52 protein-coding genes, 1 pseudogene and 1 riboswitch (2 of these 54 cut by a window edge) are annotated in these 56,841 nt (G+C 73.1%); of the genes and pseudogenes, 18 read left to right on the top strand and 35 right to left on the bottom strand.

Translation table 11 applies throughout. From position 1 onward, the window contains the following. A protein-coding gene (locus tag TU30_RS14780) for an exonuclease SbcCD subunit D (RefSeq protein WP_042169692.1) crosses the window boundary here: on the top strand, positions 1-564 show its 3' end. Its footprint begins 600 nt before the window's first position; the window shows 564 of its 1,164 coding nt (coding positions 601-1,164); the start codon falls outside the window, past its left edge; the stop codon is at positions 562-564. Then, complete coding sequence (locus TU30_RS14775; RefSeq protein ID WP_042169691.1) at positions 561-3,560, top strand: AAA family ATPase; 3,000 nt, start codon at positions 561-563, stop codon at positions 3,558-3,560. The genes TU30_RS14780 and TU30_RS14775 overlap by 4 nt, the downstream gene beginning before the upstream one ends. Positions 3,561-3,904: 344 nt before the next feature. On the opposite strand, the gene TU30_RS14770 is transcribed toward TU30_RS14775, so the two are convergent. Next, entirely contained in the window at positions 3,905-5,593 is a 1,689-nt protein-coding gene (locus TU30_RS14770; protein ID WP_042169689.1) for a DUF885 domain-containing protein, read from the bottom strand. Between the two features lie 32 nt (positions 5,594-5,625). Continuing rightward, on the bottom strand, positions 5,626-6,117 hold the full coding sequence (locus TU30_RS14765; protein ID WP_042169688.1) for an Lrp/AsnC family transcriptional regulator: 492 nt from the start codon (positions 6,115-6,117) through the stop codon (positions 5,626-5,628). 60 nt (positions 6,118-6,177) lie between these two features. On the opposite strand from TU30_RS14765, the gene TU30_RS14760 reads away from it, so the two are divergent. Next, on the top strand, positions 6,178-7,341 hold the full coding sequence (locus tag TU30_RS14760; protein WP_042169857.1) for a PLP-dependent aspartate aminotransferase family protein: 1,164 nt from the start codon (positions 6,178-6,180) through the stop codon (positions 7,339-7,341). Between the two features lie 87 nt (positions 7,342-7,428). Here the strand turns inward: TU30_RS14760 and TU30_RS14755 are convergent, their stop codons facing one another. From TU30_RS14755 to TU30_RS14745, 3 genes are all read right to left on the bottom strand, one after another. Beyond that, on the bottom strand, positions 7,429-8,775 hold the full coding sequence (locus TU30_RS14755) for a GNAT family N-acetyltransferase (RefSeq protein WP_078878288.1): 1,347 nt from the start codon (positions 8,773-8,775) through the stop codon (positions 7,429-7,431). A 124-nt stretch (positions 8,776-8,899) separates the two neighbouring features. Next, the gene (locus tag TU30_RS14750) at positions 8,900-10,486 is read right to left on the bottom strand and encodes an alkaline phosphatase (protein ID WP_042169686.1); all 1,587 of its coding nucleotides are present in this window, start codon (positions 10,484-10,486) and stop codon (positions 8,900-8,902) included. Between the two features lie 145 nt (positions 10,487-10,631). Next, positions 10,632-11,462 carry an alpha/beta fold hydrolase gene (locus TU30_RS14745; protein ID WP_042169684.1) on the bottom strand — a complete coding sequence of 277 codons (831 nt, stop codon included), beginning with the start codon at positions 11,460-11,462 and terminating at the stop codon, positions 10,632-10,634. A gap of 171 nt (positions 11,463-11,633) precedes the next feature. Here TU30_RS14745 and TU30_RS14740 point away from each other — a divergent pair, with 171 nt between their 5' ends. Then, positions 11,634-12,530: an RNA polymerase sigma-70 factor gene (locus tag TU30_RS14740; protein ID WP_042169682.1), complete on the top strand. Its 897-nt coding sequence runs from the start codon at positions 11,634-11,636 to the stop codon at positions 12,528-12,530. A 171-nt stretch (positions 12,531-12,701) separates the two neighbouring features. Beyond that, the gene (locus TU30_RS14735; protein ID WP_042169680.1) at positions 12,702-13,463 is read left to right on the top strand and encodes a GntR family transcriptional regulator; all 762 of its coding nucleotides are present in this window, start codon (positions 12,702-12,704) and stop codon (positions 13,461-13,463) included. Positions 13,464-13,597: 134 nt separating this feature from the next. Here TU30_RS14735 and TU30_RS14730 read toward each other — a convergent pair whose 3' ends face one another. From TU30_RS14730 to TU30_RS14720, 3 genes and pseudogenes are all read right to left on the bottom strand, one after another. Then, complete coding sequence (locus TU30_RS14730) at positions 13,598-14,755, bottom strand: ROK family transcriptional regulator (RefSeq protein ID WP_042169678.1); 1,158 nt, start codon at positions 14,753-14,755, stop codon at positions 13,598-13,600. Between the two features lie 164 nt (positions 14,756-14,919). Further along, entirely contained in the window at positions 14,920-15,582 is a 663-nt protein-coding gene (locus TU30_RS14725) for a response regulator transcription factor (protein WP_042169676.1), read from the bottom strand. A 36-nt stretch (positions 15,583-15,618) separates the two neighbouring features. After that, positions 15,619-16,826 (bottom strand): annotated as a pseudogene (locus TU30_RS14720) (sensor histidine kinase). A 108-nt stretch (positions 16,827-16,934) separates the two neighbouring features. Between TU30_RS14720 and TU30_RS14715 the strand changes: the two are divergent. Together TU30_RS14715 and TU30_RS14710 are read left to right on the top strand one after the other, a co-directional pair. Then, a complete protein-coding gene (locus TU30_RS14715) occupies positions 16,935-17,855 on the top strand; it encodes an ABC transporter ATP-binding protein (protein WP_042169674.1) in 921 nt (306 codons plus the stop codon). A gap of 2 nt (positions 17,856-17,857) precedes the next feature. Beyond that, positions 17,858-18,583 (top strand): ABC transporter permease subunit, encoded by a 726-nt coding sequence (locus TU30_RS14710; protein WP_042169673.1) that lies wholly within the window; start codon positions 17,858-17,860, stop codon positions 18,581-18,583. A 36-nt stretch (positions 18,584-18,619) separates the two neighbouring features. Here TU30_RS14710 and mug read toward each other — a convergent pair whose 3' ends face one another. The 7 genes from mug to TU30_RS14675 all read right to left on the bottom strand — a co-directional run bounded on the left by mug (position 18,620) and on the right by TU30_RS14675 (position 27,821). Then, positions 18,620-19,117, bottom strand: a complete 498-nt coding sequence (gene mug / locus TU30_RS14705) for a G/U mismatch-specific DNA glycosylase (RefSeq protein WP_042169851.1) — start codon at positions 19,115-19,117, stop codon at positions 18,620-18,622. Between the two features lie 44 nt (positions 19,118-19,161). Next, complete coding sequence (gene purB / locus TU30_RS14700; RefSeq protein WP_042169671.1) at positions 19,162-20,604, bottom strand: adenylosuccinate lyase; 1,443 nt, start codon at positions 20,602-20,604, stop codon at positions 19,162-19,164. A gap of 85 nt (positions 20,605-20,689) precedes the next feature. After that, positions 20,690-21,466, bottom strand: a complete 777-nt coding sequence (locus TU30_RS14695; protein WP_042169670.1) for an SGNH/GDSL hydrolase family protein — start codon at positions 21,464-21,466, stop codon at positions 20,690-20,692. 68 nt (positions 21,467-21,534) lie between these two features. After that, a complete protein-coding gene (locus TU30_RS14690; protein ID WP_042169668.1) occupies positions 21,535-22,548 on the bottom strand; it encodes a hemolysin family protein in 1,014 nt (337 codons plus the stop codon). Then, a complete protein-coding gene (locus TU30_RS14685) occupies positions 22,545-23,969 on the bottom strand; it encodes a hemolysin family protein (RefSeq protein WP_042169665.1) in 1,425 nt (474 codons plus the stop codon). The genes TU30_RS14690 and TU30_RS14685 overlap by 4 nt, the downstream gene beginning before the upstream one ends. 374 nt (positions 23,970-24,343) lie before the next feature. Further along, the gene (locus TU30_RS14680) at positions 24,344-26,911 is read right to left on the bottom strand and encodes an ABC transporter permease (RefSeq protein WP_042169663.1); all 2,568 of its coding nucleotides are present in this window, start codon (positions 26,909-26,911) and stop codon (positions 24,344-24,346) included. 4 nt (positions 26,912-26,915) lie between these two features. Further along, the gene (locus TU30_RS14675) at positions 26,916-27,821 is read right to left on the bottom strand and encodes an ABC transporter ATP-binding protein (RefSeq protein ID WP_042169661.1); all 906 of its coding nucleotides are present in this window, start codon (positions 27,819-27,821) and stop codon (positions 26,916-26,918) included. A 185-nt stretch (positions 27,822-28,006) separates the two neighbouring features. Here TU30_RS14675 and TU30_RS14670 point away from each other — a divergent pair, with 185 nt between their 5' ends. Continuing rightward, complete coding sequence (locus TU30_RS14670; protein WP_042169659.1) at positions 28,007-28,282, top strand: hypothetical protein; 276 nt, start codon at positions 28,007-28,009, stop codon at positions 28,280-28,282. A gap of 4 nt (positions 28,283-28,286) precedes the next feature. Continuing rightward, a complete protein-coding gene (locus TU30_RS14665) occupies positions 28,287-28,661 on the top strand; it encodes a hypothetical protein (RefSeq protein WP_042169655.1) in 375 nt (124 codons plus the stop codon). Positions 28,662-28,703: 42 nt separating this feature from the next. Here the strand turns inward: TU30_RS14665 and TU30_RS14660 are convergent, their stop codons facing one another. The 4 genes from TU30_RS14660 to bioB all read right to left on the bottom strand — a co-directional run bounded on the left by TU30_RS14660 (position 28,704) and on the right by bioB (position 32,791). Further along, on the bottom strand, positions 28,704-29,396 hold the full coding sequence (locus TU30_RS14660; protein WP_042169652.1) for a class I SAM-dependent methyltransferase: 693 nt from the start codon (positions 29,394-29,396) through the stop codon (positions 28,704-28,706). Positions 29,397-29,561: 165 nt separating this feature from the next. Then, positions 29,562-30,278 (bottom strand): dethiobiotin synthase, encoded by a 717-nt coding sequence (gene bioD / locus TU30_RS14655; RefSeq protein WP_042169649.1) that lies wholly within the window; start codon positions 30,276-30,278, stop codon positions 29,562-29,564. Between the two features lies 1 nt (position 30,279). Beyond that, on the bottom strand, positions 30,280-31,560 hold the full coding sequence (locus TU30_RS14650) for an adenosylmethionine--8-amino-7-oxononanoate transaminase (RefSeq protein ID WP_042169647.1): 1,281 nt from the start codon (positions 31,558-31,560) through the stop codon (positions 30,280-30,282). After that, positions 31,553-32,791, bottom strand: coding sequence for a biotin synthase BioB (gene bioB, locus TU30_RS14645; RefSeq protein WP_042169643.1), 1,239 nt, complete (start codon positions 32,789-32,791; stop codon positions 31,553-31,555). Before bioB ends, TU30_RS14650 begins: the two co-directional genes overlap by 8 nt. Before the next feature lie 146 nt (positions 32,792-32,937). Between bioB and TU30_RS14640 the strand changes: the two genes are divergently transcribed. Next, entirely contained in the window at positions 32,938-34,065 is a 1,128-nt protein-coding gene (locus tag TU30_RS14640) for an 8-amino-7-oxononanoate synthase (RefSeq protein ID WP_042169642.1), read from the top strand. A 72-nt stretch (positions 34,066-34,137) separates the two neighbouring features. Here TU30_RS14640 and TU30_RS14635 read toward each other — a convergent pair whose 3' ends face one another. Both TU30_RS14635 and TU30_RS14630 read right to left on the bottom strand, forming a co-directional pair. Continuing rightward, positions 34,138-34,362, bottom strand: coding sequence for a DUF397 domain-containing protein (locus tag TU30_RS14635; protein WP_042169641.1), 225 nt, complete (start codon positions 34,360-34,362; stop codon positions 34,138-34,140). 9 nt (positions 34,363-34,371) lie between these two features. Then, entirely contained in the window at positions 34,372-35,232 is an 861-nt protein-coding gene (locus tag TU30_RS14630; RefSeq protein ID WP_042169848.1) for a helix-turn-helix transcriptional regulator, read from the bottom strand. Between the two features lie 212 nt (positions 35,233-35,444). On the opposite strand from TU30_RS14630, the gene TU30_RS14625 reads away from it, so the two are divergent. Continuing rightward, complete coding sequence (locus TU30_RS14625) at positions 35,445-35,912, top strand: ATP-binding protein (protein ID WP_042169845.1); 468 nt, start codon at positions 35,445-35,447, stop codon at positions 35,910-35,912. A 201-nt stretch (positions 35,913-36,113) separates the two neighbouring features. Here TU30_RS14625 and TU30_RS14620 read toward each other — a convergent pair whose 3' ends face one another. Then, positions 36,114-36,587 (bottom strand): C40 family peptidase, encoded by a 474-nt coding sequence (locus tag TU30_RS14620; RefSeq protein ID WP_042169639.1) that lies wholly within the window; start codon positions 36,585-36,587, stop codon positions 36,114-36,116. Positions 36,588-36,590: 3 nt separating this feature from the next. Then, positions 36,591-36,804: riboswitch (cyclic di-AMP (ydaO/yuaA leader) on the bottom strand. A gap of 419 nt (positions 36,805-37,223) precedes the next feature. Between TU30_RS14620 and TU30_RS14615 the strand changes: the two genes are divergently transcribed. Then, entirely contained in the window at positions 37,224-37,484 is a 261-nt protein-coding gene (locus tag TU30_RS14615; protein ID WP_042169636.1) for a type II toxin-antitoxin system prevent-host-death family antitoxin, read from the top strand. An 89-nt stretch (positions 37,485-37,573) separates the two neighbouring features. On the opposite strand, the gene TU30_RS14610 is transcribed toward TU30_RS14615, so the two are convergent. Continuing rightward, positions 37,574-38,299 (bottom strand): 1-acyl-sn-glycerol-3-phosphate acyltransferase, encoded by a 726-nt coding sequence (locus TU30_RS14610; protein WP_042169634.1) that lies wholly within the window; start codon positions 38,297-38,299, stop codon positions 37,574-37,576. A gap of 301 nt (positions 38,300-38,600) precedes the next feature. Between TU30_RS14610 and TU30_RS14605 the strand changes: the two genes are divergently transcribed. Further along, on the top strand, positions 38,601-39,059 hold the full coding sequence (locus TU30_RS14605; RefSeq protein ID WP_042169629.1) for an RpiB/LacA/LacB family sugar-phosphate isomerase: 459 nt from the start codon (positions 38,601-38,603) through the stop codon (positions 39,057-39,059). Between the two features lie 4 nt (positions 39,060-39,063). Here the strand turns inward: TU30_RS14605 and TU30_RS38295 are convergent, their stop codons facing one another. The 5 genes from TU30_RS38295 to TU30_RS14580 all read right to left on the bottom strand — a co-directional run bounded on the left by TU30_RS38295 (position 39,064) and on the right by TU30_RS14580 (position 44,951). After that, on the bottom strand, positions 39,064-39,231 hold the full coding sequence (locus TU30_RS38295; RefSeq protein ID WP_158719316.1) for a hypothetical protein: 168 nt from the start codon (positions 39,229-39,231) through the stop codon (positions 39,064-39,066). A 391-nt stretch (positions 39,232-39,622) separates the two neighbouring features. Next, on the bottom strand, positions 39,623-42,109 hold the full coding sequence (locus TU30_RS14595) for a SpoIIE family protein phosphatase (protein WP_042169843.1): 2,487 nt from the start codon (positions 42,107-42,109) through the stop codon (positions 39,623-39,625). Positions 42,110-42,267: 158 nt separating this feature from the next. Then, complete coding sequence (gene rocD / locus TU30_RS14590; RefSeq protein WP_042169628.1) at positions 42,268-43,494, bottom strand: ornithine--oxo-acid transaminase; 1,227 nt, start codon at positions 43,492-43,494, stop codon at positions 42,268-42,270. Continuing rightward, on the bottom strand, positions 43,491-44,303 hold the full coding sequence (gene ddaH, locus TU30_RS14585; RefSeq protein ID WP_042169626.1) for a dimethylargininase: 813 nt from the start codon (positions 44,301-44,303) through the stop codon (positions 43,491-43,493). Before ddaH ends, rocD begins: the two co-directional genes overlap by 4 nt. A 165-nt stretch (positions 44,304-44,468) precedes the next feature. Then, positions 44,469-44,951, bottom strand: a complete 483-nt coding sequence (locus TU30_RS14580; RefSeq protein WP_042169625.1) for an Lrp/AsnC family transcriptional regulator — start codon at positions 44,949-44,951, stop codon at positions 44,469-44,471. A 101-nt stretch (positions 44,952-45,052) separates the two neighbouring features. On the opposite strand from TU30_RS14580, the gene TU30_RS14575 reads away from it, so the two are divergent. Genes TU30_RS14575 through TU30_RS14560 form a run of 4 tightly spaced genes read left to right on the top strand, consistent with a single transcriptional unit; the run spans position 45,053 to position 49,127 of the window. Beyond that, positions 45,053-45,823, top strand: coding sequence for a LytTR family DNA-binding domain-containing protein (locus TU30_RS14575; protein WP_042169624.1), 771 nt, complete (start codon positions 45,053-45,055; stop codon positions 45,821-45,823). Between the two features lie 11 nt (positions 45,824-45,834). Next, on the top strand, positions 45,835-46,194 hold the full coding sequence (locus TU30_RS14570; protein WP_042169623.1) for a hypothetical protein: 360 nt from the start codon (positions 45,835-45,837) through the stop codon (positions 46,192-46,194). 15 nt (positions 46,195-46,209) lie between these two features. Continuing rightward, complete coding sequence (locus TU30_RS14565; RefSeq protein ID WP_042169622.1) at positions 46,210-47,925, top strand: cation acetate symporter; 1,716 nt, start codon at positions 46,210-46,212, stop codon at positions 47,923-47,925. Continuing rightward, a complete protein-coding gene (locus tag TU30_RS14560; RefSeq protein ID WP_042169620.1) occupies positions 47,922-49,127 on the top strand; it encodes a sensor histidine kinase in 1,206 nt (401 codons plus the stop codon). Before TU30_RS14565 ends, TU30_RS14560 begins: the two co-directional genes overlap by 4 nt. 53 nt (positions 49,128-49,180) lie before the next feature. On the opposite strand, the gene TU30_RS35370 is transcribed toward TU30_RS14560, so the two are convergent. From TU30_RS35370 to TU30_RS14530, 6 genes are all read right to left on the bottom strand, one after another. Further along, positions 49,181-49,357, bottom strand: coding sequence for a hypothetical protein (locus tag TU30_RS35370; RefSeq protein ID WP_042169618.1), 177 nt, complete (start codon positions 49,355-49,357; stop codon positions 49,181-49,183). Positions 49,358-49,370: 13 nt separating this feature from the next. After that, on the bottom strand, positions 49,371-51,224 hold the full coding sequence (locus tag TU30_RS14550; RefSeq protein WP_042169616.1) for a serine/threonine-protein kinase: 1,854 nt from the start codon (positions 51,222-51,224) through the stop codon (positions 49,371-49,373). 144 nt (positions 51,225-51,368) lie between these two features. Then, positions 51,369-52,319 carry a cytochrome c oxidase assembly protein gene (locus TU30_RS14545; protein ID WP_042169614.1) on the bottom strand — a complete coding sequence of 317 codons (951 nt, stop codon included), beginning with the start codon at positions 52,317-52,319 and terminating at the stop codon, positions 51,369-51,371. Positions 52,320-52,446: 127 nt separating this feature from the next. Continuing rightward, positions 52,447-53,472, bottom strand: a complete 1,026-nt coding sequence (locus TU30_RS14540) for a 6-phosphofructokinase (protein WP_042169611.1) — start codon at positions 53,470-53,472, stop codon at positions 52,447-52,449. 197 nt (positions 53,473-53,669) lie between these two features. Further along, positions 53,670-54,398 carry a type 1 glutamine amidotransferase gene (locus tag TU30_RS14535; RefSeq protein ID WP_042169609.1) on the bottom strand — a complete coding sequence of 243 codons (729 nt, stop codon included), beginning with the start codon at positions 54,396-54,398 and terminating at the stop codon, positions 53,670-53,672. Between the two features lie 43 nt (positions 54,399-54,441). Then, the gene (locus tag TU30_RS14530; RefSeq protein ID WP_042169607.1) at positions 54,442-55,680 is read right to left on the bottom strand and encodes a MurT ligase domain-containing protein; all 1,239 of its coding nucleotides are present in this window, start codon (positions 55,678-55,680) and stop codon (positions 54,442-54,444) included. A 148-nt stretch (positions 55,681-55,828) separates the two neighbouring features. On the opposite strand from TU30_RS14530, the gene def reads away from it, so the two are divergent. Beyond that, positions 55,829-56,419 (top strand): peptide deformylase, encoded by a 591-nt coding sequence (gene def, locus TU30_RS14525; protein ID WP_042169605.1) that lies wholly within the window; start codon positions 55,829-55,831, stop codon positions 56,417-56,419. A 40-nt stretch (positions 56,420-56,459) separates the two neighbouring features. Here the strand turns inward: def and TU30_RS14520 are convergent, their stop codons facing one another. Beyond that, positions 56,460-56,841: the 3' portion of a TetR family transcriptional regulator gene (locus TU30_RS14520; RefSeq protein ID WP_042169602.1), read on the bottom strand. Its footprint extends 260 nt past the window's final position; only the last 382 of its 642 coding nucleotides appear in the window; its start codon lies beyond the right edge, outside the window — the gene reads right to left on this strand; its stop codon occupies positions 56,460-56,462.

Raw genomic sequence — 56,841 nt, 5'->3', positions numbered from 1 at the left:
CCCGCCGGAGTCTTCGACGGCGTCGACTACGTGGCGCTCGGGCACCTGCACGGCTGCCAGACCCTCACCGAGCGCGTGCGCTACTCAGGCTCCCCGCTCCCGTACTCCTTCTCCGAGGCGGACCACCGCAAGAGCATGTGGCTCGTCGACCTGGCCGCCGACGGCGGCGTCACCGCCGAGCGGGTCGACTGCCCGGTGCCGCGCGCCCTCGCCCGAATCCGCGGCACCCTGGAGGAACTGCTCGCCGACCCCGGGCTCGAACCGCACCGCGAGGCGTGGGTGGAGGCCACCCTCACCGACCCGGTCCGTCCGGCCGACCCGATGGTCCGGCTCGGCGAACGCTTCCCGCACATCCTCAGCCTCGTCTTCGACCCCGACCGCGCGCCCGACGACCCGGCGGTGTCCTACGCCCGCCGCCTCACAGGCCGTGACGACCAGCAGATCGCGGAGGACTTCGTCGCCCATGTGCGCGGCACCGGCCCCGACGAGCGGGAGCGGGCCGTCCTGCGGGACGCCGTCGACGCCGTCCGCGCCGACCAGGCCGTACGGGAGGTGGCGCGGTGAGGCTGCACCGGCTCGACATCACCGCCTTCGGGCCCTTCGGCGGCTCGCTCACCGTCGATTTCGACGAGCTGTCCGCCGCGGGCCTCTTCCTGCTGCACGGCCCCACCGGCGCCGGCAAGACCTCGATACTCGACGCCGTCTGCTACGCGCTGTACGGCTCCGTCCCCGGTCCCCGGCAGAGCGGACAGGGCATGACCCTGCGCAGCGACCACGCCGCCCCCGCCACCCGCACCGAGGTCACGCTCGACCTCACCGTCGTCGGACGCCGGCTCGAAGTCACCCGGCAACCGCCCTGGCAGCGCCCGAAGAAGCGCGGCACCGGTACCACCCTCGACAAGGCACAGACCTGGCTGCGCGAGTACGACCCGGCGGCCCGGTCCTGGAAGGACCTCAGCCGCTCCCACCAGGAGATCGGGGAGGAGGTCGCCCAGCTCCTCGGCATGAGCCGGGAGCAGTTCTGCCAGGTCGTCCTCCTGCCGCAGGGCGACTTCGCGCGGTTCCTGCGCGCCGACGCCGAGGCCCGCGGCAAGCTCCTCGGCCGGCTCTTCGACACCCGCCGCTTCGCCGATGTGGAAAAGCACCTCGCCGAGCGCCGCCGCGCCACCGAGTCCCAGGTACGGGCCGGCGACGCGGACCTGCTCGCCGAAGCGCACCGGATGCAGCAGGCAGCGGGCGAGGCCATGCCCCTCGACGACCTCGCGCCGGGCGAACCGGGACTGGCCGAGAGCGTGCTGACCGCGGCTGCCGCCGCCCGCAGCACCGCCCGCGAACAGCTCGCCGTCGCCCGCTGCCGGCTCACCGCGGCCGAATCCGCCCAGGCCGCCGCCGACCGGTCACTGGACGACGTACGCGAACGGGACCGGCTGCAGCGGCGGTTCGCCGAGGCACGGGAGAGCGCGGCGCGGCTGGCGGAGGGGGACGGCGCCCGGCAGGAGGCGCAGAACCGCCTGGACCGCTCCCGCAAGGCCGAGGCGGTCGCCCCCGCCCTGGAACTGCGGGAGTCCGCCGAGGCCGAACACCGGGACGCGGTCGCCGTCGAGGCACGCATGCGTGCCCTGCTCCCCGCGGCCCATCGGGAGGCGGGCGCGGCCGGGCTCGCCGCCGCCGCCCGCCGGTCCGCCGAGGAACTGGGCGGCCTCGAGTCGGCCCGCCGGGCCGAGCGACGGCTCGCCGAGCTCCTCGACGAGCGGGCCGGCCTGGACCGCCGGCAGCGTGCCGACGACGACGTGCTGGAGGAGTCGGACGCCTGGCTCACCGGATGGGACGAGACACGCACCGCGCTCCAGGCCCGCATCGAGTCCGCGCAGGAGGCCGCGACGAGGGCCGGTGAACTCGCGGTGCAGCGCGACCCCGCGCACAAGCGGCTGAACGCCGCACGGCTGCGGGACCAGCTGGCCGGGGACACCGACCGCGCCGCCGAGCAGGCCCGGAAGGCCCGGGAACAGGCACTCGCGGCCAAGCAGCACTGGCTCGGCCTCAAGGAACAGCGGCTGGCCGGCATCGCCGCCGAACTCGCCGCGGGCCTTACCGACGGCGCGCCCTGCGCGGTCTGCGGGGGCACCGAGCACCCCGCCCCCGCCCGCAAGGACGCCGGTCATGTCGACCGCGAGGCGGAGGAGCGAGCCCTCGCCGCCCACCAGAGCGCGGAGGAACGCCGAGCCGACGACGAACGGCGCCTCGGCGTCGTCCGCGAGGCGCTGGCCGCTGCCGGAGCGGAGGCGGGGGACACACCGACCGGCCGGCTCGTCCACGAGGTGGAGGAGTTGGAGGCGCGGTACGCGCGGGCGCGGGACGCGGCCTCGGTACTGCACTCCGCGCAGGAACAGCTGCGGCAGGCGGAGCACGAGCACGAGCACGAGCGGCGGGTCACCGCACAGCGCGAGGCGGCGGTCCGGACGGCCGCGCGGGCGGGCGTCCGTGAGCGCCTGGACCGGGAACAGGCCGCGCTGGAGGAGGAGTTGACCACGGCGCGGGGGTCCGCGGACAGCGTGGCCGCGCGCGCCGCCCAACTGGAGTGCACCGCGGCGCGGTTCTCCGACGCCGCCGAGGCCGCCCGGCTCGCCGACGGCGCCGCGCAGCGGCTCAAGCACGCCGATGCCAGGCTCGCGGACGCCGCCTTCCGGGCCGGGTTCGACACCCCGCGGGCGGCGGCCGCGGCCCTCCTCGACCCCGCCGACCACCGCGCGCTGCAGCACCGCCTGGAGGCCCGGCAGCAGCAGGAGGCCGCCGTCCGCGCGGTGCTCGCCGAGCCCGAAACCGAGGCCGCCGCCCAGCAGCCCCCCGCAGACCTCGCCGCCGCACAGCGCACCGCCGAGGACGCGGACCGCAGGGTGCGCGAGGCGTCCTCGGCCCGCGACGCCGCCGCCCGTCGCTGCGCCGAACTGGACCGGCTCTCCGCGCGGGCCACCGCCTCGGCGCGGCGGCTGGCACCGCTGCGCGAGGAGTACGACCGGGTGGCCCGCATGGCGGGCCTCACCGCGGGCACCTCCGCCGACAACGAACGCAGGATGCGCCTGGAGTCCTACGTCCTGGCCGCCCGACTGGAACAGGTCGCCGCCGCGGCGACCGCCCGGCTGCAGCGCATGTCGTCCGGCCGTTACACCCTGGTGCACTCCGACGACCGCAGCGGCCGTGGCCGCAGCGGCCTCGGCCTGCACGTCGTGGACGCGTGGACCGGCCGGGAGCGGGACACCGCGACTCTCTCGGGCGGCGAGACCTTCTTCGCCTCGCTCGCCCTCGCGCTCGGTCTCGCCGACGTCGTCACCGACGAGGCCGGCGGGGTCCGGCTGGACACCCTCTTCATCGACGAGGGCTTCGGCAGCCTCGACGACCAGACCCTCGACGAGGTGCTGGACGTCCTGGACTCCCTGCGGGAACGCGACCGCAGCGTGGGCATCGTCAGCCACGTCGCCGACCTGCGCCGGCGCATCCACGCCCAACTCGCGGTGGTGAAGGGCCGATCGGGTTCGACGGTACGCATGCACGGCGTGGGCTGAGACAGGCGCGGCCGGCCGAGTGGGGGAAGTCGGGGCGGCAGTGGAAACGTGAGCGACGGCCGGGCGCGGGCGGCCGGGCCGGTGGACACCGGCCACCTCACCGGGGAGGCCTGCGACGCCGTCGCCGCACGCCTCCCCGGCGGGCGGTGGGGGGATGGCCCGACGACCCGGCCCGCCTCATCGCGTGGCCGGCCACGGACGAGGCGATGGGGGTCTCCCCTGCTCGAACGGAGTCGAGAGCTCGGGGCAGGGGCACCGGTCAGGTCATCGACTCCGAGGGCGGCTTCCGGCGCTGACGCCGGGGGAGCCGTCCCGGCGCCCGGCGCCTGCCCCGGCGGCCCGGCTCACAGGGCCGACAGTTCGTCCACCAGGTCGTCCAGGCCCAGCGAACCCTGGGACAGTGCCGCCATGTGCCACGCCTTGGGGTCGAAGGCATCGCCGTGCCGCTTACGGGCGTTCTCCCTGCCCAGCAGCCAGGCCCGCTCGCCGAGCTTGTAGCCGATGGCCTGGCCGGGGATCGTCAGATAGCGGGTCAGCTCGCTCTCCACGAAGTCCGCGGGACGGCTGCTGTGCGCCCCGAAGAACTCCTCGGCCAGTTCCGGAGTCCAGCGCTCGCCCGGGTGGAACGGCGAGTCCGCCGGAATCTCCAGCTCCAGGTGCATGCCGATGTCGACGACGACCCGGGCGGCCCGCATCATCTGCGCGTCCAGGTAACCGAGCCGCTCCTCCGCGTCCGCGAGGAACCCGAGCTCGTCCATCAGCCGCTCCGCGTACAGCGCCCAGCCCTCCGCGTTGGCGCTGACCATGCCGACGGAGGCCTGGTAGCGGGACAGGTCCTCGGCGACGTGCGCCCACTGCGCCAGTTGGAGGTGATGGCCGGGCACGCCCTCGTGGTACCAGGTCGACACCAGGTCGTAGACGGGGAAGCGGGTCAGCCCCATGGTCCGCAGCCAGGTACGGCCCGGCCGGGAGAAGTCCTCCGACGGGGGTGTGTAGTACGGTGCCGCCGCGCTGCCCGGCGGGGCGATCCGCGACTCCACCTTCCGTACCCGCTCGGCGAGTTCGAAGTGGGTGCCGTCGAGCGAGTCGACCGCCTTGTCCATCAGGTCCTGCAGCCACTCACGGACCTCGTCGACACCCTCGATGTGCCGGCCGTGCTCGTCGAGGTGCGCCAGCGCCACCCACGGCGTCCCGGCACCCGGCAGGATCTTCTCGGCCTCCTTCTTCATCTCACCGAGCAGCCGGTGGTACTCGGCCCAGCCGTAGGCGTACGCCTCGTCCAGATCGAGGTCGGTGCCGTTGTAGTAGCGGGACCAGCGGGCGTAGCGCTCCCGGCCGACGGTGTCCGGTGCGCCCTCGATCGCCGGCGCGTACACGTCGCGCATCCAGTCCCGCAGCTCCACCACGGCCGCGGTGGCCGCCCAGGCCGCCCCGTCCAGCTCCGCGCGCAGGGCGTCCGGACCGTCCGCGGCGAAGTCCTCGAACCAGCCGCGGCCCTCGCCGGTGTCCGCCCACTCGGCGAGCTGCCCGACGAACGTGGCGGTCGGCCGCGGAGCCGCGTACAGCTTGCGCTCCAGTCCGAGCGCGAGGGACTCCCGGTAGCCCGCCAGCGCGGCCGGCACGGCGCGCAGCCGCTCGGCGACCGCGGCCCAGTCCTCCTCGGTCTGCGTCGGCGTCACGGTGAACACCTCACGCACCGAGTGGGCGACCGTGCCCAGGTTGCCGACCGAACGCAGGCCCTCGTCGGCCTCGTGCACGGCGATCTCCGCGGTGAGCCGCTCCCGCAGCAGCCGGGCGCAGCGGCGCTCGATGTCGCTGTCCGCGCCGGGCCTTGTCTCGGCCTCGGAGAGCCGGACGAGCGTGGCCCGCCGGAGCTCCGCGAGCGCCGCCTGGCCCGCGGGGGAGAGATCGGGCAGGCGGCTGGAACTCTCCTGCACGCCGAGGTACGTACCGGTGACCGGGTCGAGGGCGATGAGGTCGTCGACGTAGGCGTCGGCGACCTCGCGGGGCAGCGGGTTGTTGGTCTCAGACATGACGACCATCCTGGTACGCGGCCTGCCGGACGTCACCCGGATTGAGCCGAGGGCGAAGACGGCAGCAGGGGACCACAGTCCCACTGCTGGAAGATCAGCCGCGTCTCCACGCGAGCCACCTCCCGCCGCGACGTGAACTCGTCCAGCACCAGCCGCTGCAGATCCGTCATGTCCGCGACCGCGACATGGATCAGATAGTCGTCCGGCCCGGTCAGGTGGAAGACGGTCAGTGACTCCGGCAGCGCCCGGATCCGCTCCACGAACGGCCCCACCAGCTCCCGCCGGTGCGGCCTGACCTGCACCGACAGCAGCGCCTGGAGCCCTCGCCCCAGCTTGGCCGGGTCCAGCTTCAGCCGATGCCCGAGGATCACGCCCGAGCGCCGCAGCCGGGTCACCCGGTCCAGACAGGTCGACGGCGCGACCCCCACCTGCGCGGCGAGGTCCCGGTACGTCGTCCGGGCGTCGTTCTGCAACAGCCGCAGCAGACGAAGATCCACCGGATCAAGTACGACAGAATCGGTCATCGGCCGAACGTAACACGGAGATCGGCTCCCACGACCCGTCCGGTGTTCACCCTTCGGGGCATGGACGTACGCATGGGCACGCGCAGCACCACGAGAGCACTCGCCACCGAGGCCGTGCACGCCGGCCGGGACGACCTCGCCCGGCAGGGGCTGCACGCCCCGCCGATCGACCTGTCCACCACCTACCCCGCCCACGACAGCCGTGGTGAGGCCGCCCGGATCGACGCCTTCGCCGCCACCGGCGCGGAACCGGACGGCCCGCCCGTCTACGGGCGGCTCGGCAACCCGACCGTCGCCCGCTTCGAGACAGCCCTCGCCCGCCTGGAGGGCACCGAGGCCGCCGTCGCGTTCGCCAGCGGCATGGCCGCGCTCAGCGCCGTCCTGCTGGTGCGCGGCTCCATGGGCCTGCGCCACGTCGTCGCCGTGCGCCCCCTGTACGGATGCAGTGACCACCTGCTGACCGCCGGGCTGCTCGGCTCCGAGGTGACCTGGACCGACCCGGCCGGGGTCGCCGACGCGCTGCGACCCGACACCGGTCTGGTGCTGGTGGAGTCACCGGCCAACCCGACTCTGACCGAGGTCGATCTGCGGGCACTCGCCCGGGACTGCGGCTCCGTGCCGCTGCTCGTCGACAACACCTTCGCCACTCCCGTCCTCCAGCGTCCGGCCGAGGACGGGGCGCGGCTGGTGCTGCACAGCGCCACCAAGTACCTCGGCGGGCACGGAGACGTCCTGGCCGGGGTGGTGGCCTGCGACGAGGAGTTCGCGGGGCGGCTGCGCCAGATACGGTTCGCCACCGGTGGGGTGCTGCATCCACTGGCCGGCTACCTGCTGCTGCGGGGCCTGTCGACGCTGCCGGTACGGGTCCGGGCCGCCTCCGCCAACGCCGCCGAACTCGCCCGCCGGCTCACCGCCGACCCGCGCGTGGCCCGTGTGCACTACCCGCGCATCGGCGGTGCGATGGTCTCCTTCGAGGTGCGCGGGGACCCGCACGCGGTGATCGGCGGCGTACGGCTGATCACCCCGGCGGTGAGCCTCGGCAGCGTGGACTCCCTCATCCAGCACCCGGCGTCCATCAGCCACCGCATCGTCGACGCCGACGACCGCAGGGCCGCGGGAGTCGGCGACCGGCTGCTGCGGCTCTCCGTCGGCCTGGAGGACGTCGACGACCTGTGGGCCGACCTGGACGAGGCGCTGGGCGGCCCGGACGGGACGCTCGGCTGAGGCGCCGCGCACGCACGCGGTAGGCGACGGAGCGGCCCGGCGGAATCCGCCGGGCCGCTCCGGTCCGCGTGTTCCGTGGTGCGGTGGCTATGACCGGCGGCCGATCCGGGAGCCGCCGTGCTCCTGCTCGCCGTGCTCCTCCCGCTCGACGCGCTCCTCCTGTGCGCGGCGGGCCGGCCGCTGGTCCAGGCGGGCGGTGATGACCAGGGTACCTTCCTCGATCTGATAGTCGAGGGGGAGCTCCAGGCCGCGCATCGCGGCGACCATGCCGGTGTTGGACGCCTGCGTCACCGCGTAGACATGGGCGCAGCCCGCCTCGCCGGCCATCGCCACCAGCCGGGCGAGCAGCTTGCCGCCGATGCCCCGGCGCTGCCAGGCGTCCTCGACGAGCAGGGCCACCTCGGTCTCGTCGCCGTCCCACAGCAGATGGCCGAGGCCCACGATCTGCCCCGAGGCGGTCCGTACTGCGAGCGTGCGGCCGAAGCGCGGGCTCAGCAGGTGGTTCAGGTAGCGGTCCACGTCGCCGACCGGCCCGTGGTAGCGCAGGCGCAGCGTCTCGGGCGAGCACCGCTCGTGCATCGCCCGGGCCGCCTCCAGGTCGCCGGTGTCCGCCCGGCGCACGGTGATGTCGCTGCCCTCGGGCAGCGTGAGGACGTCCTGGCCGCGCGGGACCCGGGGGCCGAGCCGGGCGTCCAGCTCCACCAGGGCCCTGGCCCGCGCGAACTCGGTGGGGGTGAACGGCAGGTACGGCCGCTCCACGGTGATCACGCCGCCCTCGGGGGCGCGCAGCCTCATCACGGTGTCCTCCAGGGTCCCCTCGACCGGCACGCCCTCCGGCACCCGTCGGCCGGCACCCGGCACGGCGGGCAGCGAACGGATCGTGCACCGCCCCAGCAACTGCCGCAGTGCCAGCGGGAGCTCCGAGGCGTCCAGTGCCGTACGCGCGGCGAGGCCCAGCATCCGGGTCGGGGCGTCCACCAGGTCGTGGGCGTCGGCCCGCTCGATCCAGGTGTCGGTGCCCCCGGCGCCCGCCACCGCCGCCGTGAGGCCGGTGCCGGACAGGTCGGCGGGGGCCCGTAGCAGGAACTCGTCGACCGTGGCCCGGCCCAGCGGGTGCGTCTGCAGACTCAGGATGTCGACACTCTCCCCGGCCAGCGCCGTGCACAGCGAGGCCAGCGCGCCCGGTTCGTCCCGCACCGTCGTCCGCATCCGCCACAGCGTGCTCCGGGCCGGGGTGCTGCCCCCGGCCCCGGCTCCGGCGGCGGCCGGGGGCGGGCCGCCGCCGGTATCGGACGCGGGGGGCGCGTGACCGTGGCGGCGTGCCCACCAACTGTGGAAGGCCGCCGTGAACCGTGAGGTCGGTCCGCCTCTCGTCCGCCCCCGCGGGGGACGGCCGTGCCGGTCTCGCGCCACGTCTGACATGTCTCGACTCATGCGACCACTGTGAAGGAAGTGTGTTTCGTGATCACTAACGCGTCGTGGCTGGCGAGTAAAGAGTTCTTATGGTATCTATGATCCCTTTGTCGGTTTGCCGGCCGACTGGTTGCCCGTCGTCCGGCTACTGGCCGACCAGGCCCGGCCGCAGCCGCTTCGTGTACAGCACGGTCCCGTCCTGCTCCCGCATCCGTACGGTCAGCTCTCCGCTGCTGCCGTCGATGTCGACCTCGCCGAAGAACTGGTAACCGCCGGCGGGCGAGACGTTCGCCGCGGCCGGCGCCTTCACGAACACCCGCTCCGGACCGAAGGTGCCGTCGAGCGCGCTCGCCGGGAAGGCGCCCGCGTTCAACGGCCCGGAGACGAACTCCCAGAACGGCTCGAAGTCCCCGAACGCGGCCCGTGCGGGCTGGTAGTGCTGGGCGGAGGTGTGGTGCACGTCGGCCGTCAGCCACACCGTGCCGGTGATCCGCCGGTGCTTGATGAACCGCAGCAGCTCGGCGATCTGCAGCTCGCGCCCCAGCGGCGCCCCCGGGTCGCCCTGGGCCACCGCCTCGACGTGCCGGCCGCCCTCGCTCGTGTCGGACACGATCAGGCCGATCGGCATGTCCGCGGCGATCACCTTCCATACCGCCCGCGACCGCGCCAGCTCCCTCTTGAGCCACTCCAACTGCTCCCGTCCGAGGATCCCCTGCGGGTCCACGGTCTGGTCACCGGGGGAGTTGGCGTTGCGGTACGTGCGCATGTCCAGCACGAACACGTCCAGCAGCGGCCCCTGCCGCAGCACCCGGTGGACCCGGCCCTCGCGCGGGCCCGGCCGCAGCGTGGACATCGGGAAGTACTCACTGAAGGCACGCCGTGCCCGCGCCGCCAGCACGTCGACGCTCTTCTCCGTGTACCTGCTGTCCGTGTCGGCGATCCGCTGGCCCGGATACCAGTTGTTGCGCACCTCGTGGTCGTCCCACTGCACGATGGACGGCACCTGGGCGTTGAACCGGCGGAAGTGCTCGTCCAGCAGGTTGTAACGGAAGGTGCCGCGGAACTCGGCCAGGGTCTCGGCGACCTTGGACTTCTCCTTCGTGGTGATGTTCCGCCAGACACCGCCGTCCGGCAGAGCGACGGTCGCCGGGATCGGCCCGTCGGCGTAGACGGTGTCGCCGCTGAACAGGAAGAAGTCGGGGTCGGTCCGGGCCATCGCCTCGAAGATCCGGTAGCCGCCGAACTCGGGGTTGATGCCCCAGCCCTGCCCCGCCAGGTCGCCCGACCACACGAACCGCACGCCCTCGCGCCGCCGCGCGGACACCGTCCGGAACGTACCGGTGACCGGCTCGCCACAGCGGCGCGGGTCGTCCGGGTCGGCGAGCCGCACCCGGTAGTGGATCTGCTCACCGGCCGGCAGCCCGTGCAGCCGGGTGGTCCCGGTGAAGTCCGTGCCGGGGCCGAGCAACGGGCCGTGCCGGCGGTGCGGGCGGCGGAACGACTCGGTCGCCGACGTCTCGACGATCATCCGGGCCGGACGGTCGGAGCGCACCCACACCAACCCGGAGTCGCGCGTCACGTCGCCCGTCTGCACACCCCACTTCGCCTCGGGGCGCCCTGACCGGGCGAAGGCGGGCGCCGACCCGACGGCGGCGGGCAGGGTCAGGGCCGCCGAGGCCGCGAGCGAGCCGCGCAGGACGGAGCGACGGCCGGTGAGCGGACGGGGTGACATGGATGCGCCTCCAGGGGCGGGGGATCCGGCCGGTGTGCACTGCCACATGTACTCGGGCGGTGCGGCCCGCCCGCAAACCCCGAGTGAACAACTCGCCGCCGAGCCGCGGGGAGCGACGCGCAGCCGGCGCCGCGTACCGCCCCGTTCAGCGGCTGCCGTCGAGCAGGACGCGGGCGACCAGGGCCGGGTCGTCGTTCATCGGGACATGACCGCAGCCGGGCAGCCGGATCAGCCGCGCCCCGGGGATCGTCCGTTGGGCGCGGACCCCCTGGCGCGGGATGAGCAGCCGGTCGCGGGCGCCCCAGGCGATGGTGACCGGGATGCCGGGCACGTCGTCGGAGAACCGTACGGCGGTGCCCGCCCGGAGCGTCTCGGTGAAGCCGGTGGCCCCGGCGAGCGCGCGGGTCTCGGCGACCACCGCCTCGGGGGAGCGGCGGCCCGGACGGGCGTAGATGGTGCTGGTCAGCGCCGCGCGCCCGGCCGCAGAGCGGGCGAGACGCTCGACCAGGGGCAGTGGCATGCGCTCCGCGATCCGCCGCATCCCGATCAGCACGCCGAAGGCGTACCGCCGCTCCGCACGGGTCCAGAACCCGGCCGGGGACAGTGCGGTGACGGACCGTACCCGCTTCTGACGGCCGAGTTCCAGGGCCAGCAGACCGCCGAGCGAGTTGCCCGCGACATGGGGCCGGTCGAGTCCCAGCTTCTCGCACAGGGCGGCGAGGGCGGCGTTCATGGTGGGCAGGCCGTGGGTGAGGCCGCCCGGCAGCGCCGGGGAGGCGCCGAAACCGGGCAGGTCCACGGCGATCACCTCGCGCTCGGCTGCGAGGATGTCCACGACCGGGTCCCAGGCCTGGCGGTGATGACCGATGCCGTGCAGCAGGAGCAGCGGTTCGCCGCGGCCCACGCGCGCGTAGGACAGGGTCACGGTCTGCGGACCGTGCGCGGAGGTGACCTCGAAGGAGACGGTCGCGGACATGAGGGTGCTCCTCGTCTGGGACTCGGGGTGGGACGCCGCCTGACGCCGTAGACAGCTTGTCAGCAATTACTACCGACGGGTAGCCCCCCGGGTGCCCGCTTCCGGGCTCCGGCTCCGGGAGGTGCCCGGATCCGCCTGGACACCGCCGTGCGGGTCGGCTGGGATGCAGGGGTGAGCACCGACAGCACCGACACCGTGACCAACGCCTTCGAAGAACACCGCCCCGTCCTCCTGGGGGTCGCCTACCGCATGCTCGGCCGGGTGGCCGACGCCGAGGACGTCGTCCAGGAGACCTGGCTGCGCTGGGCGGGCGGCGACCGGTCCGAAGTGCGCGAGCCGCGCGCCTACCTGGTGCGCGTCGCCACCCGCCTCGCCCTTGACCGGCTGCGTCAGATCAAGGCGCGGGGCGAGACGTACGTCGGCCCGTGGCTGCCCGAGCCGTACGTCACCGACTTCGGCGACACCGCTCCCGACACCGCCGAGCAGGCGGTGCTCGCCGATTCGGTCTCCCTCGCCGTCCTCGTCGTCCTGGAGTCGCTGTCCCCTCTGGAGCGCGCGGTGTTCGTCCTGCGGGAGGCGTTCGGCCACCCCTACTCCGACATCGCCGCCCTGCTCGACCGCGGCGAACCGGCGGTGCGCCAACTCGCCGCGCGGGCCCGCAGGCACGTCGAGGAGCGCCGCCCGCGCCACGACGTCGACCCCGTCCGGCGCCGCGATCTGACCGAACGTTTCCTGGCGGCGGCGGCCGGCGGCGATCTGGAAGGGCTCATGAAGCTGCTCGCCCCCGACGTACGACTGGTCGGCGACAGCGGAGGCAAGTCGCGCGCCCCGCTGCGCGTGCTGGAGAGCGCCGACAAGGTGGGCCGCTTCCTCGTCGGTGTCACCCGCAAGGGCTTCTTCGACCCCTCGGTCCGTCTCCTGGAAATCAACGGCGGCCCCGCGGCACTGGTCCTCACCGGGGACAGGCCCGGCCCCGTCTTCCAGCTGGACATCGCCGAGGGCCGGGTCCGGACGGTCTACATCATCCGCAACCCCGACAAGCTGCGCTCGCTGGCGGCCGCCGAGTAGGGGCCGGCCGACCGCCCACGGGGCCCGCGCCGCCCGGCGCGGGCCCCGTCGCCCTGTCCGATTGGTATTGACCAAGGGTAAGGGTCACCATATGGTCGCAGAGAAGTGAAACAACCTTTAATAAACAAGGGCGCTAAAACGCCACCGGACCCGGCGATCGCGGAGGACAGGGTGGGGACCACGCAGTTGGAAACGGTGCCGGAACCGAAGTACTGGCATCTCAGGACCGTGCTCAGCGAGGCCCTCGACTCGGAGTTCGCGGTGGGTGAGATCCTGCCCAACGAGCGCGATCTGGCCGCCCGCTTCGGCGTGGCCCGTGCCACGCTCCGTCAGGCACTGGAGCAGCTGGAGCTGGAAGGCAGGCTGCAGCGCCGCCGGGGCGTGGGCACCACCGTCGCCCCGCCGCGTATGGGTGTCTCCCTCGGCACGGCGCAGCACGCCTGGCCGGGCGGGTCCGACGACGCCTGGCAGGCCACGGACTGCACGCTCGAAGCACCGCCCGCGGCCGTCGCCGACACCCTGGCGACCGCCCGGGACGAGCCCGTGCACACCGTACGGCGGTCCCGGGTCTCGCAGGGGCAGCCCGTCGCCGCCGAGCTCCTGTACATCCCCGCTTCCTCGGTGCCCGGCCTCACCGCCATAGACGCCCCGTCGGGAGCGGCCCGCGCGCGTGCGGTGCTGCGCGAACTGCAGCACCTGGAGCTGGAGCGGCACGAGAACGCGGTGGAGCTCGGCTCCGCCCGCGCGGACGACGCCAAGGAACTGGACCGCCTGCCGGGCGCGCCCGTCCTCGTCGTCACCACCCGCTTCGTCGCACGGGGCCGCGTCGCCGCGCTCTCCGTGGCCACCTACCGGGCGGACACCTGCCGGCTGACCTTCGGCGACTTCGGAGGCGTGGAGATCCACCACGGCCCCGAGCGCCGCGCCTCCTGAGCCTTCGCGTCTTCGGGCGCAGGCCGCGGCCGAGCGGGACTGGGGTGCCGGCGAGGTGGGCGCCGAGGGCCGGGGGAACAGGCCGGCGGCGGGGCATGCCCGGGACGCGTGGTGCCACGCGGGCGGGGCGCCGCCTACCGGCGGGCCGTCACCGTGCCCTCCACCGCGAAGAGTTGCTGCTCCACATGGTCCAGGGCGAGCCGTACGGCACCCGTCGCCACCGCCGCCTCCCCGAGGCGGGACAGGGCGACCTGCGGCGGACGCAGGCAGTAGCGGGCCAGCTCGCGCCGCAACGGCTCCAGTACGCCGTCCAGCCCGGCCGCCCAGCCGCCGATCACGACGAGTTCCGGGTCCAGGGCCAGCACCAGCGCCGCCACGTCGTGGACCAGCCGCCGAATGAAACGGTCCACGGCCGCGAGAGCCCGTCTGTCGCCCTCGCGGGCCTGGGCGAAGACCTCGGCCACCGCCTGCTCGTCGAGCGGATGCAGCGGCTCGTCCGTGGTCGAGAGCAGCTTCTCGGGGGTCGCCTCGCGGCCCAGCAGATGCAGCGCGCCGATCTCACCGGCCGCCCCGCCGTACCCCCGGTGCAGCCGCCCCCCGATCAGTGAGCCGGCGCCCGGACTCAGTCCGGCCAGCACGAACACCACGTCGTCGGTCCCGGTCGCGACGCCCTTCCAGTGCTCGGCCACGACCGCCGCGTTGGCGTCGTTCTCGACCAGCACCGGACACTCGAAGGACCGGCTCAGCCGCTCGCCCAGATCCAGCCCCGTCCACCCGGGCAGTGCCGTGCCCAGCCGTACGGTGCCGTCCGCCTCGACGATCCCGGGCGTCCCCACGCCCACGGCCCGCAGCGAGTCGCGGGGCACGCCGGCCCGGCGCAGCAGCTCTGCGACGGCGGCGCGCAGCCGTTCCAGCCGCTCGTCGGCACCGGCGGTCTCCCCGACGTCCTTGGCCTGGGCTCCGATCACCCGGCCGTCCAGGTCGGCCAGCAGCACCGCCACCCGGTGCGGCCCGATCTCCAGGCCCAGCAGATGCCCGGCCTCCGCCCGGAACCGGAACCTCCTGGCCGGCCGCCCCTGGCGCCGCGCCGCACCCTCCTCAGCCGCCTTCTCCACGACGAGGCCCGCCTCGATCAGCCCCTCGACCACGCCCTCGACGGTGGGCCGCGACAGCCCCGTCACCCTGGTGACCTCGGTCAGCGTCGCGCAGTCCGTGGCCCGCAGCGCGTGCAGGACCACCGCGGAGTTGATCCTCCGCAACAGCGAGGGATCCCCGCCGGTCAGCCGACTCACCGTCCGTCCTCCCCGCTCGTGCGCGTGTGGGGCGGATCGTACTCGGCACGGCGGGCCCCGGCGACCACCGGGCACGACCACCTCCGGCCCACGACCGGACCGCCGCAGCACGCCCGGCCGTTCACCCGACCCGACCCACCCCACCCGGCTCCGGCGCACCCGCCTCACCCGGGCGCCACGAACCCCGACTCGTACGCCGTGATCACCGCCTGCGTGCGGTCACGCGCCCCGAGCTTCGCCAGCACGGCGCTCACATGCGACTTCACCGTCTCCACCCCCACCACCAGCCGGCCGGCGATCTCCGCGTTCGACAGGCCCCGCGCCATCAGCCGCAACACCTCCGCCTCCCGCTCGGTCAGCCGCGCCCGCTCCAGCACGGCCCGCACCGCGTGGTTGCCGCCGCTCTCACCGTACTGGGCGGCCAACTGCCGGACCGACGCCGGAAACAGCAGCGACTCGCCCTCGGCGACCAGCCGCACCGCGTGCACGATCTCGGCGGGCCGCGCCCGCTTCAGCAGGAACCCGTCGGCGCCCGCGCGCAGTGCCTCGTACACGTACTGGTCCTGCTCGAACGTCGTCACCACAATGATCTTCGGCGGGTCCGCGACCGTCCGCAGCACGGCACGCGTGGCCTCGATGCCGTCCATCAGCGGCATGCGGACGTCCATGGCGACCACGTCCGGCCGCAACTGCCGCACCAGCGGAATCACCGCCGCTCCGTCGGCCGCCTCCCCGACGACCTCGATGTCGGGCTGCGCCTCCAGCACGGCCCGCAGGCCCGCGCGCACGAGGGGTTCGTCGTCGACGAGGAGAACGGTGACCGGCATCCGGCCGGCCTACGGCCCGGTGCGGCACACCCCGCCTCAGCCCAGCGGCAGTTCGACCCGGACCCGCCAGTCACCCTCGTGCGGACCGGTCCGCGCCCGGCCGCCCAGCAGCGCGGCGCGCTCGCGGACGCCGCGCAGGCCGCTGCCGCGTCCGGGGCCCGGTACCTTTCCGGCGAGTGGATTGCGGATCTCCAGCAGCAGGGCGCCGTCGGCGACCCGCACCCCCACCCGCACCGGAACCGGCCCCGCGTGCCGCAGCACGTTGGTCAGCGACTCCTGGAGGATGCGGTACCCCTCGCGCGCGACCGGGCCCGGCACGGTGTCCAGGGGGCCGGTCACCTCGGCGTCCACCGTCACGCCGGAGGAACGGGCGGACTCCAGCAGCCGGTCGGCGTCCACCAGCGTCGGCCGGCTGCTCACGGGCCTCTCCGGCTCGCGCAGGATGCCGAGGACCCGGTCCAGGTCCTCCAGGGCGGTCCGGCCGGTCTCCTCGATGGCCTCCAGGGCCCGGTCGGTGAAGGCGGGGTCGCCCGTCGCCCGCGCGGCACCGGCCTGCACCACGGCGACGGTCAGGGCATGGCCGATGGTGTCGTGCAGTTCGCGCGCGATACGGGTGCGTTCGAGGAGCTGCTCGGTACGGGTCTCCAGCGCGGCCAGGCGCTCGGCGGGGGAGGGGCCGAGGAGCCTCGGGGCGAGCACGGTGATGAGCCTGCCCGCCCCGACCACCAGCCCGGCGAGCAGGAGCACCGGCAGGGGGACCAGCAGCGCGTGCCACCAGCGCTGTCCGGGAACCTGGACGAACGTCGAGGGGTCCGGTGCGCCGCCACGGGCCGTTGCCACCAGATCCGTGGCGAGCATGGGGAGGTGAATGGTGAGGAAGGAGACCACGCAGCCGATGGCCAGGCGGCACTGGAGCCATACGACGGTTCGCCCGCGGTCCGCCCAACGGTGGCCGGAGTCGTGACGATCTTCCTGCGGCCCGCCCCCTCCGCCTTCCCCGGATCTCCCGCGTGCCGGGGGTCGTCCGCGCCGTGACGGCGGCCGAGGAGCAGCACGGAGGCCTGGAGCCCCTCCGCCGTCCGCATCGCGGGGACCAGTCCGGCGAGTGCGAGGAGCACCACGGCGACGTACATGCGGGAGCTGTCGATGAGGGACCACATGGTGGGCCACACGACGGCGATGAACAGATGCAGCCATCGCGTGTACGTCACCGCCCGGGTGAAGGGGCGCAGCATGCGGACCATGGGGACATCGTGGCACCGCCACCGGCGACGGGCCTCCCCCGCAAGGGGGAGACGATCTCCCCGCCCGGGGGAGGCGCCGGACCCCGGGCCGCGGCCACGCTGGTGCACATGACCAGCATCGACGTCCACGACCTGACCAAGGAGTACGGCACCCGGCGAGCCGTCGACCATCTCACCTTCCGGGTCCTGCCCGGCCGCGTCACCGGCTTCCTCGGCCCCAACGGCGCCGGAAAGTCCACCACCATGCGGCTGGTGCTCGGCCTCGACCGCCCGACGACCGGCACCGCCACCCTCGGCGGCCGTGCCTATGCCACGCTGCGCGAACCGCTGCGCCGCGTCGGCGCCCTGCTGGACGCGCAGGCCGCGCACGACGCCCGCACCGGCCGTGACCACCTGCGGGTCCTGGCTGCGAGCAACCGCATCCCGGACCGCCGGGTCGACGAGGTGCTGGCGGAGACCGGTCTGACCCCGGCGGCCACGCGCAGGACACGGACGTACTCCCTGGGCATGCGCCAGCGGCTGGGCATCGCCGCCGCCCTGCTCGGCGACCCGGAGGTGGTGATGCTCGACGAGCCCTCCAACGGCCTCGACCCGGAAGGGATCGTGTGGGTACGGCAGTTGCTGCGCCGGCTCGCCGACGAGGGGCGCACCGTGCTGGTCTCCAGCCATCTGATGAACGAGACCGCGTCCTTCGCCGACCACCTCGTCGTCCTCGGCCGGGGCCGGCTGCTGGCGGACACCCCGATGCGCGCGTTCATCGAGGCCCGCGTGCGACCGGCCGTCCGTATCCGCACCTCGGACCCCGTCGCGCTGAAGAGCGCGCTCGCCCCGCACGGTCACGAGGTGGTCGGGCAGCAGGACGGGCACTGGACCGTGCCGCACGCGCGCGTGGACGACATCGGGCGCCTCGCCTCCGCCGCGGGCGTACCGATCCTCGAACTCACCGCGGACGAGGGCACGCTGGAACAGGCCTACCTGGACCTCACAGCAGCCGGGACCGAGTTCGCCGCACCGCCCCAGGAGGCCTGACCATGCAGTTCGCACCCGTACTCCACGCCGAGTGGCTGAAGATCCGCACGCTCCGCCCGCTGTTGGGCGCGCTGGCGGTGCTGTTCGTGACGGGCACCGCGTTCTCCGCGCTCGGCGGTGCGTCGAGCACGTCGGAACCGGAGTTCGACCCGCTGTTCACGACCCAGTTCGGGGTCCACCTGGGGCAGATCGCCGCGATCTCCTTCGGCGCCATGGCGGTGTCGGCGGAGTTCCGCGGCGGCGCGCTGCGGCTGTCGCTGTCGGCGGTCCCGCAGCGCGGACACTGGTTCGCGGCCAAGGCGACCGCCATCGCCCTGCCGGCGCTCGCCGTCGGTCTGCTGACGGCCCTGGTCTCCCTCTTCGCCGCGAGGGCGACGATGGGTTCCGCGGCGGACGGGCTCACCGCGGGCGAGCAGGCGCGTGCGGTCGTGGGCTGCGGCGTCTACCTCACACTGATGGCCCTGTTCGCGGCCGGACTGGCCACCCTGCTGCGCAGCGGCGTGGCGACGCTGTCCGTGCTGATCCCGTTCATCCTGATCGTGTCGTTCGTGATCGGGGACGCGGCCGGCACCGCCGTCGACTTCCTGCCCGACCGGGCCGGACAGGTGATCCTCCAGCAGACGCACGAGGGAACGCCGGGCCCCTGGTCGGGTCTTGCGGTGACCGCCCTGTGGACGGCCGCCGCACTGCTGGCGGGAGCGTGGAGCCTGCGCCGCAGGGACGCCTGACCCGGCCGACGCCCCGCGGGGCGGGCGGTCCGGTGTCTACCCCCGCGCGGCCTCCCGCAGCCGCGCGAACTCCTCGGCCAGGGCCGCCGGCGTCCAGTGCGCGTTCAGCCCGCTCGGGTTGGGCAGGACCCACACACGCGTGCCGCCGATCGTCCGGGCCTGCGGCCCCACCTTCGCCCCGCGGTCGTCGAACGCGACCCGGTACGCGGTGACCCCCAGAACGGCCAGCCACCGCGGACGGAGCCGGTCCACCTTCAGGCCGAGCAGCCGCCCGCCCTGAAGGTACTCCTCGGCGCTCAGCTCGTCGGCCCGCGCACTCGCCCGGGCCACGACATTGGTGACGCCGAGCCCGTACGACAGCAGCTCCTCCTGCTCGGACGGCACCAGCAGCCTCGGTGTGAAGCCGGAGCGGTGCAGCGCCGGCCAGAAGCGGTTGCCGGGGCGGGCGAAGTGGCGGCCCGTCGCGGCCGACATCAGGCCCGGGTTGATGCCGCAGAACAGCACGTGCAGGCCGTCCGCGGCCACGTCCGGCACCAGCCGGTCGCGGGCGGCCCGCAACTCCTGCGGGGTGAAGCGCGTCAGAGGATCGCCCCAGGGGCGTACCCGGCGGCCTCCGGGTGCTGCTTGACGATCTCGTCGATACGGCCCACGACCGCGGTGACCTGGGCGCTTGCGGCACCCGTGAAGGACAGCCTGTCCGCCATCAGCGCGTCCAGGGCGGGCCGGTCGAGCGGGATCCGCTCGTCGGCCGCGAGCTTGTCGAGCAGGTCGTTGCGCTCGGCGCCCTGCTCCCGCATCGCGAGGGCCGTGGCAACGGCGTTCTCCTTGATCGCCTCGTGCGCGACCTCACGGCCGACACCCGCGCGCACCGCGCCCATCAGCACCTTGGTGGTGGCCAGGAACGGCAGGTAGCGGTCCAGTTCCCGGGCGACGACCGCCGGGAACGCACCGAACTCGTCGAGCACCGTCAGGAACGTCTCCAGCAGCCCGTCGAGCGCGAAGAACGCGTCGGGAAGCGCCACCCGGCGCACCACCGAGCAGGACACGTCGCCCTCGTTCCACTGGTCGCCCGCCAGCTCCCCGGTCATCGAGGCGTAACCGCGCAGGATCACCATCAGGCCGTTGACGCGTTCGCAGGAACGGGTGTTCATCTTGTGCGGCATCGCCGACGAGCCGACCTGGCCCGGCTTGAAGCCCTCGGTGACCAGCTCGTGCCCGGCCATCAGCCGGACCGTCTTCGCCAGCGACGAGGGTGCCGCCGCCAGCTGCACCAGCGCGGTCACCACCTCGTAGTCCAGCGACCGCGGGTAGACCTGGCCGACCGAGGTGAACGCCTCGGCGAAGCCCAGGTGCCCGGCGACCCGCCGCTCCAGCTCCGCGAGCCGGTCCGCGTCGCCGCCCAGCAGGTCCAGCATGTCCTGCGCCGTCCCGACCGGGCCCTTGATGCCCCGCAGCGGATAGCGGCCCAGCAGCTCCTCCAGCCGGCCGTACGCGACGAGCAGTTCGTCGGCGGCGGTGGCGAAGCGCTTGCCGAGCGTGGTGGCCTGGGCCGCCACGTTGTGCGAGCGGCCGGCCATGACCAGCTCGCCGTACTCACCGGCCAGCCTGCCGAGCCGGGCGAGCACCGCCACCGTACGGTCGCGCATCAGCTCCAGCGACAGCCGGACCTGCAACTGCTCCACGTTCTCGGTGAGGTCGCGGGAGGTCATCCCCTTGTGCACGTGCTCATGCCCGGCGAGGTCGTTGAACTCCTCGATCCGCGCCTTCACATCGTGCCGGGTGACCTTCTCGCGCTCCGCGACGGAGGCCAGGTCGACCTGGTCGAGGACCCGCTCGTAGTCGGCGATCGCCGACTCCGGCACCTCGACGCCGAGGTCCTTCTGCGCCCGCAGCACGGCGAGCCAGAGCTGCCGCTCGAGCCTCACCTTCTGCTCGGGGGACCAGAGCGTGGCGAGCTCGGCGGAGGCGTAACGTCCGGCGAGGACGTTCGGGATACGGGGCTTGGCGGGCTCAGCAGTCACGTGCACGGAGTTTACTGGTGATTCGTGCAGGTCGGTGCCGCGGGGTGATCTGGAGGAAGCTACGAGGCGAGGCGGCGGCCCGCCGTCACCGCAGGTCGTACGGCAGCAGCTCGGGGCGCTTCGGCGGGAGGCCGTCGCCCGAGGAACGGCCGGTGAGACGGCGGCCGATCCACGGCAGCAGGTACTGCCGCGCGAACCGGGCGTCCGCGACCCGCCGCTCCGTCCAGCCGGGCGGCAGCGAGGCCGGCGGGGGCAACTGCCACTCGGGATCCTCGGGTGGGTGGCCCAGGGTCTGCCACACGGCTTCCGCGACCCTGCGGTGCCCGTCTCCGGTCAGATGCAACCGGTCCACGTCCCACAGCCGCTGATCGCCGAGCGAGGGCGCCCCGTACAGGTCGACGACCAGCGCGCCGTGCCGCTCGGCCAGCTCGTCGACACAGGTGAACAGCGCCTCCATGCGCGGCCGGAACCGCTCCTGCACGGGGCCCTGGCGGGCCGGGCTGCGCATCAGCACCAGCTGCTTGCAGTGCGGGGCCAGCCGCTCCACCGCCTCGGTCAGCAGATCCCGCACCGCGACCATGTCGCACTTGGGCCGCAGCGTGTCGTTCAGCCCGCCGACCAGGGTGACCACGTCGGCCCGCATGGCCGCGGCGGCGTCCACCTGCTCGTCGACGATCTGCCGGATCAGCTTGCCGCGCACCGCGAGATTGGCGTACCGGAAGCCGGGCGCGACGGCCGCCATCCGCGCCGCGAGGACGTCGGCCCACCCCCGGTACGTGCCGTCGGGCAGCAGGTCCGACATGCCCTCGGTGAAGGAGTCGCCGACCGCGACCAGGCTGGTGTGAGTGGGGTTCGTCCGCATGGCGACAGAGATGATAGCCCGTGCACATACCCGTCGGTCGGTCGGCTCCCTCCCCGCCCGGTCCCCGCTCAGGCCCGCTGGCCGAACAGTTTCTGCAGGACGTCCTCCATCGTCACCAGGCCCGCCAGCCGTCCGTCCGACCCGAGCACGGCCGCCAGATGCGTACGGCTGCCGCGCATCGCGGTGAGAACGTCGTCCATCGGCGTGCTCTCCCGCACCCGCGCGATGGAGCGCATGTCCCGCAGCAGGAACGGCATGTCACGCGGCGAGGCGTCGAGAGCGTCCTTCACGTGCAGGTAACCGACGATCCGCCGGCCCTCGTCCACCACCGGGAAGCGGGAGTACCCGGACTCGGCCGAGAGCGCCTCCAGTCCTTCGGGGGTGACACCCACGCGCGCGTAGACCACGCTCTCCAACGGCAGCACCACATCCCGCACCGGCCGGCGGCCGAGCTCCAGCACGTCGTTCAGACGCTCCTGCGCACGGTCGTCGATCAGACCCGCCTCGCCGGAGTCCTTCACCATCTGCGCCAGCTCCGCGTCGGAGAAGGTCGCCACGACCTCGTCGCGCACCTCGACCCGCAGCAGCCGCAGCAGCGCGTTGGCGAAGGCGTTGATCGTGAAGATCACCGGGCGCAGCGCCCGGGACAGTGCCACCAGCGGCGGTCCGAGCAGCAGCGCACTGCGCACGGGCTCCGCGAGCGCGATGTTCTTCGGCACCATCTCGCCCAGCAGCATGTGCAGATACGTCGCGAGCGACAGGGCGACCACGAAGGACACCGCGTGCCCCGCGCCGTCCGGCACGCCCATCGCGTGGAACGCCGGCTCCAGCAGATGCGCGATGGCCGGCTCCGCGACCACACCGAGGACCAGGGTGCACAGCGTGATGCCGAGCTGCGCGGCCGCCATCAGGGCGGAGACGTGCTCGAGGCCCCACAGCACGTTCTTGGCGCGCCGGTCGCCCTGGTCGGCGTACGGCTCGATCTGGCTGCGGCGCACCGAGATCAGCGCGAACTCGGCACCCACGAAGAAGGCGTTGACGACCAGCGTCGCCAGGCCGATCAGCAGCTGTACGGCGATCATCGCCGGACCTCCTTCTCACGCGTCGTGCCGTGTCCCCTGCCGGCCGTCCGACCGTCCGGCTCGGCGGCCGACCCGGCACCGGACCGCTCGTCCCCCGCGTCCTGGGGGTGCGGGTCGGGGAGCGGCGCGTGCAGCAGTACGCGTGCCGCGCGACGGCCGGTCGCGTCCAGCACTTCCATCCGCCAGCCGACGACCTCCAGCGTGTCGCCGACGGCGGGGATCCGGCCCAGCTCGGTGGCCACGAGCCCGGCCAGGGTCTCGTACGGCCCGTCCGGCGCGCGCAGGCCGACCCGCGCCAGCTGGTCCACGCGCGCGGAACCGTCGGCGGAGAACAGGTCGTGCCCGCCCTCGTCCGAACCCGTCCGGGCCAGGTCGGGGGTCTCGTGCGGGTCGTGCTCGTCGCGGACCTCGCCGACGACCTCCTCGACGATGTCCTCCAGCGTGGCCACGCCCGCCGTGCCGCCGTACTCGTCGATCACCACGGCCATGGTGCGCCGACCGGAGAGCCGGTCCAGCAGCCGGTCCACGGTGAGCGATTCCGGGACCAGGAGCGGCTCGCGCATCATCTCCGACACGGGGACCCGGGCCCGGCGCTCGGCGGGCACCGCCAGTACGTCCTTGACGTGCGCGGTGCCGACCACCGAGTCGAAGGTGCCGCGGTACACCGGGAACCGGGACAGCCCCGTCGCCCGAGTGGCGTTCGCCACGTCCTCGCAGGTCGCCTGGACCTCCAGCGCGACGACCTGGACGCGCGGGGTCATCACGTTCTCCGCGGTGAGGTCGGCGAGGTTCAGGGTGCGGACGAACAGCTCCGCGGTGTCGGCCTCCAGGGCGCCCTCCTTGGCGGAGTGCCGGGCCAGGGCCGCCAGCTCCTGGGGGCCGCGTGCGGAGGCGAGTTCCTCCGCGGGCTCCACACCGAAGCGGCGCACGATGCGGTTCGCCGCGTTGTTCAGATGCGTGATGAAGGGGCGGAAAGCGGCGCTGAACCAGCGCTGCGTGTTGCCCACGTTCCTGGCGACGGCCAGCGGCGACGAGATCGCCCAGTTCTTGGGCACCAGTTCGCCGACCACCATCAGGAAGACGGTCGACAGGGCCGTGCCGAGCACCAGTGCCAGGGAACTCGCCACCGACGCGGAGATGCCGACGGCCTCCAGGGGGCCGGAGATCAGCGCGGCGATCGACGGCTCGGCGAGCATGCCGACCACCAGATTGGTGACCGTGATGCCGAGCTGCGCCCCGGAGAGCTGGAAGGTCAGGTTCCGTACGGCCTTGAGGGCACCTGCGGCGCCCCGGTCACCGCGCTCCACGGCCCGCTCGAGGTCGGACCGCTCGACCGTGGTGAGGGAGAACTCGGCCGCGACGAACGCGCCGCACGCGAGGGAGAGCAGGATCGCCACCAGAAGAAGGAGCAGCTCGGTCATCGGGTCACCTCCGTCCCGCGGCCGGACGGGAAGCGAACGAGTGCACGATGCGATGTGCTGCGACGTCGGGTACTTCGATGCCGCTTTCTACTGGGAGGCTCGCCCATGGGCGGACGCACACAACCTTTCATGGAGGACCGAGTGACCCACCCAGAGTAAAGGACCGCCCAAGGTCACCTGCGAGATCGTCCACCGCCCGCAGGCACGCTCAGAACCTGCCGTCCGGGGCGTTGCCCGGGAGCGGCTCGACCCGGCGCGTCAGTGTTCCCCGGTCACGTACCCGGCGGCGCCCCACGCCCGGTGCGCGGTCCCGTTGCGCCGCAGCACCATGGCGTCCGCGCGGCGCGCCCGTACGCGCGGGTCACCCGCGCGGGTCACTCGTGCGCGATCGCCTCCAGGACGTTCATCCGCGACGCGCGCAGGGCCGGCAGCAGTGCCGCCGCGATGCCGACCACCGCCGCACCGATGACGACGGCCACGATGGTTCCCCAGGGAATCGCGAGCGCGGTCATGCCCTGCAGCGCCAGCACCTGCTGTGTGCAGACGCCCCACACCAGCCCCAGCGCGAGACCCAGCACCGCGCCGAACACGGCGATCACCACCGACTCCAGCCGGATCATCCGCCGCAGCTGCCGGCGGCCCAGTCCGATGGCCCGCAGCAGCCCGATCTCCCGGGTGCGCTCCACCACCGACAGCGCCAGGGTGTTGACCACGCCGAGCACCGCGATGACGATCGCCAGCCCCAGGAGGGCGTAGACGAGGTACAGCAGGACCGCGATCTGGTCGTGAACGAGGTCCTTGTAGTCGGTCTGATCACGTGCCTGGACCTGTGGATACGGGTCGAGCGTCGTCGCCAGCCGGTCGCGGAGCTCCTCCGCGCCCGTGCCGTCGGCGGCGTTCACGTACAGCGCTGAGTCCTGCCCGCCGGGCACGTGCTTCTCGACCGTCGCGATGCCGAAGAACAGCCCGCCCCGGATGCCGAGGCCCTCGCCGCCCTCCATGTCGGTGAGGGCGCCCACGGTCAGCTCGGTGCGCTGCCCGCCAGGGAACTCGACCGGGACCACACTGCCCGTCCGGACGCCGTGGTCCGCGGCGAAGCCGGCGTCCATGGCGATGCCGCCGTCGGCCAGGGCGGCCGACGTGTCGCCGCTGGTGTACGTGACCCGGGCGACGTCGTCGACCCGCTCGTCGTACCCGGCGGCGGTCGTCTCGATCCGCTCCCCGTCCGGCAGTTGCACCGCCACCGGCGCGAACCGCTGCCGCACGACGACGCCCACACCGTCCGTGTCCCGCACCCGGTCGGTGACCTCCTGGGGGAAGGGCAGGAAGTTGGCGTTCTGAACGACGAAGTCGGCGCCCAGCGTCCTGTCGATCTGCTCGTCGAAGGAGCGGGAGACGGAGGCCCCGGCCACCGACATACCGCCGACCAGGGCGAGCCCCACCATCAGCGCGGCAGCGGTGGCACCCGTACGGCGGGGATTGCGCAGGGCGTTGCGCCGGCTCATCCGGCCCACCGGCCCGTACAGGGCGGGGAAGGCCCCGCCCAGCACCTGGATCACCGGCCGCACCAGCAACGGACCGGCGACGACCGTCGCGATCAGGGTGAGAACGACCCCGAGCCCCAGCAGGGAGGCAGCCGGCCCCGTTTCGGTGGAGACGGCGCAGCCCACGAGGGCGGCCGCGCCGAGCACCCCGACCACGGAGCCCGCCATCGCGCGGATCCGCAGCGGCCGGCCCACCCCGGCGATCTCGGCATCGGCGAGGGCGGCCATGGGAGACACGGCCGCCGCGCGGCGGGCCGGCAGATACGCGGCCACGAAGGTGACCCCGACCCCGACCACGTACGCCGTGACGGGTGTGGCCCGTCCGACGACCATCTCCGTGGTCTTCAGGTTCATGCCGAAGGCGCTCATCAGCCGGATCAGTCCGTAGGCGAGTGCGATGCCGGCCGCGAGGCCCAGCGTCGAGCCGATCAGGCCGAGCAGCACCGCCTCGGTGAGCACCGAGCGGCGCACCTGACGCCGGTCGGCGCCGAGCGCCCGCAGCAGCCCGAGCTCGCGGGTGCGCTGCGCGATCAGCATCGAGAAGGTGTTGACGATCAGGAATATGCCGACGAGCACCGCGATCCCGGCGAAGCCGACCATCACGTACTTGATCACGTCGAGGAACCCGCCCAGCTCCTCGGCGGCCGTCGCGGCCTGTTCGTCGGCCGTCTCCACCTGGTAGGTGCCGGCGCCGAGCACCTCGGTGACCCGGCGCCCGAGCTCCTCGTCACTCACGCCCGGCGCCGCCTCGACCGCGATGCTCGTGGCCCGGTCCGCGGAGCCCAGCAGCGCGGCGGCGGCGACCTCGGGGTCGAGGAAGAGGAGGGCTGTGCCCGGGTTCGTGGTGGTGAAGGTGGCGATCCCGACGATCTCGACGCGGAAGGTGCCCGGCTGCGCCTGCACCGACAGGGTGTCACCGATCGCCACGTCCTCGGCGTCGGCCGTGTCCGCGTCCAGTACGGCCTCCCCGGCACCGCGCGGGGTGCGGCCCGAGGTCAGCTCCACGACGCTGCGTTCGTGGGCGTACCAGTCCACCGCGAGGGTGGGCGCGCCGGTCGTCGGGCCCACCGGCTCGTTGTCGCTGTCGACGACCGTGATGTTCCCGGCCTCGACGTCGGGGCGGGCGGACTCGACCCCGTCGGTCCCGGCCAGCCGTTCGGCGAGGGAGGCGGGCACGGTGCGGACCTCGCCGGTGGGTACGGCCGCGTCCAGGTCGTCCGGGGGAGAGACCGTCACATCGGCGGAGGCGGAGGCGAAGAGCCGGTCGAAGGTACGGGAGACGGTGTCCGAGAAGATCAGGCTGCCCGCGACGAACGCCACGGACAGGACGACGGCCAGCGCGGACAGCAGCAGCCGTCCCTTGTGCGCGAGGAAGCTCCTGAGCGTCGCCTTCAGCACGGTCTCAGTCCTTGCCGTCCTTGTCGTCCTTGCCGGGGGCCGGCTCGGCGGGTACGGCACCCCCGGCGGCGGAGCCGGCAACGGGCGCGGTGCCGGGGGCGCCGCCCGGTGCCGGTCCGCCGCCGCCGACCTGGGCGCGGATGACGTCGAACCGCTTCATCCGGTCGAGCACCGCCTGCGCCGTGGGCCGCTCCATCTCGTCGACGATCCGCCCGTCGGCCAGGAACAGCACCAGGTCGGAGTGGGTGGCGGCGCCCGGGTCGTGGGTGACCATCACGACGGTCCGGTTCAGCCGGTCCACGGCCTCGCGCAGAAACCCGAGCACCTCCAGTCCGGTACGCGAATCGAGGTTGCCGGTCGGTTCGTCCGCGAAGATCAGCTCGGGCCGGGAGGCCAGCGCCCGCGCACAGGCCACGCGCTGCTGCTGGCCACCGGACAGCTGAGCCGGCCGGTGCCGCAGCCGGTCCCGCAGGCCCAGCGTGTCGATGACCTGGTCCAGCCACTTCTCGTCGGGCTTCCGGCCCGCGATGTCCATGGGGAGCGTGATGTTCTCCAGCGCGTTCAGCGTCGGGACGAGGTTGAACGACTGGAACATGAACCCGATCCGGTCCCGGCGCAGACGCGTCAGCTCACGGTCCTTCAGCCCCGTGATCTCGGTGTCGCCGAGCCACACCTGTCCGGCCGAGACGGTGTCGAGCCCGGCCAGGCAGTGCATCAGCGTCGACTTCCCCGACCCCGACGGGCCCATCACCGCCGTGAACCGGCCGCGCACGATGTCCACGTCCACCGCGTCCAGGGCGAGCACGGTCGTCTCGCCGGATCCGTAGGCCTTCGTCAGGCCGCGGGCGCGGGCCGCGACCGAGTCGGCCGACGCGAGGCCGGGGGCATGTTCCGCAGCGGGTGTGGACAAGACCGCCTCCTCCGTGTGGACACCGGGCCGTGCCGGTCATGGTGGTCGAGCCCGAGGGTAGTGTGATGGCGCCCACACCGGATATCCCCCGTAGGTGCAGAACCGTGTCATTTCGGTGTAAAGGGTATCTTTGCCGTCTCCGTCGACCCTTGCCGGTGCTAGCGCCGGCGCGCTAGCTTCAAGGTATGGCGAAGACCCAGCTGAACGTACGCGTGGACGAGGGCACCGCCCGAGCGGCGCGGGAACGCGCCCTGGCCCGCGGGATGAGCGTCAACCGCTACATCGAGGAACTGGTCCGACAGGACGCCGGTGAGGCCGGCCGCACCTTCGTGGAGGCCGCCGCCGACTTCATGAAGCAGTACGAGACCGTCTTCGCCGAGGAGTTCGACGCAGGTGCGCCCGCCCGCGCCACGCCGCGGGCGGGGGAGGACGGCGAAGGCTCGCGCGAAGGTCGCCGCTGATCCCTTGGACAACCTGCGCATCGACCTCGCCTGGCTGCTGATGCTCGCCGAGCGGCAGACTCCGGGGGACCCCCAGGTCACCGACTGGGGAGCTCTCGTCGCCGCCGTCGCGCGTCACGAGGCCGAGATATTCGACGTCCCCGTCTACGGTAGCCCGCATGCCCGCGCCGCCGCCCTGCTCCAACTTCTGCTCCACGTGCCCGCGCTGGAACGCTCCAACGCCCTGTTCGCCTCCGCCGTCGCGTACGCCTACCTCGTCGCCAGCGGGCTGAAGGTCGTCACCTCGCCGGAACAGGTTCGCGATCTGGCCCGGCTGGTCAAGAACGGCGAGGCCTCCGTGGACGACATCGCCGCCGAACTGCGCGGCTGGAGCGAGTGAGCGGCCGGAGTGCCGGAGCAGGCGGGCAGCCGGAGCCGGTGATCAGCGCCTGTCCGTCGCCGCGTCGCCCGACGGCCGCCAGGCGGTGCCCAGCACGCAGTACGACGTCGGCAGCGCGGGCCCGTTCTCCGGCATCAGCGTCCGCCGGTACGGGCCGAGTTCGAAGCCCGCCTCCCGCAGCGCGCCGACCGGCTCCCGCGCCACGTGACAGCCCCCCGTCAGCAGCGGCCACACCGTCCGGTCCAGAGCGTGCTGGGTGAAGCGCATGACCCGGCCGCCGCCCCGCCCGTGCTCGAAGAACCGCACCTCACCCCCCGGCCGCAGCACCCTCCGGAGCTCCGCGAGCGACCGCGGCACGTCCCGCACACTGCACAGGACCAGGGAGACCACCGCCGCGTCGAACGCCTCGCTCTTGACCGGCAGCGCCTCCGCCGCACCCGGCGCGACGTCCACCGGGACGGCGGCACGCAGGGCGGCCTCCACGGCGAGCCTGCGCAGCACCCGCTCCGGTTCGATGGCGACGACCTCCGAGACGGTGTCCGGGTAGTGCGCGAAGTTGAGGCCGTTGCCCGCGCCGACCTCGATCACCCGACCGGACAGCCCGCCGAGCAGCCGCCGGCGGACCGAGGTCATGCCCGCGCGGGTCTCGGCGGCCTCACTGAACCGGGCGTAGCAACGGGCGAACAGCGGGTGGTGCACGGGATCCCGCGCCACTTTCGCGGAGCCGGCGGACATGGGGCCTCCCTGTCTGGACGAACCCGGGAGCCGAGGCAGGTCACGAGGGCCCCGCTTCCCGCAGGACGGGCCCCGGGCCGACCGGGGCCCTCCCGTGATTGTCCCCTGTGAGCACCCCGCGCACCCCTCGCGCCGGCGCCCGGAGCACAGGGCCCGCGCGGGGGATCAGGCGGCCTCCCGCCCCCGGAACGCCGCCGCGTCCCACGTGCCGTCCAGCCGCGCCGCCAGCCACCCGGGTGCCGACGTCCGGAAGCCGGCCGGGGCGAGGGCCGCCGCGCCGGCCGGCACCGCGCCCAGCAGCGGTACCCCCGTCACCTCCGGCAGGTCCCGCAGGTTGCAGCGCTCGGCCAGACCGGGCTCCGCGGGCCAGCTGCCGATCACCACGCCCGCAGGAGTGAGTCCGCGCGAGCGCAGTTCACGGGTCGTCAGGTCCGTGACGTTCAGGGTGCCGAGACCTGCCGCCGCCACCACCAGCACCGGCGCCGACAGCAGCGCCGCCGCGTCCGCCAGCGTCCCGCCGTCCTCGTCGAACCGCACGAGCAGCCCGCCCGCGCCCTCCACCAGCACCAGATCGTGCTCGGCGGCCAGCTCGGCGGCGGTCTCGGCCACGTCGTGCGGACGCACCGGCGCCCGGCCCGCCCGGCGGGCGGCGGTGGCGGGCGCCAGCGGGTCGGGATACCGGGCCAGTTCGGCGGCCGTGACGGCCCCGGCGAGCCGCACGACCTCCTCGGCGTCCCCGGGCTCGTCCGGCCGCACCCCGGTCTGGGCCGCCTTCAGCACGGCCACCGACCGGCCGGCCCCGAGCGCCGTCGCGGCGACCGCGGCCGTCACCACCGTCTTCCCGACCTCGGTGCCCGTGCCCGTGATCACCAGCACCGGCATGTCATCCCTCCTCGGCCGCCGCGCACACCGCGTCCGCGATCCGGGCCACATCCGTGTCGCCGGTGACGTACGGCGGCATGGTGTAGATCAGATCCCGGAACGGCCTCAGCCACACGCCCCGGCGCACCGCCGCGCGCGTGGCCGCCTCCATGTCCACCGCGCGATCGAGCTGGACGACGCCGATGGCGCCGAGGACCCGCACGTCACGGACGCCCGGCAGCCCGGCCGCCGGCGCCAGCCCCTCCCGCAGGCCCGACTCGATGCGCCTGACCTCCGCGGGCCAGTCCTGCCCGAGCAGCAGCTCGATCGAGGCGCAGGCCACGGCCGCCGCCAGCGGGTTGCCCATGAACGTCGGACCGTGCGCCAGCACCGGCACGTCGCCGCGCGAGATGCCGTCGGCCACCCGGGCGGTGCACAGCGTCGCCGCCATGGTCAGATAGCCGCCGGTCAGCGCCTTGCCCACGCACATCACGTCCGGGGTCACCGCCGCGTGCCCGGCCGCGAACAGCGTGCCCGTGCGCCCGAACCCGGTCGCGATCTCGTCGAACACCAGCAGCACGTCGTGCGCGTCGCACGCCTCGCGCAGCACCCGCAGATACGCGGGGGAGTGGAAGCGCATGCCGCCCGCGCCCTGCACCACCGGCTCGACGATCACGGCCGCCAGTTCGCCGGCGTGCCGCCCGATCAGCTCCCGCAGGTGCTCGGCGTACGACTCCTCGTACTCGGCGGGCGGGGCCTTCGCGAACACCTGCTCCGGGAGCACCCCGGTCCACAGCTCGTGCATCCCGCCCTCGGGATCGCAGACCGACATCGGCTGCCAGGTGTCGCCGTGGTAGCCGCCCCGCCAGGTCAGCAGCCGCCGCTTCCCGGGCCGCCCGAGCGAACGCCAGTACTGCAGGCACATCTTGACGGCCACCTCGACCGACACCGAGCCCGAGTCGGCGAGGAAGACATGCTCGAGGCCGTCGGGTGACATGTCGACAAGGAGCTTCGTCAGCCGGACGGCGGGCTCGTGCGTGAGCCCGCCGAACATCACATGACTCATCCGCCCCAGCTGGTCGCACACGGCCTCGTTCAGCACGGGGTGGCTGTAGCCGTGGATCGCCGACCACCAGGACGACATCCCGTCGACCAGTTCGCCCGAGCCGTCGGCGAGCCGCAGCCGCACCCCGCTCGCCGACTCCACGACGAGGGGGTCCCCGCGGCCGGGCATGGGCCCGTACGGATGCCAGACATGCCGCCGGTCCAGCTCGAGAAGCTCGGGTACGGACCGTTCAGGCATTGGGTGCGAGATCCGTTCCGGCACCCCGCCGGCGGACGGCGACGAGACCGGTACGCGGTTCGCCGGCCCGGCCCGTCCCCTCGCTCGCCGTCCCCGGACCCGCGTCCGCTCCCGTGTCCACGCACGCCCCGGCGCCGGAGGACGCCGGCCCGCACCCGCCACCGCCCTCGTGCGATCCGCATCCGCCACCCCCGTCGGGCGACCCGCATCCGCCGGCACCCGCGCCCGCCCGGTGTGCGGGCAGTGTCACGCGGTCGGTGCCCTCCACCTCGAACCCGGCGTCCGCGATCATCTCCAGGTCGGCCCGGCCCGCCTGGCCCTCACTGGTGAGGTAGTCACCGAGGAAGACCGAGTTGGCCAGATGCAGCGCGAGCGGCTGCATCGTGCGCAGATGCACCTCCCGGCCGCCCGCGATCCGTACCTCGGCGTCCGGGCACACGAACCGCACCATCGCCAGGATCCTGAGGCACCGCTGCGGGCTGAGGTTCCACTCCTTCGCGAGCGGCGTGCCCTCGAACGGGATCAGGAAGTTCACCGGCACCGAGTCCGGGTCCAGTGCGCGCAGCGCGAAGACCACGTCGACCAGGTCCGCGTCGCTCTCACCCAGGCCGGCGATCAGCCCGGAGCAGGCGGACAGACCGGCCGCGTGCGCCTTCTGCACGGTGTCCACGCGGTCGGCGTACGTGTGCGTGGTGGTGATGTCCCCGTAGGTGGCCTCGGAGGTGTTGAGGTTGTGGTTGTAGGCGTCCGCGCCCGCCTCGCGCAGCCGCTCCGCCTGGCCCTCGGAGAGCAGTCCGAGGCAGGCGCACACCTCGACGCCCTCGTTGCCCTCCTTGATCGCCCTGATGGTGTCGGAGACACGGTCCACGTCACGGTCGGTCGGACCACGGCCGCTGGCCACCAGGCACACCCGCTTGGCGCCGCCCGCCAGCCCGGCCGCGGCCGCGTCCGAGGCCTGCTCGGGCTTGAGCCAGGTGTACTTCAGGATGCCGGCCTCCGAGCCGAGCCGCTGGGAACAGTAGGAGCAGTCCTCCGGGCACAGGCCGGACTTGAGGTTGACCAGATAGTTGAGTTTCACCCGCCGCCCGAACCAGTGCCGCCGCACCTTCCCGGCCGCCGCCACCACGTCGAGCAGATCGTCGTCGGACGTCCCGAGGACGGCCAGCGCTTCCTCACGGGTCGGCGTCTCGCGCCGAAGCCCCTTGTCCACCAGCGTGTTCAGCAGGTCCATGGGAGCCGATCCTGTCCTATTCCGCCGTCCCGGCCAAGGAGGGTTCGTACAACAGAGGCGCTGACGGCTGTGGGCATGGCCACACAGTGGTCCGCCGACCGTCCCGCTAGTGTCTGTCCATTGCCTACAAAGCCACCGGAGGACCCATGGCGTTCGGATGGATCGACGAGCAGGCGGCGCTGCGCCGCAGGGCCGGGCTCGTACGGACCCTGCGCCCGCGGGCCGCCGACGCACCGCTCCTCGATCTGGCGAGCAACGACTACCTGGGCCTGGCCCGGCATCCGGAAGTGGCCGAGGGCGCGGCGCGGGCGGCGCGGACCTGGGGCGGCGGGGCCACCGGGTCCCGGCTCGTCACCGGCACCACCGAACTGCACACCGAGCTGGAAGGTGAACTGGCCGACTTCTGCGGCTTCGAGGCGGCCCTCGTCCTCTCCTCCGGCTACGCGGCCAACCTCGCCGCCGTCACCGCGCTGGCCCCGCACGGCTCGCTGATCGTGTCCGACGCGGGCAACCACGCCTCCCTGATCGACGGCTGCCGGCTGGCCCGGGGCAGGACGCAGGTCGTGGCGCACGCCGACCCCGACTCCGCGGGCAAGGCGCTGAGCGGGCACGACGGAGCCGCCGTGGCCGTGTCCGACACGGTCTTCTCGGTCGACGGGGACGCCTCCCCGCTCGACGCGCTGGCCGAGGTGTGCCGTGAACACGGCGCGGGACTCGTGCTCGACGACGCCCACGGTCTCGGGGTGCTCGGCGACGGCGGACGCGGCGCCGCGTCCGCGGCGGGGCTCGCCGGCGCGGGGGACGTCGTGGTGACGCTCACGCTCTCCAAGTCGCTCGGCAGCCAGGGCGGAGCCGTGCTCGGTCCGGCACGGGTCGTCGAGCATCTGGTCAACACAGCCCGGACGTTCATCTTCGACACGGGCCTCGCCCCGGCGGCCGCGGGCGCCGCGCTCTCGGCCCTGCGGCTGCTGCGCCGTGAACCGGGGCGTGCGGCCCGGGCGGGCGCGGTGGCGCGGGACCTGCACCACCGGCTGACGGCCGCGGGCCTCGAAGCCGTACGTCCCGACGCCGCGGTCGTCTCCGTGCGTGCCCCGTCCCCGGAGCAGGCCGTGCGATGGGCGGCCGACTGCCGGGCGGCCGGCCTGTCCGTGGGCTGCTTCCGTCCTCCTTCCGTGCCCGACGGCATCTCACGGCTCAGACTGACCGCCCGCGCGGACCTCTCCGGGGCCGAGATCGAACGCGCTGTACAGGTGATCGGCGAGACGCGGCCATGAGTCGGCGAGGCACGGCCGTGAGTCGCCCGACGACGGAGGGTCGAGTGCGAGCGGGTGCCAAGGAGCGGCAGGTCAGTGAACCGCGGCCATGAACTTCGTCCAGCTCCCGGGGGAGATGAGCAGCGCGGGTCCGTCCGGGTCCTTGGAGTCGCGCACGGCGAGCAGTCCGGCACCGGGGCCGGTGGCGGGCCGGGCCGTCTCGACGCAGTTGTTCGCGCCCGTGCTGTGGCTGCTGCGCAGCCACAGCACACCGTGCAGGTCGGTGCTGGAGGGAAGGGTCCGAGGCGGTGCGGGCATCGTGCCTCCTTACACGCCGGCAGCTGTCCCGGCGATGAAATCCAACGAGTCCTCGGGTGAAAGGGCGTGGACCGAAAGCGCGTGGAAAGCCTCCGAGTACACCCGGAGGTCTTCTTTCCGCTCCAGATAGAGGCTACTCGTCAAGTGGTCGAGCACTACAACATCCAGATCGGAAGTGCGCGAAAATGAGAAGATTACGAAAGGACCAGTGACGCCGATGTGTGCCCCGGCAGTGAACGGCAGTACCTGAAGCCGCACTTGGGGGAGGCGTGCCGCCTCCACGAGCCGTTCCAGCTGGCGGGTCATGACGCCGGGGCCGCCCACCTGCCGGCGCAGCACCGCCTCGTCCAGGACCGCGCTGAATCCCAGCGGTGGGTCCGCCCGCAGGACGTCCTGCCGGGCCAGCCGCACCTCCACCAGTGTGTCCAGCCGCTCCTCCGAAGCATCCTCCAGCGCCGCCTCCGTGACGGCCCGCGCGTACTCCGGTGTCTGCAGCAGCCCGGGAACCACGGTGGTCTCCAGTGTGCGCATCGCGCTGGCCTGGGACTCCAGACTGATGAAGTCCCGGTAGGTGGGCGGCAGTACACCCCGGTACGCATGCCACCAGTGGTGCCGTCCGCCGCTGTCGTCCGACCCCGCCAACACCATGAGCAGCTCCCGCACCTGAGGGTCGGTCAGGTCGTAGGCGTCGAGCAGTAACCGCACATCGGCCGGTTTCACCCCGCTCGTGCCCGTCTCGATTCGGCTCACCTTCGACTGGTGCCAGCCCACCAGCCGGGCTGCCTCACCACTGGTGAACCCCGCCGATGTGCGCAGCGAGCGCAGTTCGGCGCCCAGTTTCCGGCGGCGCACCGCGGGACCGTGCTGCATCATGGCTTCCCCCTTACTCCCTCAGGGCCACCCGTATACGGTCTCCCGTCGCAGAGTTCACCGCTTTGAGCGACAGATATATGCATATCTTGGCCGTATCGTCGCCGACGGTCCGTGGTGATGGCAGTCTGACGACGAAGCGCCAGTGCGGGACCGTACTCGACAGCCGCTCCGTGTCGGACTGCGGTCCCGTGGAAAGGGACGACATCGCCATGGCAGACCACCGGGAAGCATCCATCACTCTGCCGAGCGATCCTGCCTCGGTCTCCGCGGCCCGCGCCCATGTGGTGGGCGCGCTGGCGGGGTGGGGCGTGCCGGAGGACACCGAAGTGTCCGACACCGTCCGGCTGATCGTGTCCGAACTCGCGACCAACGCCGTGCAGCACACCCGGGGGCAGTCGCCCACGTTCACCGTGGACGTCGCCCTCGCCCGCGACGGCCGGCTGTGCATCGGGGTCACCGACAGCCACCCGAGGTTCCCCAGACGGCTCCCCGCCGCGGTCCAGCAGGACAACGGCCGGGGGCTGGTCATCATCCGCTGGCTGACCGCGGAATGCGGCGGCAGGATGAGGGTCCGCCCCACCAGGGAGGGTGGAAAGACCGTCTCCGTCGTCCTCCCGTGGACCGTCCCCGCCGAGCCGGTCACGGCGGTCGAGGCGGCAGGCCGGCAGGAACCGTAGGGGCCACGGCAGGAACGCGGGCGAGGTGGAGGAGCGAGCAGAGAGGGACCGGAAGGAGGGCCAAGAGGGGACCGGGAAGCGGGCCTGCTCATCCGTTCGGGCGATGTGCAGATCCTCGAGCCGCCACGCCGGTGTGTTGTCCGGGTGCCGTTCGGCGTGTCCGGCGGGGCGGCGGCAGGGGGGTACCGCCGCCCTCGCGGATCACTTCACCCGGCCGTACCAGACGCTGTTGGTCCAGATCTTCTGCAGGCGCACCACATCCCCGGTCTTCGGGGCGTGCCAGAGCTTGCCCTGGCCCGCGTAGATGCCCACGTGGTAGACGTTCCGGCCCGAATGGAAGAAGACCAGGTCCCCCGCCTTGCGGTTCGAGGCGGAGACGTGGCGGGTCTTGTTGTACTGCTGGGCCGCAGTACGGGGCAGTGCCTTGCCTGCCTTCTTGAACGAGTAGAGGGTCAGTCCGGAGCAGTCGAAGCGGCTCGGCCCGGTGGCGCCCCAGCGGTAGGGCGCGCCCTTCTTGGACGCCGCGACCTGGAGGGCTTTGGTGGCCGTGGTCGAGGCCGAGGCCTCCGGGGCGGTGCCCGGGAGGACGATCGAGCCGCCCACGGCGGCGAGGGTGAGGGCCGAGGCCGTACCGGCCCTGGCCATGAGAGACGGGACACGATTGAGCGCGGTCATGCGCAACCCTTCGTCAGCCGCCTGTGAAGGATGACCTGTCGGATTCGGGCTGGCGAAGTTGCCCGGCCGCACGAGTGCGGCTTCACCCCAAGGGCTGCTCGGCTCGGGAGTCGAACTCCCGTTCCGGCGACCCGTCGTGCCTGGGTCCTCCACTCCTGCCGATCCACTCCTGTCGACCGGTCATCCGGGCGGCGGCAGGACTCGGCGTCCGCCCGGATCGCCCCGCCGCGGTGGCGGGGCCTTGTCGTCAGTGAGCGATCTTGGCAACCGCCGGTCCGAAATCCCAACTGAACCGGGTATTTGTGTTGTTACTCACCACTCATCCGTTCGGGTGGACAGCCTCGCGTCCGGGCCGAGGTCCGGAGTGCCGAGGAGTCCCGGACCAGCATCGCAGTGGCCTGTTCCGGTGCGTGGCCACGCGTGGTGCGCAACCGTGGCGGTCCGAAAAGAAGTGGTTCGCCTACGCCGGTTGGTGGTACCCCTTTTGGTCCGTTTCGCCTCGGGTGCGGACGTGTTGCCGACGCCGACCGCGGTGGGACCGGTACGGGCGTCAACTGCCGGAGCCCGGCGGCAGCGTGACCCGGGCCGTGCGCCGGCCGCCGTCCAGTACCCGCAGGGCCCGGGCCGGGTGGCGGCGTGCAGTTCGGTCCCGCCGCGCCGGTGTACGGAGGTGAGCGCGTCGTCGCGACCCGGCACGGAAAGCCTCTCGTCGCCCTCGTGTCCGCCGACGACCTGCGACGACTCGACCGGCTCCGGGAACTCGACGAGGGCCGGGAGCCCGTCGACGAGCAGGTGGTCGGCACGGTGGCCGGTGTCCACGGGACGGCCGCGTCCGCTCCCCGCGAACAGCAGCGCTTCGGCATCGCCGCGGAACACCGCGGAACAGCCGCGTCGTAGGAGGTCCTGAGAGCCGGAGTCCGGTGGACGAGCGGTGAGGGGCGGCCGGAGTCGTCCGGCCGCCCCTCACCGCTCGTCCACCGGGCGGTTCAGCTCCGGGGCAGCCGCGGGAGCCGGCGCTTCTCCTGCGCCTTGCGCTCGGTCTCCTCCGCCTTGGCGACGGCCGCGTACTGGTCGACGTATTCCTGCCCGGACAGCTTCAGAATGGCGTACATGATCTCGTCGGTGATCGCACGCAGGACCGCCCGTTCCTCCTCCATGCCTTCGTAGCGGGAGAAGTCGAGGGGCTCGCCGAAGCGGATCACCACGGGATGGACGCGGGGGACGACCTTGCCGGGCGGCTGGGCCTCGAAGGTGCCGATCATCGCGCAGGGAACCACCGGGACACCGGCCGTGAGGGCCATCTTCGCGACCCCGACCTTGCCCTTGTACAGGCGCCCGTCGTGCGATCGCGTGCCCTCCGGATAGATGCCGAGCAACTCCCCCTTGCCCAGGACTCCGAGGCCCTCCCGGATCGCGGCCTGCCCTGCCTCCTTGCCGGAGCGGTCGACCGGGATCTGGCCCGCGCTGTGGAAGAAGAACGCCGTCAGCCGGCCCTTGATGCCCGGGCCGGTGAAGTACTCGGCCTTGGCGAGGAAGGTGATACGCCGTTTGAGGATCGCGGGCATCAGGAAGTGGTCCGAGAACGACAGATGGTTGCCGGCGACGATGCCGGCACCGGACGACGGCACATGCTCCAGGCCCTCTATTCGAGGCCGGAAGACCAGTCTCAGCAGCGGGCCCAGCAGTACATATTTCAGCAGGTAGTAGAACAAGGGGCGCGCTCCTCGACTCCGTCGGACGGGCCCAGCGGCGTGTTGCAGCAGGTCAACCGGCACGTCGTGGGGTTGTCAGTGTAGGTCGGGGCGGGCCTGTCCGGCACCATGTGCGACAGGCCCGGGGCAGGCCGGACCGAGCCCGCGGTACGGCTGAACACCCTTCGGCGCACGAACCGGTGAGGACGCGTGCCGCCGCGGTTTCCCCCGGCCCGCTCCACGGGCCGAGTACCCCTGAGTGAGCTCCTTCCCCGAGCTCTCGGCTTCACTCGAGCAGGGGAGACCCCATAGGCTCCGGACCATGCGGATCTCCGTCTCCTCCGACATGGACGAACCCGTGGCCCGCGCCCTGCTCGCCGAACTGCGCGAGCGCGGCCACGAGGTGAGCGTGCACGGTGCCCTGAGTCCCGGGAGCGACGCACGGTGGGCGTTCTGCTCCGAGGCTGCCGCCCGCGACGTCGCCGACGGGACCGCGGACCAGGCGGTGGTGTGCTGCTGGACCGGCACGGGAGCCTCGATCGCGGCCAACAAGGTTCCGGGCGTACGGGCGGCCCTGTGCACGGACGCCTACACCGCGGACGGCGCACGCCGCTGGAACGACGCCAACGTGCTGGCGCTCGGGCTGCGGCTCACGTCCGAGCCGCAGCTGAGGGAGATCCTCGACGCCTGGTTCGCCCCGGTGTCCGGCCGGGACGAGGAGGACCGGCACAACGTGGACCGGCTGACCCTGCTCGACGGCACACGGCCCACCACCGGCTGAACCGTCACAGCCGGACGACGATCAGCGCGCTGTCGTCGGTGGCGCCGCCGGGCGACGGCTCCAGCGGCACGGCGTCCGCCGGCGACTTCGGATCCCGCGTCCGGTGGCGGCGCAGCGACCCGCAGAGGCGGAACAGGCCGGTGTCGATGTCCTCCCGGCGCCGTTCGGCCAAACCGCCGGTGCAGAGCACAAGGGCCGCCCCGGCGTGAGTGTGGTCGTCGCCTCGGGCCTCGGCGCCGGTTCGGGGAGCGCGTCGAGCGGGTGACCGGTGCCCCGGTCGAGGAACTCCCCCCGCCCCTCGCGGCGGACCGGCAAGGAGGGAGACGGCCGGCGCCGCCGTACGCGACGGTGTGCCGGCCGAGGCCGACGAAGGCGGTGACCCCGCCGCGGACTCGACGCCGTCGACCACGTGCGCGTAGCGGCCCAGCAGTTCCTCACGGGACCTTCCGGTCCCTTCCGGGAAGGCCGCGCCGACGTCCGCGTACACGGGATCCGGGGCGAGGACCGCCACCATTGCGGGCAGGGTGGGGCGGCGGCTCGGGAGACGTGCGATGCCGGCGGCGTCAGCCGACGGGAAGGTCGTCCGGGCCGGTCAGCGACATCTCGGCCCAGATGACCTTCCCGTCGGGAACGAAACGGGTGCCCCACCGCTGGGCGAGCTGGGAGACCAGCAGCAGCCCGCGCCCGCCCTCGTCCATGGCGCGGGGATGACGCAGATGGGGTGTGGTCGCCCCGCCGTCGAACACCTCGCAGACCAGCGCACGCTCCCGGATCAGCCGCAGCCGGACGGGGCCGGCGGCGTGCCGGATGGCGTTGGTGACCAGTTCGCTGACGACCAGCTCCGTGGTGAAGACCAGCTCGTCCAGGTCCCAGTGGCCCAGCTGCCGGGTGGCCGTCCTGCGGGCCTCGGCCACCACGGCCGGATCCGCCGGCAGGTCCCAGACCGCCACCTGGCCGGCGTCCAGGAGCCGGGTACGGGCCAGCAGCATGGCCACGTCGTCGTACGGGCGGGCCGGTACCAAAGCGTCCACCACCGCCCGGCACCGCTGCTCCAGGGAGTCCGGAGCCGCTCGCAGCGCCTGCCGCAGCCGCTCCCGGCCGGGGTCCGCGTCCCCGGTTCCGTTCCCGGCCGCGTCGTTTCCGCCGGGGACACCGGCCAGCAGACCGTCGGTGTGCAGGACGACCGTGCTGCCCTCGGCCAGGGGCAGCTCCACCGCTTCGAACGGTGGACCGCCCACGCCGAGCGCAGGCCCCGCCGGCAGTTCGACGAAGCCGACCGAGCCGTCGGGCGCCACCAGGACGGGCGCGGGATGGCCTGCGGCGGCCATCGCGCACCGCCCCTCGACCGGGTCGTAGACGATGTACAGGCAACCGGATCCCACGGACTGGCCGTAGGCCGCCGCCGGCTCGGTCTCCCCCTCGCCCGCCGACTGAGACACCAGGTCGTCCAGATGCCCCAGCACCTCCTCGGGAGGCAGGTCCAGCGCGGCCAGGGTCCGTACGGCGGTCCGCAGCCGGCCCATCGCGGCGGCGGCGTCGATACCGTGCCCGGGGACCTCGCCGACGACGAGGGCGACACGGGCACCGGACAGCGGGATCAGGTCGTACCAGTCGCCGCCCAGACCGGTCAGCTCGTCGGCCGGGCGGTAGCACGCGGCCACCTCCACGGCGTCCTGCTCGGGGAGCCGGTGGGGCAGCAGACTGCGCTGCAGCACGAGCGCCGCGTTCCGCTCCCTGGTGTAGCGCCGGGCGTTGTCCACACAGACCGCGGCGCGCGAGACGAGGTCCTCGGCGAGGTTCGAGTCGTCCTCGCTGAAGGGGTCCCGGCGGCGCCGGAAGAACACGGTGATGCCCAGGGTGACACCCCGGGCGCGGATCGGCACGATCATCACACTCTGCAGCCCCAGCTCCAGGAACGTGGCCTCCCGGAGGCCGGGCCTGCTCTCGGCCCACTCCAGGGCGAGCGGATCGAGCTGTTCCTGACGCCAGGTCCTGCCCGTGGTCAGGCAGCGGACCGGCGGTGAACCGGGCAGATAGGAGACCGGCGCGCCGATGTCCCGGACCGTGCGCGGCAGATCCTCGTACACGGACCGGTGGCCCGCGCCGAGCAGCGGCACCCTCTCCGTCTCCGCGAGCGGGCCCGGCGGGAGCTCGGCGCCCCGGAGCACCGTCTCCAGAAGGTCCACGGTCACGAAGTCCGCGAGGTCCGGGACGGCGACGTCGGCCAGCTCCTGCGCGGTGTGCATGATGTCCAGGGTGCGGCCGATGTGCCGGCCGGCCCGGTCGAGCAGCGCGAGGCGCTGGCGCGCGCGGTGCCGGTCGGTGATGTCGACGACGCTGTAGTAGACGCCCATCGGGTTGCCCCGGTCGTCGTCGAGCCGGGTGAACGACAGCATGTGCGCGGTTTCCCGCAGCGGCGCCGAACGGGCCCAGCCGACGTGTTCGAAGCCGACCACCGACTCGCCGGTCTCCAGGACGTGGCGCATCCGCGCCTCGACGGCCTCGGCGTCCAGTCCGGGCTGGACATCGGCGAACCGCAGACCCAGCCGCCGCCGCGCGGGGCCGCCGCCGAACTGCTCGAGCGCGGTGTTCGACCACACGTACTGCAGGTCCGTGTCCACGATCGCGAGCCCGATCGCCGATCCGGAGACCATCTGCTCCAGCATCGTGCGGCTCATGTCCCAGCCTGAGGAGCCGGCCAGCTCCGACAGCAGCACCAGCAGGGACGAGCGGCCACGCGGCTCCACGGTCCGCAGCACTCTGACCATGACGGGGACCACGTGTCCGTCCCGGTGCCGGGCCGTCATCAGGCCGGCCCACCCGTCGTCGGCCCGGCAGCGCCCGACCAGTTCCGGCACCCGCTCGGCGTCCTCGGCGGTCAGCAGATCGGACAGTTTCCCGCCCACCGCCTCGGCCGCCGTGTACCCCAGCAGCCGCTCGGCCGGGCCGGTCCAGTTCGTCACCACGCCCTGCGGATCGAGCAGCAGGGGAGCGGCGTCGGCCACGTCGAATCGTCGCCGGGCAACGTCCTGCTCCCCGTGTCCGCCCACGTGTCCGCCCACGGCCGACCTCTCTGTCGCTGAGAGTGGTCTACCACCTCTTGTCCCCATCTTCACCCGGGAACCGGGCAGCGGGCTTCCCGGGCGAGGCGGGGACCGGTGAAAACGGCCGGACGGGCGGACGCGGACGGGGGCAGGCCGGGGCCGGGTCAGCCGCCCTGGCCCAGCACCTTCCCCAGGGTCCCCAGGGCATCCTGGAGTTCCTCGCCCCGGACGGTGAGCGGCGGGGCCAGCCGGATGGTGGACCCGTGGGTGTCCTTGACCAGGACTCCCTCCCGCATCAGCCGCTCACTGACCTCACGGCCGGTGCCGAGCGCCGGGTCCACGTCGACACCCGCCCACAGCCCGCGCGAGCGGAAACCGACGACGCCCCGGCCGACCAGCGACTCCAGCCCGTCGCGCAGCACCACGCCCAGTTCCGCCGCCCGGCGCTGGAACTCGCCCGTCTCCAGCAGCTCCACCACCGCCGTACCGACGGCCGCGGCCAGCGGATTGCCGCCGAACGTCGATCCGTGCTCCCCGGGGTGCAGTACCCCGAGCACCTCGCGCCGGGCCACCACCGCCGACACCGGGACGATGCCGCCGCCCAGCGCCTTGCCGAGCAGCACCATGTCCGGGACGACCGACTCGTGGTCCACGGCCAGCGTGCGCCCCGTACGGCCGAGTCCCGACTGGATCTCGTCCGCGACGAACAGGCACCCCGCGCGGCGCGTCAGCTCCCGTACGCCCGCCAGGTAGCCGTCGTCGGGGATGTTCACCCCTGCCTCGCCCTGGATCGGCTCGATCAGCACCGCGGCCGTCGTCTCGTCGACCGCCGCCTCCAGCGCCGCCAGGTCGTTGTACGGGACGATCCGGAAACCCGGGGTGAAGGGCCCGAAGCCGGCGCGGGCGGTCTCGTCCGTCGAGAAGCTGACGATGGTCGTGGTCCGGCCGTGGAAGTTGTCCGAGGCGACCACGATCGTCGCCTCGCCGGCCGGGACGCCCTTCACGTCGTAGGCCCACTTGCGGGCCACCTTCACCGCGCTCTCCACCGCCTCCGCGCCGGTGTTCATGGGCAGTACCATGTCCAGCCCGGTCAGCGCGGCCAGCCGCTCGGCGAACTCGGCGAGCCGGTCGTTGTGGAAGGCGCGCGAGGTCAGCGTGAGCCGGTCCAGCTGGCGGTGCGCCGCTTCGGTCAGTGCGGGATGCCGGTGGCCGAAGTTGAGCGCCGAGTAGCCGGCCAGCATGTCGAGGTAGCGGCGGCCCTCCACGTCCTCCACCCAGGCGCCCCGCGCGCGGGCGACGACCACGGGCAACGGGTGGTAGTTGTGCGCGAGCACCGGCTCCTCCGCGCCGATCAGCTCGGCGGACGAACGGGTACGGGCGGCAGAGGTCATGAGCGGATCTCCTGAGTGCAGCACTTGATCCCGCCGCCTGCCTTGTGGAACTCGGACAGGTCGACGGGAACGGGAACGTAGCCGCGGTCGGCGAGCCGCGCGGCGAGGGCCGTCGCCCCCGGTGAGACGAACACGTGGCGTCCGTCGGAGACGGAGTTCAGGCCGAAGGCCATCGCGTCCTCGCGGGTCGCGGTCACCGCGTCCGGATACAGCCGGGCCAGTACCTCACGGCTCCCCGGCGAGAACGCCTCCGGGTAGTACGCGATGTTCTCCTCGTCCAGCGCGAACAGCGCCGTGTCCAGGTGGTAGAAGCACGGATCCACCAGCGTCAGGCCGATCACGGGCACACCGAAGAACTCCTGTGCCTCGTGATGTGCCTCGCGGGCGGTGCGGAAACCGGTGCCGGCGAGGATCCAGCGCCCGGCGGGAACCAGGTCGCCCTCGCCCTCGCACACCGACTCGGGGCGGTGGACGTCGAAGCCCTCCGCCTTGAACCAGGTCTCGTAGGGCTCGGACTCGGGGCGCCGCTCGGGCGACAGGAACAGGGAGCCGAGGACACGGCCCCCGACGACGACCGCCGCGTTCGCGGCGAACACCATGTCGGGCAGGCCGGGTACCGGTTTCACGCTCTCCACGGTATGACCGTGGGCGCGGTAGACGTCGATCAGCGTGCGCCACTGCCGCTGGGCCAGGGCGAGGTCGACGGGACGGTCGGGACGCATCCAGGGGTTGATCGCGTACCGCACGGCGAAGTGTCCGGGGTCGCAGACGAGGTAGCGCCGTCGGGACGGCACACGGGTATCGGTCACAGAGGGGTGCCTCCGCTTCCACGCGGTGTCATCGGGGGTGTGTCCACGGTAGGAAGCGACAGGGCCGGGCGACAAGGAACATGAGGTGCGCGCTCACGCAGCAATGCTGCGTGTTCCCTCCGCTCCGCGCACGCCTGCTGCGCCTCGCGCGGGGACCCGCGGGCGCTACGGAGCCGGCTGGCTCGCGCCCGCCTCCGGACTCTCCGGGATCAGATGGGACAGCACCATCACACTGATCGTCTTCCGGATGAACGGCTCCGCACGGATCCGCTCCAGCACCTCCTCGAAGTGCTCCACGTCCCGCGCCCGCAGGTGCAGCAGCGCGTCGGCGCCCCCGGTCACCGTCATCGCCGCGGCGATCTCCGGATGGTTGCGCACCACCTCCGCCAGCCGCCGGGGCGGCGCCGCCCCCTCGCAGTACACCTCGACGTACGCCTCCGTGCGCCAGCCCAGCGCCGACGGCCGCACCGTCGCCGTGAACCCGGTGATCACCCCCGTCTCGCGCAGACGGTCCACCCTGCGCTTGACCGCCGTCGACGACAGGCCGACCGTCGCGCCGATCTCGGCGAAGGACGTCCGGGCGTTCGCCATCAGCGCGGTGACGATCTGTCGGTCCAACTCGTCGAACGGTGCCGGCCTGCTGCTCATACCCGCACTGTAACCAGCAGCGGCAGGCCCTCGCCGTCCAACGGGAAAGCCCACGTCCGAGCCATGTCCAGACGTGGAAATCCCCCCTAGACTCCACCTTCATGCTGCGCGCCCTCGCCGTCGACGACGAACGCCCCTCGCTGGAGGAACTGCTCTACCTGCTGCACGCGGACCCCCGCATCGGCAGTGCCGAGGGCGCCGGCGACGCGACCGGGGCGCTGCGCCGCATCAACCGCGCGCTGGAGTCGGGGCCCGACGGACCCGAGGCCATCGACGTCGTCTTCCTCGACATCCAGATGCCCGGCCTCGACGGCCTCGACCTCGCCCGGCTGCTCGGCGGCTTCGCCCGGCCGCCGCTGGTCGTGTTCGTCACCGCGCACGAGGACTTCGCCGTGCAGGCGTTCGACCTCAAGGCCGTGGACTACGTTCTCAAGCCCGTCCGCACGGAGCGGCTGGCCGAAGCGGTCCGTCGCGCCGTCGGACTGCGCGCCGCCGAACAGCGCGACAGCACCCCGCGCATCCCCGTGCACGAACCCGACCCGGACCACATAGCCGTCGAACTCGGCGGAGTGACCCGCTTCGTCGTGGTCGACGACATCACGCACGTGGAGGCCCAGGGCGACTACGCCCGCCTGCACACCGACCGCGGCAGCCACCTCGTCCGCATACCGCTGTCCACCCTGGAGGAACGCTGGCGCTCACGCGGCTTCGTCCGCATCCACCGCCGCCATCTCGTCGCCCTGCGCCACATCGGGGAACTCCGTCTCGGCACGGGCACCGTGAGTGTCCTGATCGGCTCCGAGGAGCTCCAGGTCAGCCGGCGGCACACCCGCGAACTGCGGGACCTGCTGATGTGCAGGACCACGGGCTGAGGGGAGAAGGCGTGCCCCAGGACCCGACCGAACGCCGGGTGGTCGTCACCGGCCCGCCCCGCCGCACCCGCCGCTCCTCCGGTTACTACCGCCCGCGCACCGAGATCGACGAGCAGACCACCCTCGGCCACACCTACGTCCGTTCCCTGATGCGCATCCAACTGCGCACCGGCCTGACCGTGTTCGCGGTCCTCGTCCTGCTCGTCGGACCGCTCCCGCTGGTCTTCGCGGCCGCCCCGGACGCCCGCCGGCTGGAGTGGGTGGTACTCGGCTTCGGGCTCTACCCGCCGCTGGTCCTGCTCGCCCGCTGGTACGCACGCCGCGCCGAACGCAACGAACGCGACTTCGTGCGGCTCGTCGAGGACCGCTGAGGAAACCCGGGCGCCGTGAACTCCAGTTACGCCGTACCCGCCGTGGCCCTCGTCGTCCTGGCGACCATCCTCGTCGGCGCCTTCGGCCTGCGCATCTCCCGCACCACCTCCGACTTCTACGTCGCCTCCCGCACGGTCGGCCCCCGCCTGAACGCGGCCGCCATCAGCGGCGAGTACCTCTCCGCCGCGTCCTTCCTCGGCATCGCGGGCCTGGTCCTGGTCCAGGGTCCCGACATGCTCTGGTACCCGGTCGGCTACACCGCCGGCTATCTGGTCCTGCTGTTGTTCGTCGCCGCACCGCTGCGCCGCTCCGGTGCCTACACACTGCCCGACTTCGCCGAGGCCCGCCTCGTCTCGCACGCCGTGCGGCGGCTCGCGGGCGCCTTCGTCGTCGGCGTCGGCTGGCTGTACCTGCTGCCCCAGCTCCAGGGCGCGGGACTCACCCTGACCGTGCTGACCGGTGCCCCCGACTGGCTCGGCGGAGTGATCGTCGCCGTCGTGGTCACCGTCATCGTCGCCGCCGGCGGCATGCGCAGCATCACCTTCGTGCAGGCCTTCCAGTACTGGCTCAAGCTCACCGCCCTGCTGGTGCCCGCCCTCTTCCTGGTCCTCGCCTGGCAGAGCGACGGGGCGCCCCGTCACGCCTTCGACGAACCCGCGGCCTTCCGCGAACAGCGTGTCGTCCGCGTCGACGACACCGTCGACCTGAGAATCGCCGGCCCGCTGGCCGTCACCGTGGACGGCACCGTCGACGGCCGCGAACACGACGGCACCGAGGTCCACCTGAGCGCCGGCACCCACCGCATCGACGGCGGTACCCGGCTGACCTTCGCCGAGGGGGCCGAGGTCCCTGCCGCGGGACGCGGCGCCGACGACGCCCTGACGCCCTCCCGCGCCGAGTCCCGCGAGGACCGCCCGCTGTACGCCACGTACGGACTGATCCTCGCCACCTTCTTCGGCACGATGGGCCTGCCGCACGTGGTGGTCCGCTACTACACCAGCCCGCACGGTGTCGCCGCCCGGCGTACCACCGTCGCCGTTCTCGGCCTGATCGGCGCCTTCTACCTGCTGCCTCCCGTCTACGGAGCCCTCGGCCGCCTGTACGCCCCCGAGCTGACCCTCACCGGTGACGCGGACGCCGCCGTGCTCCTGCTGCCCGGCCGGATGTTCGGGGGAGTGGGCGGCGACCTGCTCGGCGCGCTGGTCGCCGGGGGAGCCTTCGCCGCGTTCCTGTCCACGGCCTCCGGGCTGACCATGGCCGTGGCCGGAGTGATCACCCAGGACGTCCTGCCCTCGCGCGGCGTACGGCACTTCAGGCTCGGCACGGTCCTCGCCATGGCCGTCCCGCTCCTGGCCAGCTTCCTGGTCGGCGGGCTGCCGGTGGCCGACGCCGTGGGGCTCGCCTTCGCCGTGTCGGCCTCCTCGTTCTGCCCGCTGCTCGTCCTCGGCATCTGGTGGCGCCGGCTCACCCCGCCCGGCGCGGCGGCCGGCATGCTGGTCGGCGGCGGCTCCGCCTTCCTCGCCGTCGCCGCGACCATGGCCGGCTACCCGGGCCGGGGCGCGTGGCACGCGCTGCTCGCCTGGCCCGCCCTGTGGTCGGTCCCGGTGGGCTTCCTCACCATGATCCTGGTCTCCCTGGCCACCCCCGGCCGGGTGCCGCCCGGCACGGCGGCGGTGCTCGCCCGGTTCCATCTGCCGGAGGAACTGCGAACGGAGGTGTCGTCCGCGTGAGCGGATTCCTGGCGGGCCTGTGCGTCGCCGTCCTGCCCCTGCTGGCCGCAGGCTTCTGGCTCGGCCGGCGCACCGCACGGTCGCCCGGCCTCGCCGGCCTCGGCACCCCCGTCGAGCACGCCACCTTCGAGACCCTGCACACCGCTTCCCTGGCCACACCCCCGCTCCGTGCCGGACTGACCGAGGAGACCGCCGGCCGGTCCGCCCGCAAACTGCGCTCCCTGCTCGGCACCGACGCCCTGTGCCTCACCGACCGCGAACAGGTCCTCGTCTGGGACGGTGCCGGCGCCCATCACCGCACCGAGATCATGGAACGCCTGGCCGGCCCCCTCGAGTCCGGACGCGGCGAGGCCTTCCCGCTCACCTGCGACACCCCCGACTGCGCGGTGCGCTGGGCCGTCGTCGCCCCGCTCACCGTCGACGACCGGGTGCACGGCGCCCTCGTCGCCTGCGCGCCCCGCGAGTCCGCGGTCCTGGTCCGGGCTGCCGCGGAGGTCGCCCGCTGGGTCTCCGTCCAGCTCGAACTCGCCGATCTCGACCAGTCCCGCACCCGCCTCATCGAGGCCGAGATCAGGGCGCTGCGGGCCCAGATATCCCCGCACTTCATTTTCAACTCACTCGCCGTGATCGCCTCGTTCGTGCGTACCGACCCCGAGCGGGCCCGCGAGCTGCTGCTGGAGTTCGCCGACTTCACCCGATACTCGTTCCGCCGGCACGGCGACTTCACCACCCTCGCCGACGAGCTCCATGCCATCGACCACTACCTGGCGCTGGTCCGGGCCCGCTTCGGCGACCGTCTCTCCGTCACCCTGCAGATCGCCCCCGAGGTGCTCCCGGTCGCCCTGCCCTTCCTCTGTCTGCAGCCCCTGGTCGAGAACGCCGTCAAGCACGGCCTCGAGGGCAAGGCCGACAAGTGCCACATCCAGATCACCGCACAGGACACCGGTGCCGAAGCCCTCGTCGTGATCGAGGACGACGGCGCCGGAATGGACCCCGGCCTGCTGCGCCGCATCCTCGCCCGCGAGGTCGACCACACGGGCGGCATCGGCCTGTCCAACGTCGACGACCGGCTCCGCCAGGTGTACGGCGACGACTACGGCCTCGTCATCGAGACCGCGGTCGGCGCGGGCATGAGAGTCACCGTCCGGCTGCCGAAGTACCAGCCGGGCGTGCACCTGGCGGGCCGGCTCACACCGAAGTGAGCCGCCCGCCGGGTGGGTGCCGGGGGAGGCCCGGCCAGGGCCTGTCCGGTGGCTCAGGCGCTGCGTGTGGTGACCATGGCGAGGGTGATCAGCCCCAGGACGACCCAGCCGAACCACAGCCATCCGTTGCTGCCGAGCGCCACCGTGTAGGCCGTCACGACGACGAGTCCGCCGACGGTGAGTACTCCCATGGTCTTCGTCGAGGTGGAACCGTTGCTGGAACCGGGCATCGCGACACCCTCCTCATGGTTCGGTTCTCTCCATGGTGCCTCCGTTCTGCCGCTTTACCGTGCACACGACGACATGCAGGCCCGTGTCCCAGGACAGCTCACCGGTCCACGACCCGGCTTCGTGGACGGACGGGTCGAAGCCGTAGTCACGCGGCGGCACGTCACGGGCGCAGGCCGCGTCCGCCAGTGCGCGCGCCTCGGCGAGCGTGACCTCCTCGCCCAGTCGGGTGAACCCGAGTACCTGCTCCTCGTACCGGCCACCGCACGGCACCAGCAGGGCCCGACGCCCCGGACGCGTGTCCAGGCAGTCCCGGCGCTGCATCGGCACGGTGTCCGCGAACGCCGTGCCGAACGGGCGGCGGTCGCCGAGCGGTCCGTACACCGGCCCCCGCGCCCCCAGGACCAGACAGGCGGTGCGCCGCCCGCTCTCCTCGAAACCGTCCGGGGCGGGGACGACGGCGAGAGGGAGTTCCGCGGCCATACGCCCGCGGAACTCCCGGGTGGCCTCCTCGCACCGGGCCGGACCCAGCTCCCGCGCCTCCTCGGCGGAGGCGGCCCCGACGAACCCCATGACCTGCCCGTCGACCTCCCGGCCCGCCGCGCCCGCACAGGCCGGTTCGACGCTGAGCCGGGGCACGCCGGCGAACCGGTGGCCGCCGGGCCAGACGGCGCGCACGCAGTCGCCCCGCTCGAGCGGTTCGGCGAGTCCCACGGCGTCCCCGTACGGTGCCGTCGCCCTCCCGCCGTCCGTCCGGCCGGCCAGCGCGTACCAGGCACCGCCCAGGGCCAGCAGCACACCGAGCCCGACGGCGACAGCCGCCCGCAGGACGGGACGGCGCGGACGCTGGTGTGCGGGTGCGGGTGCGGGCGCCGTGCGTCCCGCGGCAGCCACCTCTTCAGTGGCTCCCGCGGGTGCTGTGGTGCCCGCGGGCAGGGCCGGTGCGGCCCAGGGCGGCTGGGAGCCCAGGCCGGTGGGCGGCCGGGCGTACGACTCCGACTCGGGTGTGACGAGCCGCGACAGCTCAGCCTCCAGCGCCCGTGCGGACGTCCGCCGCCGGGGGTCCTTCTCGAGCAGGCCCCGCAGCACCGGCTCCAGGGCGCCCGCCCGCACCGGCCGGCGCGGCTCCTCCGTGACGATCGCCGCGATCGACGCGAGCGGTGACCCCCGCTCGAAGGGGCCGCGTCCCTCGACACCGTGGTACAGCGTGCAGCCCAGGGAGAACAGGTCGGCGGCCGGTGTCGCCGGCCTCCCGGCGGCGCGCTCCGGCGCCGGCCGGCCCGCGGTGCCGGCCACCCCGGACGCCGTGGTGTGCCGCGGCTCACCGGTGCCCGGCTGCACGGAGATGCCGTAGTCGGTGAGCAGGACCCGCCCGTACGGCGCGCCGGTGCGGTCCGGGGCGAGCAGGATGTTCGCCGGGTTCACGTCCCGGTGGAGCACGCCCCGCTCGTGACCGGTGGTCAGCGCGTCCAGTACGGCCAGCCCGATCCGGGCACATTCGGCGGGAGCGAGCGCGCCGCGCCGGGCGACCAGCTCCCGCAGGTCCGCGGCGCCCGCCACGTACTCCATGACGATCCACGGCAGGCCCTCGTGCTCCATGACGTCGTGCACGGTCACCACATGCGGGTGATCACGCAGACCGGCCGCGTGCCGGGCCTCCGCGCGAGCACGGGCGACCCTGGGCTCCCGCTCCTGGCCCGGCCCGGCCGGATCGTCGAACACGATCTCCTTGAGGGCGACCTCACAGGTGAGTCTCTGGTCATGGGCCAGCCAGACACGTCCCGTACCACCCCGGCCCGGCCGGCGCAGCAGCACATAACGGCCGGCGACGACCCGGCCCGCTCCCGACGACGACGCGCGCAGTGCCATGACCGCCTCTCCCCCCGGCGACCGCTTCTCCCTCCGGCGGTTCGCCCCTGGCGGCTCATGCTACTGAACGGTGGCACCTCTCAGGTGAATCGGGGAGAAAGTGAGCGACAGGGGGAGAAGGGGGGAGGAAGTGGGCGAAAGGGTTCATTTCCCGGTGGTGTGCAAGGAGGCCAGATAGGCGTTGTACGCCTCGAGTTCCTTGTCCCCGTCGCGGTCCGCGGCCCGGTCGGTGCGCTTGGCCTGCCGCTGGTCCGAGGCGTACCACTGGAACAGCAGTGCGATCAGCACCAGCACGGACGGGACCTCGCTGAACGCCCAGGCGATACCGCCGGCCGCGTTCTGGTCGGACAGCGCGTCGATGCCCAGCGAGCCCGGAGGGTTCTGGAAGCTCGTCACCATCGGCGCGGACGCCATCATCAGCGCGATGCCGAAGAACGCGTGGAACGGCATGCCCGCGAACAGCTCCAGCATCCGCATCAGATGGCCCGGCCGGTGCGGGCCCGGATCCACGCCCATGATCGGCCAGAAGAACACCAGGCCGACCGCGAGGAAGTGGACCATCATCGCGATGTGGCCCACCTGGGAGCCCATCAGGAAGTCGAACAGCGGGGTGAAGTACAGCCCGTACAGGCTCGCGATGAACATCGGGATGGTGAACAGCGGGTGGGTGACGACCCGCATGTAGCGGCTGTGCAGCAGCATCAGCAGCAGTTCGCGCGGCCCCTTGCTGCCGCGGGCGGCCGGCGGCAGGGCGCGCAGCGCCAGCGTGATCGGGGCGCCGAGCAGGAGCAGGATGGGCGACACCATGCTGATGACCATGTGCTGCACCATGTGCACGCTGAACATGACCATGCCGTAGTCGTTCAGCCCGGTGCACATCATGAGGCCGATGCTCAGCACGCCGAGGGCGAACGACACGGTCCGTCCCACCGGCCACTTGTCGCCGCGCCGCGTCAGGCGCACGACCGCCCAGCCGTACAGCGCCAGTCCCAGCAGGCAGGCGACGAGGAAGAAGGGGTCCGCCGACCAGGCGAGCCCTCGCCCCAGCGTGAACGGCGGCAGATCCATGGTCATGCCGTGCCCGCTGTGATCCATCCGCCGGCTCCGTTTCGTGGGGGTTGTGCGCCGTCTGTCCGCACCAGACTAGAACCGCCCCCGGCCGCGGCTGCGACCGGGGGCGGCTTCGCCCGGTGGCTGCCGGAGCGACGACGGGCGGCAGGTGCTACAGGACACACTCCGACTCGGCGTAGCGGTCCTCGGGCACCGTCTTCAGCGTCTCGACGGCCTCGGCCAGCGGCACCGTCACGATGTCCGTCCCGCGCAGCGCGGTCATCCGTCCGAACTCCCCGCGGTGCGCGGCCTCAACGGCGTGCCAGCCGAACCGGGTGGCCAGCACCCTGTCGTACGCGGTCGGGGTCCCGCCGCGCTGGGTGTGTCCGAGGATCACCGGACGCGCCTCCTTGCCGAGCCGCGCCTCCAGTTCGACGGAGAGCTGCCGTGCGATCCCGGCGAACCGCTCATGGCCGTAGACGTCCTTGCCGCCCTCGTCGAAGTCCATGCCTCCGGCCCGCGGCTTGGCGCCCTCCGCGGCGACCACGATGGCGAACCGCTTGCCCGCCGAGAACCGCGCGCCGACCTTCGCGGCCAGCTCCTCGATGTCGAAGGGCCGCTCCGGCACGACGATCGCGTGCGCGCCGGCCGCCATGCCGGAGTGCAGGGCGATCCAGCCGGTGTGACGGCCCATGACCTCCACGATGAGCACCCGCTGGTGGGACTCGGCGGTCGTCTTCAGCCGGTCCAGTGCCTCGGTCGCCACACCGACGGCCGTGTCGAAACCGAAGGTCACGTCGGTGACGGAGATGTCGTTGTCGATGGTCTTCGGCACGCCCACTATCGGCAGGCCGTTGTCCGACAGCAGCCGGGCCGCCTTCAGGGTGCCCTCACCGCCGATCGGGATGATCGCGTCGAGGCCGAGCTCCTGGACGTGCCCCCTGGCCCGTGCCACCCCGTCCCGCAGATGCTCGGGACGGACCCGGGAGGAGCCGAGGATGGTGCCGCCGAGGGAGAGGATGCCGCCCACCGCGTCGAGGTCGAGCTTGAGGTAGTCGCCCTCCAGGAGGCCCTTCCAGCCGTCCCGGAAACCGATGACCTCGTCGCCGTGGTCGACGACGGCACGGTGCACGACGGAGCGGATGACGGCGTTCAGGCCGGGGCAGTCGCCGCCGGACGTGAGGACACCAATACGCATAGCCCGAAACAACCTTCTAGCCGTGGGCCGGGACCGGACCGCGTCGTCCGGCTCGATCCCCGCCACCCTAGCGGCACCGGGGGGTGGGACCGAAGAGCGCGTCCGCCCACTGGACGACCGCGCTCACCTGTGCGAATCAGCCGTCAGACGGGCCGGGGGCACCGGCCCGTCCGAGGGGGCACAGGGGGTCGCGGGGTCTACGCGGGCTGCTGCGAGGCCGAGATGCGCTCGTCCCTCAGCGCCTCGTACCAGTGGTCGTCGGTCGGCGGCAGCGCGTTGACGTCGAGCGCCAGCTTCAGCATCAGGTCCGCGATCTGCGGGTTGCGGGCCAGCACCGGACCGTGCATGTACGTGCCGAACACGGTGTCGTTGTAGGCGCCCTCGGTGCCGTCCCCCGTGCCGTTTCCGTTGCCGAAACGCACCCGGGCGAGCGGGCGGGCCGTCGGACCGAGGTGGGTGACGCCCTGGTGGTTCTCGAAACCGGTCAGCGGCGGCAGCCCCAGCGGCGGGTCGATGTCGCCCAGCACGTCGCCGACGCACCGCGCGCCCTCGCCGCGCACCGAGACGACGTCGAGCAGGCCCAGGCCGGGCTCCCGCTGGCCGAGGTCGTTGATGAACTCGTGGCCGAGGATCTGGTAGCCGGCGCACACGGAGAACACGATCGCGCCGTTCCCCACCGCCCGGTGCAGGCCGCCGTCCCGGCGCAGCCGCTCGGCCGCGAGCCGCTGCGGACGGTCCTCACCGCCGCCGATCAGGTAGATGTCGCCGGACGTCGGGATCGGCTGGTCGCTGCGCACGTCGAGCCGGGACACGTCGAGGCCGCGCTGCCGGGCCCGGCGCTCCACGACGAGCACGTTGCCCTGGTCGCCGTAGGTGCTCAGCAGGTCGGGGTAGATCCATACGATCCGCAGACCGTTGTCGCTCATGAAGTCACTGTCCTTGTGAGTACGTCGCGATGCGTCGCCGGCGTCAGTTGCCGACGCGGCGGCGCAGGTCCTGGAACGCGGTGTAGTTGGCGATGACCTCGATCCGGCCGGGCGGGCACTGCTGGAGCGCCTGGTCGAGGTCCTCGCAGACCTGGAACTGCTGGTTCGCCACCTCGAGCCGCACCGCGAGGTCCAGCTTCCGGTCGCCGAGGACGACGATCGGGTGGCCGGTGAGCCGGGTGTAGTCGACGTCCCACAGCCAGGAGGTGTCGGTGCCGTCGGCGGAGCGGGCGTTCACCGACAGGATCACCGGGGTGGGCGGCGGGTCGATGAGGGAGAACGTCTCCAGCCAGCCCGCGGGGTTCTTGGCGAGCAGCAGCCGCAGGTCACGGCCCTGGTGCTGGACGACGTCGTACCGGCCGGCGACGGCCTGCACCTGGTACATGCGCTCCAGGGCGACCTGCGGGGGCACTCCGAACACCGCGGCGACGGCCGCGGAACTCGCGGCGTTGGCCTTGTTGGCGCGGCCCGGCAGCTGGAGGTGGATCGGCCAGGCGGAGCCGTGCGGGTCGAGGACGTGGTCGCCGGAGAGTGCCCAGCTCGGGGTGGGCCGGCGGAAGCCGCACTCGCCGCAGAACCAGTCGTTGCCGGGGCGCTGCATCACGCCGCCGCAGGACGGGCAGGACCAGGCGTCGTCCTTCCACATCTGGCCCGCGGCGACCCAGATCACGTTGGGGGAGGAGGACGCGGCCCACACGACCAGAGGGTCGTCGCAGTTGGCGACGACGACCGCCTTGGAGCCGGCCAGGCCCTCGCGCCAGTTCTCCGCGAGCATCCGGGTCTCGCCGGCCCGGTCGAGCTGGTCGCGGGAGAGGTTGAGCAGGGCGATGCACTTGGGGTCGGTGTCGCGGGCGACACCGGCGAGGTACTTCTCGTCGACCTCGATGACGCCGAACTTCGACTCCGAGCCGCCCGCGAGCGCCGAGGTGATGCCCGCGGGCATGTTGGCGCCGAGGGCGTTGGACACGACCGGTCCGGCGGCCCGCAGGGCCTCCGCGATGAGCCGGGTGGTGGTGGTCTTGCCGTTGGTCGCCGACACCAGGATGCAGTCCAGGTTCTGGGCGAGCCGGGCGAGGAGATCGGGGTCGAGTTTGAGCGCGACCCGGCCGCCGATCACCGAACCGCTGCCGCGTCCCGCGGCGCGTGAGGCCGCTGCGACCGCCTTGCCGGCGGTCACGGCCAGCTTGGCCCGCGGCGTGAGCGGGTCCGAGTTGCCTGCCATCAAGTCTCGATCCTCCTTGCGTACGCGCCGCGCCTGTGGCTGACGGCCACGTGGTGTGAACCTCAGCCTATCGAGATCCGTTCGCACTCCAGAACCACGTCACCACCCATGGGACGGGAGTTGCTGCCAGGACCGTACTCTGGCCGCCATGCGAGACGGTTCCATCCCCGGTGTCCACGGTCGTGTCCGGCCCCTCACACTGCTCGGCGACCCGGTGCTGCACGCGCCCTGCGAGGAGGTGACCGACTTCGGCCCGGAACTGGCCCGGCTCGTGGAGGACTTGTTCGCGACGATGTACGCCGCGCAGGGCGTGGGCCTGGCCGCCAACCAGGTGGGAGTGCCGCTGCGGGTGTTCGTGTACGACTGCCCGGACGACGAGGACGTCCGCCATCTGGGACATGTGGTCAACCCGCGGCTGGTCGAGACGGACGGCGTGGTGGTGCGCGGCCCGGAGGGCTGTCTGTCGCTGCCGGGCCTGGAAGCCGGGACGGAACGTCACGACCACGCGGTCGTCGAGGGCCGTACGGTGACCGGGGAGCCGGTCGCCGTGCACGGCACGGGTTTCTTCGCCCGGTGCCTGCAGCACGAGTGCGACCACCTGGAGGGACGCGTCTACGCCGACCGCCTGACCGGCTGGCGACGGCGCAGGCTCACCCGCCAGGCGCGGCGGGCCTCCTGGAGCGGGCGGGACCGGGCGAAACGAGCAGAGCAGGCGGAGCAGAGGGAAAGAGAAGGGTGAAGGGGGCGGACTGCTCCGGAGCGGTCGGCGGGACCGGGGCTCAGAACCCGGGTCCGCCGACCCGGTCGCCCGCCGCCGCCAGCCGGCCCCACAGCAGGTCGGCCAGGCTGCGCACCAGCTCGGCCCGGGAGCACGGCCGTTCACCGAGCCACCAGTCACCGGCCGCGTGCATCATGCCGACGATCCCGTGCCCCCACACACGGGCCAGTTGCTGGCTGCCGGGGCCGAGGTCCAGTCGCTCCTCGATGACCTGGGCCAGTTCCTCGCCCATGCGCCGCAGCAGCGGCGCCGAGTGTCTGCCGACGTCGAAGCCCTGGTCGCCGGGCGAACCCTCCGCCGGGTGCATCAGGAACCGGTACACCTGGGGGCGCAGCTCGATCGCCGCGAGATAGGTGTCCAGGGTGTTCTCGACCCGTTCCCGC

Source organism: Streptomyces sp. NBRC 110035 (genome assembly GCF_000829695.1).
Taxonomy (GTDB): domain Bacteria; phylum Actinomycetota; class Actinomycetes; order Streptomycetales; family Streptomycetaceae; genus Streptomyces.
This window is presented reverse-complemented; position numbering and strand designations above follow the sequence as displayed.

What these genes read in the sequence shown, in the direction of transcription:
- TU30_RS14545 (WP_042169614.1), bottom strand. Translation starts at nt 52,319, where the DNA reads ATGGATCACAGCGGGCACGGCATGACCATGGATCTGCCGCCGTTCACG.
- TU30_RS14690 (WP_042169668.1), bottom strand. Translation starts at nt 22,548, where the DNA reads ATGATCGCCGTACAGCTGCTGATCGGCCTGGCGACGCTGGTCGTCAAC.
- TU30_RS14755 (WP_078878288.1), bottom strand. Translation starts at nt 8,775, where the DNA reads ATGAGTCGAGACATGTCAGACGTGGCGCGAGACCGGCACGGCCGTCCC.
- TU30_RS14650 (WP_042169647.1), bottom strand. Translation starts at nt 31,560, where the DNA reads ATGCCTGAACGGTCCGTACCCGAGCTTCTCGAGCTGGACCGGCGGCAT.
- TU30_RS14760 (WP_042169857.1), top strand. Translation starts at nt 6,178, where the DNA reads ATGGACGTACGCATGGGCACGCGCAGCACCACGAGAGCACTCGCCACC.
- TU30_RS14695 (WP_042169670.1), bottom strand. Translation starts at nt 21,466, where the DNA reads ATGCGGACGAACCCCACTCACACCAGCCTGGTCGCGGTCGGCGACTCC.
- TU30_RS14550 (WP_042169616.1), bottom strand. Translation starts at nt 51,224, where the DNA reads ATGGCACTGCGCGCGTCGTCGTCGGGAGCGGGCCGGGTCGTCGCCGGC.
- TU30_RS35370 (WP_042169618.1), bottom strand. Translation starts at nt 49,357, where the DNA reads ATGCCCGGTTCCAGCAACGGTTCCACCTCGACGAAGACCATGGGAGTA.
- TU30_RS14580 (WP_042169625.1), bottom strand. Translation starts at nt 44,951, where the DNA reads ATGAGCAGCAGGCCGGCACCGTTCGACGAGTTGGACCGACAGATCGTC.
- TU30_RS14530 (WP_042169607.1), bottom strand. Translation starts at nt 55,680, where the DNA reads ATGGCAGGCAACTCGGACCCGCTCACGCCGCGGGCCAAGCTGGCCGTG.
- TU30_RS14620 (WP_042169639.1), bottom strand. Translation starts at nt 36,587, where the DNA reads ATGACCGCGCTCAATCGTGTCCCGTCTCTCATGGCCAGGGCCGGTACG.
- TU30_RS14765 (WP_042169688.1), bottom strand. Translation starts at nt 6,117, where the DNA reads ATGACCGATTCTGTCGTACTTGATCCGGTGGATCTTCGTCTGCTGCGG.
- TU30_RS14770 (WP_042169689.1), bottom strand. Translation starts at nt 5,593, where the DNA reads ATGTCTGAGACCAACAACCCGCTGCCCCGCGAGGTCGCCGACGCCTAC.
- TU30_RS14670 (WP_042169659.1), top strand. Translation starts at nt 28,007, where the DNA reads ATGGCGAAGACCCAGCTGAACGTACGCGTGGACGAGGGCACCGCCCGA.
- TU30_RS14710 (WP_042169673.1), top strand. Translation starts at nt 17,858, where the DNA reads ATGCAGTTCGCACCCGTACTCCACGCCGAGTGGCTGAAGATCCGCACG.
- TU30_RS14640 (WP_042169642.1), top strand. Translation starts at nt 32,938, where the DNA reads ATGGCGTTCGGATGGATCGACGAGCAGGCGGCGCTGCGCCGCAGGGCC.
- TU30_RS14625 (WP_042169845.1), top strand. Translation starts at nt 35,445, where the DNA reads ATGGCAGACCACCGGGAAGCATCCATCACTCTGCCGAGCGATCCTGCC.
- TU30_RS14750 (WP_042169686.1), bottom strand. Translation starts at nt 10,486, where the DNA reads ATGTCACCCCGTCCGCTCACCGGCCGTCGCTCCGTCCTGCGCGGCTCG.
- TU30_RS14575 (WP_042169624.1), top strand. Translation starts at nt 45,053, where the DNA reads ATGCTGCGCGCCCTCGCCGTCGACGACGAACGCCCCTCGCTGGAGGAA.
- def (WP_042169605.1), top strand. Translation starts at nt 55,829, where the DNA reads ATGCGAGACGGTTCCATCCCCGGTGTCCACGGTCGTGTCCGGCCCCTC.
- bioD (WP_042169649.1), bottom strand. Translation starts at nt 30,278, where the DNA reads ATGCCGGTGCTGGTGATCACGGGCACGGGCACCGAGGTCGGGAAGACG.
- TU30_RS14745 (WP_042169684.1), bottom strand. Translation starts at nt 11,462, where the DNA reads ATGTCCGCGACCGTCTCCTTCGAGGTCACCTCCGCGCACGGTCCGCAG.
- TU30_RS14630 (WP_042169848.1), bottom strand. Translation starts at nt 35,232, where the DNA reads ATGCAGCACGGTCCCGCGGTGCGCCGCCGGAAACTGGGCGCCGAACTG.
- TU30_RS14685 (WP_042169665.1), bottom strand. Translation starts at nt 23,969, where the DNA reads ATGACCGAGCTGCTCCTTCTTCTGGTGGCGATCCTGCTCTCCCTCGCG.
- TU30_RS14660 (WP_042169652.1), bottom strand. Translation starts at nt 29,396, where the DNA reads ATGTCCGCCGGCTCCGCGAAAGTGGCGCGGGATCCCGTGCACCACCCG.
- TU30_RS14535 (WP_042169609.1), bottom strand. Translation starts at nt 54,398, where the DNA reads ATGAGCGACAACGGTCTGCGGATCGTATGGATCTACCCCGACCTGCTG.
- TU30_RS14725 (WP_042169676.1), bottom strand. Translation starts at nt 15,582, where the DNA reads ATGCCGGTCACCGTTCTCCTCGTCGACGACGAACCCCTCGTGCGCGCG.
- rocD (WP_042169628.1), bottom strand. Translation starts at nt 43,494, where the DNA reads ATGACCTCTGCCGCCCGTACCCGTTCGTCCGCCGAGCTGATCGGCGCG.
- TU30_RS14540 (WP_042169611.1), bottom strand. Translation starts at nt 53,472, where the DNA reads ATGCGTATTGGTGTCCTCACGTCCGGCGGCGACTGCCCCGGCCTGAAC.
- bioB (WP_042169643.1), bottom strand. Translation starts at nt 32,791, where the DNA reads ATGGACCTGCTGAACACGCTGGTGGACAAGGGGCTTCGGCGCGAGACG.
- TU30_RS14715 (WP_042169674.1), top strand. Translation starts at nt 16,935, where the DNA reads ATGACCAGCATCGACGTCCACGACCTGACCAAGGAGTACGGCACCCGG.
- TU30_RS14635 (WP_042169641.1), bottom strand. Translation starts at nt 34,362, where the DNA reads ATGCCCGCACCGCCTCGGACCCTTCCCTCCAGCACCGACCTGCACGGT.
- TU30_RS14605 (WP_042169629.1), top strand. Translation starts at nt 38,601, where the DNA reads ATGCGGATCTCCGTCTCCTCCGACATGGACGAACCCGTGGCCCGCGCC.